Annotated in this window: 55 protein-coding genes and 1 pseudogene (2 of these 56 only partly in view); 23 read left to right on the top strand and 33 right to left on the bottom strand. The window is 67.3% G+C overall.

What is annotated here, in order from left to right:
- A protein-coding gene (locus ABD235_RS17820; RefSeq protein ID WP_344175314.1) for a DMT family transporter crosses the window boundary here: on the bottom strand, positions 1-780 show its 5' portion. Its footprint begins 105 nt before the window's first position; 780 of the gene's 885 nt are visible here — the first part of the coding sequence; the start codon lies at positions 778-780; its stop codon lies beyond the left edge, outside the window.
- Between the two features lie 41 nt (positions 781-821).
- Here ABD235_RS17820 and ABD235_RS17825 point away from each other — a divergent pair, with 41 nt between their 5' ends.
- Positions 822-1,319 (top strand): MarR family winged helix-turn-helix transcriptional regulator, encoded by a 498-nt coding sequence (locus ABD235_RS17825; RefSeq protein ID WP_344175315.1) that lies wholly within the window; start codon positions 822-824, stop codon positions 1,317-1,319.
- Between the two features lie 39 nt (positions 1,320-1,358).
- Here the strand turns inward: ABD235_RS17825 and ABD235_RS17830 are convergent, their stop codons facing one another.
- Positions 1,359-2,198 (bottom strand): phosphotransferase, encoded by an 840-nt coding sequence (locus tag ABD235_RS17830; RefSeq protein ID WP_344175316.1) that lies wholly within the window; start codon positions 2,196-2,198, stop codon positions 1,359-1,361.
- A gap of 79 nt (positions 2,199-2,277) precedes the next feature.
- On the opposite strand from ABD235_RS17830, the gene lexA reads away from it, so the two are divergent.
- From lexA to ABD235_RS17850, 4 genes are all read left to right on the top strand, one after another.
- Positions 2,278-2,937, top strand: a complete 660-nt coding sequence (gene lexA / locus ABD235_RS17835; protein ID WP_344175317.1) for a transcriptional repressor LexA — start codon at positions 2,278-2,280, stop codon at positions 2,935-2,937.
- Positions 2,938-3,099: 162 nt separating this feature from the next.
- On the top strand, positions 3,100-4,179 hold the full coding sequence (locus ABD235_RS17840; protein ID WP_344175318.1) for a winged helix-turn-helix domain-containing protein: 1,080 nt from the start codon (positions 3,100-3,102) through the stop codon (positions 4,177-4,179).
- Positions 4,176-5,183, top strand: a complete 1,008-nt coding sequence (locus ABD235_RS17845) for a proline racemase family protein (protein WP_344175319.1) — start codon at positions 4,176-4,178, stop codon at positions 5,181-5,183. Before ABD235_RS17840 ends, ABD235_RS17845 begins: the two co-directional genes overlap by 4 nt.
- 22 nt (positions 5,184-5,205) lie before the next feature.
- Positions 5,206-5,967 carry an isocitrate lyase/PEP mutase family protein gene (locus ABD235_RS17850; protein ID WP_344175320.1) on the top strand — a complete coding sequence of 254 codons (762 nt, stop codon included), beginning with the start codon at positions 5,206-5,208 and terminating at the stop codon, positions 5,965-5,967.
- A gap of 200 nt (positions 5,968-6,167) precedes the next feature.
- Here the strand turns inward: ABD235_RS17850 and ABD235_RS17855 are convergent, their stop codons facing one another.
- Together ABD235_RS17855 and ABD235_RS17860 are read right to left on the bottom strand one after the other, a co-directional pair.
- Positions 6,168-6,827: a trimeric intracellular cation channel family protein gene (locus tag ABD235_RS17855; protein WP_344175321.1), complete on the bottom strand. Its 660-nt coding sequence runs from the start codon at positions 6,825-6,827 to the stop codon at positions 6,168-6,170.
- Positions 6,828-6,855: 28 nt separating this feature from the next.
- Positions 6,856-7,542 (bottom strand): alpha/beta fold hydrolase, encoded by a 687-nt coding sequence (locus ABD235_RS17860; protein ID WP_344175322.1) that lies wholly within the window; start codon positions 7,540-7,542, stop codon positions 6,856-6,858.
- A gap of 132 nt (positions 7,543-7,674) precedes the next feature.
- On the opposite strand from ABD235_RS17860, the gene ABD235_RS17865 reads away from it, so the two are divergent.
- The gene (locus ABD235_RS17865; protein WP_344175323.1) at positions 7,675-8,364 is read left to right on the top strand and encodes a GntR family transcriptional regulator; all 690 of its coding nucleotides are present in this window, start codon (positions 7,675-7,677) and stop codon (positions 8,362-8,364) included.
- Between the two features lie 181 nt (positions 8,365-8,545).
- Here ABD235_RS17865 and ABD235_RS17870 read toward each other — a convergent pair whose 3' ends face one another.
- The 9 genes from ABD235_RS17870 to ABD235_RS17910 all read right to left on the bottom strand — a co-directional run bounded on the left by ABD235_RS17870 (position 8,546) and on the right by ABD235_RS17910 (position 17,006).
- A complete protein-coding gene (locus ABD235_RS17870) occupies positions 8,546-10,405 on the bottom strand; it encodes a UvrD-helicase domain-containing protein (RefSeq protein WP_344175324.1) in 1,860 nt (619 codons plus the stop codon).
- Complete coding sequence (locus tag ABD235_RS17875) at positions 10,389-12,431, bottom strand: ATP-dependent nuclease (RefSeq protein WP_344175326.1); 2,043 nt, start codon at positions 12,429-12,431, stop codon at positions 10,389-10,391. Before ABD235_RS17875 ends, ABD235_RS17870 begins: the two co-directional genes overlap by 17 nt.
- A 56-nt stretch (positions 12,432-12,487) precedes the next feature.
- Complete coding sequence (locus ABD235_RS39910) at positions 12,488-13,033, bottom strand: apiosidase-like domain-containing protein (RefSeq protein ID WP_425553179.1); 546 nt, start codon at positions 13,031-13,033, stop codon at positions 12,488-12,490.
- A gap of 293 nt (positions 13,034-13,326) precedes the next feature.
- Positions 13,327-14,037, bottom strand: coding sequence for a hemerythrin domain-containing protein (locus tag ABD235_RS17885; protein ID WP_344175328.1), 711 nt, complete (start codon positions 14,035-14,037; stop codon positions 13,327-13,329).
- A gap of 45 nt (positions 14,038-14,082) precedes the next feature.
- Positions 14,083-14,511: a helix-turn-helix transcriptional regulator gene (locus ABD235_RS17890; RefSeq protein ID WP_344175330.1), complete on the bottom strand. Its 429-nt coding sequence runs from the start codon at positions 14,509-14,511 to the stop codon at positions 14,083-14,085.
- A 57-nt stretch (positions 14,512-14,568) separates the two neighbouring features.
- Positions 14,569-14,802 (bottom strand): AraC-like ligand-binding domain-containing protein, encoded by a 234-nt coding sequence (locus ABD235_RS17895; protein WP_486336033.1) that lies wholly within the window; start codon positions 14,800-14,802, stop codon positions 14,569-14,571.
- Between the two features lie 23 nt (positions 14,803-14,825).
- A complete protein-coding gene (locus ABD235_RS17900) occupies positions 14,826-15,005 on the bottom strand; it encodes a cupin domain-containing protein (RefSeq protein WP_344178760.1) in 180 nt (59 codons plus the stop codon).
- A 48-nt stretch (positions 15,006-15,053) separates the two neighbouring features.
- Positions 15,054-16,154, bottom strand: coding sequence for a Gfo/Idh/MocA family protein (locus ABD235_RS17905; RefSeq protein WP_344175331.1), 1,101 nt, complete (start codon positions 16,152-16,154; stop codon positions 15,054-15,056).
- A gap of 273 nt (positions 16,155-16,427) precedes the next feature.
- Positions 16,428-17,006 carry a TetR/AcrR family transcriptional regulator gene (locus ABD235_RS17910; RefSeq protein WP_344175333.1) on the bottom strand — a complete coding sequence of 193 codons (579 nt, stop codon included), beginning with the start codon at positions 17,004-17,006 and terminating at the stop codon, positions 16,428-16,430.
- A gap of 151 nt (positions 17,007-17,157) precedes the next feature.
- Between ABD235_RS17910 and ABD235_RS17915 the strand changes: the two genes are divergently transcribed.
- The 4 genes from ABD235_RS17915 to ABD235_RS17930 are packed head-to-tail and all read left to right on the top strand — an operon-like array spanning position 17,158 to position 21,143.
- A complete protein-coding gene (locus ABD235_RS17915) occupies positions 17,158-19,269 on the top strand; it encodes a heavy metal translocating P-type ATPase (RefSeq protein WP_344175334.1) in 2,112 nt (703 codons plus the stop codon).
- A 46-nt stretch (positions 19,270-19,315) separates the two neighbouring features.
- Positions 19,316-19,999, top strand: coding sequence for an arsenate reductase/protein-tyrosine-phosphatase family protein (locus ABD235_RS17920; RefSeq protein WP_344175336.1), 684 nt, complete (start codon positions 19,316-19,318; stop codon positions 19,997-19,999).
- Positions 19,996-20,739 carry an aquaporin gene (locus ABD235_RS17925; RefSeq protein ID WP_344175337.1) on the top strand — a complete coding sequence of 248 codons (744 nt, stop codon included), beginning with the start codon at positions 19,996-19,998 and terminating at the stop codon, positions 20,737-20,739. Before ABD235_RS17920 ends, ABD235_RS17925 begins: the two co-directional genes overlap by 4 nt.
- A complete protein-coding gene (locus tag ABD235_RS17930; protein ID WP_425553141.1) occupies positions 20,736-21,143 on the top strand; it encodes an arsenate reductase ArsC in 408 nt (135 codons plus the stop codon). Before ABD235_RS17925 ends, ABD235_RS17930 begins: the two co-directional genes overlap by 4 nt.
- On the opposite strand, the gene ABD235_RS17935 is transcribed toward ABD235_RS17930, so the two are convergent.
- Together ABD235_RS17935 and ABD235_RS17940 are read right to left on the bottom strand one after the other, a co-directional pair.
- Entirely contained in the window at positions 21,144-22,199 is a 1,056-nt protein-coding gene (locus ABD235_RS17935; protein WP_344175338.1) for an ArsO family NAD(P)H-dependent flavin-containing monooxygenase, read from the bottom strand.
- Between the two features lie 6 nt (positions 22,200-22,205).
- A complete protein-coding gene (locus ABD235_RS17940; RefSeq protein WP_344175339.1) occupies positions 22,206-22,565 on the bottom strand; it encodes an ArsR/SmtB family transcription factor in 360 nt (119 codons plus the stop codon).
- Positions 22,566-22,657: 92 nt separating this feature from the next.
- Here ABD235_RS17940 and ABD235_RS17945 point away from each other — a divergent pair, with 92 nt between their 5' ends.
- Both ABD235_RS17945 and ABD235_RS17950 read left to right on the top strand, forming a co-directional pair.
- A complete protein-coding gene (locus ABD235_RS17945; RefSeq protein ID WP_344175340.1) occupies positions 22,658-24,061 on the top strand; it encodes an FAD-dependent oxidoreductase in 1,404 nt (467 codons plus the stop codon).
- A 134-nt stretch (positions 24,062-24,195) separates the two neighbouring features.
- Positions 24,196-25,053 (top strand): annotated as a pseudogene (locus tag ABD235_RS17950) (MFS transporter); the annotation flags it as partial.
- Between the two features lie 208 nt (positions 25,054-25,261).
- Here the strand turns inward: ABD235_RS17950 and ABD235_RS17955 are convergent.
- Positions 25,262-26,299 (bottom strand): flavin-containing monooxygenase, encoded by a 1,038-nt coding sequence (locus ABD235_RS17955; RefSeq protein WP_344175342.1) that lies wholly within the window; start codon positions 26,297-26,299, stop codon positions 25,262-25,264.
- A 62-nt stretch (positions 26,300-26,361) separates the two neighbouring features.
- On the opposite strand from ABD235_RS17955, the gene ABD235_RS17960 reads away from it, so the two are divergent.
- Complete coding sequence (locus ABD235_RS17960) at positions 26,362-26,682, top strand: ArsR/SmtB family transcription factor (RefSeq protein WP_344175344.1); 321 nt, start codon at positions 26,362-26,364, stop codon at positions 26,680-26,682.
- 79 nt (positions 26,683-26,761) lie between these two features.
- Here the strand turns inward: ABD235_RS17960 and ABD235_RS17965 are convergent, their stop codons facing one another.
- On the bottom strand, positions 26,762-28,081 hold the full coding sequence (locus tag ABD235_RS17965) for an FAD-binding oxidoreductase (RefSeq protein ID WP_344175347.1): 1,320 nt from the start codon (positions 28,079-28,081) through the stop codon (positions 26,762-26,764).
- Positions 28,078-28,467 carry a DoxX family protein gene (locus ABD235_RS17970; RefSeq protein WP_344175348.1) on the bottom strand — a complete coding sequence of 130 codons (390 nt, stop codon included), beginning with the start codon at positions 28,465-28,467 and terminating at the stop codon, positions 28,078-28,080. Before ABD235_RS17970 ends, ABD235_RS17965 begins: the two co-directional genes overlap by 4 nt.
- Before the next feature lie 106 nt (positions 28,468-28,573).
- Here ABD235_RS17970 and ABD235_RS17975 point away from each other — a divergent pair, with 106 nt between their 5' ends.
- Both ABD235_RS17975 and ABD235_RS17980 read left to right on the top strand, forming a co-directional pair.
- Complete coding sequence (locus ABD235_RS17975; protein WP_344175350.1) at positions 28,574-31,249, top strand: ATP-binding protein; 2,676 nt, start codon at positions 28,574-28,576, stop codon at positions 31,247-31,249.
- 295 nt (positions 31,250-31,544) lie between these two features.
- Positions 31,545-34,826 carry a PKD domain-containing protein gene (locus ABD235_RS17980; RefSeq protein WP_344175352.1) on the top strand — a complete coding sequence of 1,094 codons (3,282 nt, stop codon included), beginning with the start codon at positions 31,545-31,547 and terminating at the stop codon, positions 34,824-34,826.
- A gap of 110 nt (positions 34,827-34,936) precedes the next feature.
- Here the strand turns inward: ABD235_RS17980 and ABD235_RS17985 are convergent, their stop codons facing one another.
- Together ABD235_RS17985 and ABD235_RS17990 are read right to left on the bottom strand one after the other, a co-directional pair.
- Complete coding sequence (locus ABD235_RS17985) at positions 34,937-35,410, bottom strand: hypothetical protein (protein ID WP_344175354.1); 474 nt, start codon at positions 35,408-35,410, stop codon at positions 34,937-34,939.
- Positions 35,403-35,681, bottom strand: a complete 279-nt coding sequence (locus ABD235_RS17990) for a putative antibiotic biosynthesis monooxygenase (protein ID WP_344175356.1) — start codon at positions 35,679-35,681, stop codon at positions 35,403-35,405. The genes ABD235_RS17985 and ABD235_RS17990 overlap by 8 nt, the downstream gene beginning before the upstream one ends.
- Positions 35,682-35,757: 76 nt before the next feature.
- Here ABD235_RS17990 and ABD235_RS17995 point away from each other — a divergent pair, with 76 nt between their 5' ends.
- On the top strand, positions 35,758-36,348 hold the full coding sequence (locus tag ABD235_RS17995) for a helix-turn-helix domain-containing protein (protein ID WP_344175358.1): 591 nt from the start codon (positions 35,758-35,760) through the stop codon (positions 36,346-36,348).
- Between the two features lie 29 nt (positions 36,349-36,377).
- Here ABD235_RS17995 and ABD235_RS18000 read toward each other — a convergent pair whose 3' ends face one another.
- The 5 genes from ABD235_RS18000 to ABD235_RS18020 all read right to left on the bottom strand — a co-directional run bounded on the left by ABD235_RS18000 (position 36,378) and on the right by ABD235_RS18020 (position 40,680).
- Entirely contained in the window at positions 36,378-37,067 is a 690-nt protein-coding gene (locus tag ABD235_RS18000) for a DUF4389 domain-containing protein (RefSeq protein ID WP_344175360.1), read from the bottom strand.
- 63 nt (positions 37,068-37,130) lie between these two features.
- A complete protein-coding gene (locus tag ABD235_RS18005) occupies positions 37,131-37,934 on the bottom strand; it encodes an ABC transporter permease (RefSeq protein WP_344175362.1) in 804 nt (267 codons plus the stop codon).
- On the bottom strand, positions 37,931-38,830 hold the full coding sequence (locus tag ABD235_RS18010) for an ABC transporter ATP-binding protein (protein ID WP_344175364.1): 900 nt from the start codon (positions 38,828-38,830) through the stop codon (positions 37,931-37,933). The genes ABD235_RS18005 and ABD235_RS18010 overlap by 4 nt, the downstream gene beginning before the upstream one ends.
- 58 nt (positions 38,831-38,888) lie before the next feature.
- Positions 38,889-39,875, bottom strand: a complete 987-nt coding sequence (locus ABD235_RS18015; RefSeq protein ID WP_344175366.1) for an NAD(P)-dependent alcohol dehydrogenase — start codon at positions 39,873-39,875, stop codon at positions 38,889-38,891.
- A gap of 112 nt (positions 39,876-39,987) precedes the next feature.
- A complete protein-coding gene (locus ABD235_RS18020) occupies positions 39,988-40,680 on the bottom strand; it encodes a DUF4386 domain-containing protein (RefSeq protein ID WP_344175369.1) in 693 nt (230 codons plus the stop codon).
- A 343-nt stretch (positions 40,681-41,023) separates the two neighbouring features.
- On the opposite strand from ABD235_RS18020, the gene ABD235_RS18025 reads away from it, so the two are divergent.
- Genes ABD235_RS18025 through ABD235_RS18035 form a run of 3 tightly spaced genes read left to right on the top strand, consistent with a single transcriptional unit; the run spans position 41,024 to position 43,186 of the window.
- The gene (locus ABD235_RS18025; protein WP_344175371.1) at positions 41,024-41,713 is read left to right on the top strand and encodes a DUF4386 domain-containing protein; all 690 of its coding nucleotides are present in this window, start codon (positions 41,024-41,026) and stop codon (positions 41,711-41,713) included.
- Between the two features lie 10 nt (positions 41,714-41,723).
- Positions 41,724-42,593: an SDR family oxidoreductase gene (locus ABD235_RS18030; RefSeq protein WP_344175373.1), complete on the top strand. Its 870-nt coding sequence runs from the start codon at positions 41,724-41,726 to the stop codon at positions 42,591-42,593.
- Between the two features lie 5 nt (positions 42,594-42,598).
- The gene (locus tag ABD235_RS18035) at positions 42,599-43,186 is read left to right on the top strand and encodes a hypothetical protein (RefSeq protein WP_344175374.1); all 588 of its coding nucleotides are present in this window, start codon (positions 42,599-42,601) and stop codon (positions 43,184-43,186) included.
- Between the two features lie 755 nt (positions 43,187-43,941).
- On the opposite strand, the gene ABD235_RS18040 is transcribed toward ABD235_RS18035, so the two are convergent.
- Entirely contained in the window at positions 43,942-44,493 is a 552-nt protein-coding gene (locus tag ABD235_RS18040) for a hypothetical protein (RefSeq protein WP_344175376.1), read from the bottom strand.
- A 352-nt stretch (positions 44,494-44,845) separates the two neighbouring features.
- Between ABD235_RS18040 and ABD235_RS18045 the strand changes: the two genes are divergently transcribed.
- The gene (locus ABD235_RS18045; protein WP_344175378.1) at positions 44,846-47,911 is read left to right on the top strand and encodes an SIR2 family protein; all 3,066 of its coding nucleotides are present in this window, start codon (positions 44,846-44,848) and stop codon (positions 47,909-47,911) included.
- A 412-nt stretch (positions 47,912-48,323) separates the two neighbouring features.
- Here ABD235_RS18045 and ABD235_RS18050 read toward each other — a convergent pair whose 3' ends face one another.
- Positions 48,324-49,163: an ATP-dependent DNA ligase gene (locus tag ABD235_RS18050; protein WP_344175380.1), complete on the bottom strand. Its 840-nt coding sequence runs from the start codon at positions 49,161-49,163 to the stop codon at positions 48,324-48,326.
- A gap of 98 nt (positions 49,164-49,261) precedes the next feature.
- On the opposite strand from ABD235_RS18050, the gene ABD235_RS18055 reads away from it, so the two are divergent.
- Both ABD235_RS18055 and ABD235_RS18060 read left to right on the top strand, forming a co-directional pair.
- A complete protein-coding gene (locus ABD235_RS18055) occupies positions 49,262-49,738 on the top strand; it encodes a hypothetical protein (protein ID WP_344175382.1) in 477 nt (158 codons plus the stop codon).
- Positions 49,739-49,866: 128 nt separating this feature from the next.
- Positions 49,867-52,872 (top strand): tetratricopeptide repeat protein, encoded by a 3,006-nt coding sequence (locus ABD235_RS18060; RefSeq protein WP_344175384.1) that lies wholly within the window; start codon positions 49,867-49,869, stop codon positions 52,870-52,872.
- A gap of 970 nt (positions 52,873-53,842) precedes the next feature.
- Here the strand turns inward: ABD235_RS18060 and ABD235_RS18065 are convergent.
- Entirely contained in the window at positions 53,843-54,268 is a 426-nt protein-coding gene (locus ABD235_RS18065) for a hypothetical protein (protein ID WP_344175386.1), read from the bottom strand.
- Between the two features lie 112 nt (positions 54,269-54,380).
- Between ABD235_RS18065 and ABD235_RS18070 the strand changes: the two genes are divergently transcribed.
- Positions 54,381-54,848, top strand: coding sequence for a hypothetical protein (locus ABD235_RS18070; RefSeq protein ID WP_344175388.1), 468 nt, complete (start codon positions 54,381-54,383; stop codon positions 54,846-54,848).
- Between the two features lie 78 nt (positions 54,849-54,926).
- Here ABD235_RS18070 and ABD235_RS18075 read toward each other — a convergent pair whose 3' ends face one another.
- From ABD235_RS18075 to ABD235_RS18095, 5 genes are all read right to left on the bottom strand, one after another.
- Positions 54,927-55,823, bottom strand: coding sequence for a bifunctional DNA primase/polymerase (locus ABD235_RS18075; protein WP_344175390.1), 897 nt, complete (start codon positions 55,821-55,823; stop codon positions 54,927-54,929).
- Complete coding sequence (locus ABD235_RS18080; RefSeq protein WP_344175392.1) at positions 55,820-56,041, bottom strand: hypothetical protein; 222 nt, start codon at positions 56,039-56,041, stop codon at positions 55,820-55,822. Before ABD235_RS18080 ends, ABD235_RS18075 begins: the two co-directional genes overlap by 4 nt.
- The gene (locus ABD235_RS18085; RefSeq protein ID WP_344175394.1) at positions 56,038-56,334 is read right to left on the bottom strand and encodes a hypothetical protein; all 297 of its coding nucleotides are present in this window, start codon (positions 56,332-56,334) and stop codon (positions 56,038-56,040) included. Before ABD235_RS18085 ends, ABD235_RS18080 begins: the two co-directional genes overlap by 4 nt.
- 2 nt (positions 56,335-56,336) lie before the next feature.
- Positions 56,337-56,705, bottom strand: coding sequence for a hypothetical protein (locus ABD235_RS18090; protein WP_344175396.1), 369 nt, complete (start codon positions 56,703-56,705; stop codon positions 56,337-56,339).
- A 69-nt stretch (positions 56,706-56,774) separates the two neighbouring features.
- Positions 56,775-57,246, bottom strand: the end of a protein-coding gene (locus ABD235_RS18095) for a DNA cytosine methyltransferase (RefSeq protein WP_344175398.1). Its footprint extends 1,259 nt past the window's final position; only the last 472 of its 1,731 coding nucleotides appear in the window; its start codon lies off the right edge, out of view; its stop codon occupies positions 56,775-56,777.

The raw sequence follows: 57,246 nt of genomic DNA on the forward strand, positions 1-57,246 counted from the left end.
CAGGTGGTCACCGGCCAGCGTCGTACCCAGCAGGACCCCGGTGACCGGGTTGAGCAGCCCGACCAGCCCGACCGTGGCCGCATCCAGATGCCGCAGTCCGGTGAACCACGCCACGTACGCACCTGCCGTGGCCACCAGTACGACGTACGCGAAACCGCCGACGGCCCGCAGGTCGAGCACCGGCGGTGCACCCTCGACCAGGACCGCGAACGGGACCAGCACCAGACCACCAGCGACCAGCTGCCAGGCAGTGGTTGCCAGGAGGTCACCGCCGCGGCCCCACTTCTTGGCCAGCACGTAGCCGCAGGAGGACAGCGTCAATGCGGCCACCGACGCGAGTACTCCGGCCGCGCGGATGCCGCCGGTCCCACCGCCGAGCATGAGACAGACACCGGCGATTCCGGCGACCGCTCCGATCAGCACCCGCCCCGACGGCCGGGCGCCGAGCAGGACCCAGGCGAACAGGCCCATGGTCAGCGGTGTGGCCGACATGATCGTCGACGCGACGCTGACCGGCAGCAGCTGCGACGCGACATAGATCAGCGCGAAGAACGCGCCCACGTTGCAGACCCCGAGCACCAGCGACTTCCACCACCAGTCGCCGCGCGGCAGGCTCCTGGCCAGGGCGAGCAGCAGGAGCCCGGCGGGCAGCGCGCGGATCACCCCGCCGTACAGGGGGTAGCCGGTCGGCAGGTACTCGTGCGTGACGAAGTAGTTGGTCCCCCACGCGATCGGTGCGATCGCGGTCACCAGCAGCCAGCGCCACACTTTATCTTCCATGGAAGACACTATATCTTCCATGGAAGATATATGCTGACCGGGTGAACGAAGACCGCGTCGACCGGATCCAGGCCGCCTGGCAGACCGAACGCCCCGACCTCGACGTCAGCCCGCAGGGCGTGATCGGCCGGCTGCACCGGCTCGCGGCCCACCTGACCGCCGAGCTGGCCGTGGTCTACGCCAAGTTCGGACTGTCCGAGGGCGAGTTCGACGTCCTGGCGGCACTCCGCCGCGCCGGTACGCCGTACGAGCGGGCGCCCGGTGAGATCGCGCTGCACACGATGGTCACCACCGGCGCCGTCAGCAAGCGCGTCGACCGGCTCGAGCAGGCCGGACTGGTCCGGCGGATGCGCAGCAGCACCGACGGCCGCGGCCGCGTCGTACGGCTGACTCCGGCCGGGCGGCGCCTGATCGACAAGGCCTTCAGCGCCCACATGGCCAACGAGCAGCGCCTGCTGGCCGGGCTGAGCGCAGCACAGACCAGCCAGCTGGAGGGTTTGCTGAAGACCTGGCTGACCGACCTGGAGCCGCCGGACTAGCCCTCTCTAAAACAGCGTGTCAGGAACTGAAACGGTGGTTCAGAACCCGCAGCGTTGCTCGTGCCAACGGACCAGGTCGTCGTACCGCTCGTCCTCGGCCGGGCTCAACGGACGCACCGACTCGTACCCCGCACGCAGCGTCTGCCGTACGGCCGGCGGCGTCGGGCCCCAGCCGGTGAAGCGCGTGGCGAGGTAGACCGAGGCGTACGCGAGGTCCTCGACCCGGTGGCCCCAGGCGATCTCGTCGAAGTCGAGCACGCCGACGATCTTCGATCCCTGGGTGAGGATGTTCGCGGCGCGGAAGTCGTTGTGCACCAGTTGCTTCGGGTCGTCGTCGAGCGGCGGCAGGCCGGTCTCCGACCGCGGGTTGGTCGTCGGCAGGCGGTCGTCCTCGTACCCGCTCAGCGCGTTGTGCAGCTCAGCCAGGCACACTCCCGCCGCGTGCACGGCGTCCTCGTCGGTGATGTCGAGCCAGTCCCCGGTGATCTCCGGCAGCACCGCGACCGACAGGTCGCCGAGCGGTCCGTCGATCACCACGCGCTCGCGCCCGTCCGTGCTCTGCAGCGGAGCCGCCACCGACACACCGCGCTCGTCCAGCACCCGCAACAACCGCGCCGACGCCTCGAGCTGTCCGAACAGCGCCTGTGCCCGCGACCACTTCACCACCAGCGGACCCCGATCGGTGTCCACCCACACGATCGCGTTGTGATCGCTGATCACCATCCGCGCGGTGCCGGCGACCTCGATCTCCCAGACCTCGGCCAGGACGCCCGGCACCCACGCCCCCACCGCCTCGAACCCCTCGAACCCGAAGCGCTCCCGCAACGCCTGCTCCGGCTCGACCCGCTCCCACAACATCGACAACCCCATCGGCAACATCGCCCCACCGTACGAGGACCGAGAGGTCGCCCCGAGCCGCTCGGCGGTTTTGGGGGTGGCGCCCTCTAGGCTTCCCCGGGTGAGTACTTATGACGCCGACCCGTTCGAGCATCTGGCCCCAGCATCGTTGCCGCAGCGCCAGCAGCAGATCCTGGTCGTGATCCGCGACTGGGTGAACCGCCACGGCTACTCACCGAGCACCCGCCAGATCGGCGACGCCGTCGGCCTGCGCTCGTCGTCCTCGGTCGGCAAGCACCTGGCCGCGCTCGAGGACAAGGGCTTCCTCCAGCGCGGCGCCTCCGTGTCGCGCCCGATCGACGTCCGCTTGTTCCTCCAGCACGACCACACCGCGGCGTCCTCCGACAACTCGGTCTCGGTCCCCGTCGTCGGCGACATCGCCGCCGGTACGCCGATCTCCGCGATCGAGCACGTCGACGAACAGCTCAGCCTCCCCCGCGACCTGACCGGCCGCGGCACCGTCTTCGCCCTCCGAGTCCGCGGCGAGTCGATGGTCGACGCCGCGATCTGCGACGGCGACATGGTCGTCGTCCGCCAGCAGTCCGAGGCCCACTCCGGCCAGATCGTCGCCGCGATGATCGACGAGGAGGCCACGGTCAAGGTCTACCGCCGCCGCAACGGCCACGTGTACCTGGAGCCCCGTAACCCGGCGTACGAGGTCATCGACGGCGACAACGCCACCATCCTCGGCGTGGTCGTCTCGGTCCTCCGTACGGTCTGACCGCGCAGCGAGGGCGTCCGCCTGGTCGAGGTCGCCCAGACCTCCGCACCCGCCGGACCACACTCCCTTCTCTTCCCGGCCGCTGCAGCCTCAGCCCCACCAACCTTCCCGGCCGCATTGCCTACCTGCCCAGCCCACGCGGTACGGACTAGCCTGCCGCGTATGGGACTTCGCCGCCTCACCCGGGACCAGGCCCGCCGGATCGCCGTCCGGGCCCAGCTGCTCGACGCCCCCAGGCCGACCGACCTGGTCGCGACCGTCGAGCAGCTGACCCTGCTCCAGATCGATCCGACCGCCGCGGTCGCCCCCAGCGCCGACCTGGTCGCCTGGAGCCGCCTCGGCCCGTCGTACCAGCCGGAGCAGCTGAAGCATGCCGTCGAGACCGACCGGACCCTCTTCGAGTTCAACGCGTTGATCCGCCCGATGACGGATGTCGGCCTCTACCTCGCCGACCCCGACCTGCACCCGTCCGTCCAGCAGTGGATGACGGCGAACGAGTCCTTCCAGAAGGACATCCTCGCCGTCCTGCGCGACCGCGGCCCGGTCACGTCCCGCGAGATCCCCGACACCTGCAAGGTCCCGTGGAAATCCACCGGCTGGACCAACAACCGCAACGTCACCCAGATGCTCGAGCTGCTGGTGATGACCGGCCAGGTCGCCATCTCCGGCCGGATCGCGCGCGAACGCATCTGGGACCTCGCCGAGAACGTCTACCCCACCGACCTCGTCGTCCCCACCGCCGCCGAAGCAACCCGCCGGAAGAACGAGCGCCGCCTCCGTTGTCTGGGCATCGCCCGAGCCAAGGGCACCGCGGTCCCGGTGGAACCCGCCATCGTCGGCGAGGTCGGCGAACCGGTCGAGATCGAGGACACTCCTGGCATTTGGCAGCTCGACCCCGAGGCCTCGACCGACGACCTCACCGGCCGCACCGCACTCCTGTCGCCCTTCGACCGCCTGATCCACAACCGCACCCGAGCCGTGGAACTCTGGGACTTCGAGTACACCCTCGAGATGTACAAACCGGCCGCCCAACGCCGCTGGGGATACTTCGCCCTCCCGGTCCTGCACGGCTCCCAACTGATCGGAAAGGCGGACCTCAAGGCCGACCGCAAGGCCGGCGTACTGCGGGTCAACGCTCTCCATCCGGACGTCCGTTTCACCCGCGCGATCACCAAGGCGATCGACGAGGAGCTCGACAACCTCGCCGCCTGGCTGGCCCTCCCGAAGATCGAGCGCCCGTGAAGGTCTCCACGGTCGACTACCACACCGCCGGCGAACCGTTCCGCATCGCGCTGACCGGCGTACCGGACATTCCCGGCGCCACGGTCCTGGACCGCCGGGCGTTCGCCCAGCAGTCCGCCGAGGTCGATGCCGTCCGCAAGTTCCTCGTCAACGAGCCGCGCGGCCACGCCGACATGTACGGCGGTTTCCTGGTCCCGCCGGACGACGACGGCGCCCACTTCGGCGTCCTGTTCTGGCACAAGGACGGCTACTCCACCGCCTGCGGCCACGGCACCATCGCCCTGGCCACGTGGGCCGTCACCACCGGGCGGGTCGCCGCCGCCGTCGAAGGCGATACCGACGTCGTCATCGACGTCCCCTCGGGCCGCGTCACCGCCCGAGTCACCCGCGCCGCCGGCGTCGTCACGAACGTTGCCTTCCGCAACATCCCGTCGTACGTCGTCGCCCGCGACCTCCCGATCCGAACCAGCCAGGGCGAAACCCACGCCGACATCAGCTACGGCGGCGCCCTCTACGCCTCCGTCGACGCCGCGACCCTCGGCCTGTCCGTGACCCCCACCCACTACTCGACCCTGCTCACCATCGGGCGAGAGATCAAGTGGCTCCTCAACGACACCGAGTGGTCCAAGCATCCCACCGACCACCGCCTGAACGGCATCTACGGCACGATCCTGTACGACGACCTCGGCCAGACCCCGACCGGCCCGCACCAGCGCAACCTCACGATCTTCGCCGACGGCGAGGCCGACCGCTCCCCCTGCGGCTCCGGCACCTCGGCCCGTGCAGCCCTCCTGCACGCCGACGGCCGCCTGCCCATCGGCCGAACCCTCCACCACGAGTCGATCATCAACACCACGTTCCAGGCCCGCGTCGTCGCCGAAGTCGAGTCCGGCAAGCATCCCGCCGTCGTGACCGAGGTCGAAGGCACGGCGTACGAAACCGGCACCGCCACCTTCACCCTCGACCCGAACGACCCGCTCGGCACGGGCTTCACGCTCCGCTAGGGCACTGTGTAAAGCTCGGAGCATGACCGATCTCGCCGAAAAGGCCAGCGAACTCCTTCGCCTCCACCACACCGGTACGACGCTCGTCCTGCCCACCGTCTGGGACGCCTGGTCAGCCCGCGCCGTGGTCGCGGCCGGCTTCCCCGCCCTCAGCGTCGGCAGCCACCCGTTGGCCGACTCCCGCGGCCAGAAGGACAACGAGGGCATGACCCTGGCCGACGCCCTCGACGGCGTACGCCGCATCACCTCCGCGGTCGACGTCCCCGTCACCGCCGACCTAGAGTCCGGCTACAACACTCCCGCCGCCGAACTGGTCGAGCGCGCCCTCGAAGCCGGCATCGTCGGCATCAACATCGAGGACACCGTCCACTCCGAGTCCCGCCTGCGGTCCCTCACCGAGCACGCCGACTACATCGGCGCCCTCCGTGCCGCCGCCGACGACGCCAACGTGGAGCTCGTCATCAACGCCCGGACCGACGCGCTGCTCACCAAGCTGGAAACCTTCGAAGACCCGCTGACCGAAGCCGTCAACCGCTCCAAGGCCTGCGAGGCCGCCGGCGCCCGCTGCGTCTACCCGGTCGGCGTCCCCAATGCCGAGGCCCTCAAGACCCTGCTGTCCGAACTCTCCGGCCCTCTGAACGTCACCGCCGACCCGGTCAAGGGCGCCTACTCAGGCTCGTACGCCGAGCTCCAGGCCGCCGGAGTCCACCGCATCACCTTCGGCCCGCTCCTGCAGTTCACCCTCACCGAGAAGATCACCGAACTACTCGGCCCCTGGCACTAACACTCACTGGGCGGCGGCGCACTCACGCCGGGCGTAGTGGCCTCACAAACCGGCTCGCTGCCCGATCCTGAACAGCCACTCACCAGGCACGCGGCAAACACCATCGCCAACAGACTCCGGCGTAGCTTCATGTGCTCCTCGATTCCGTGATCTCTGCCGATGATCGCGGATCACGAGGGCCCCGTCGACACCTGCGCCGGTCAAACCTGCGGCGGCGCCTTCGGGCGCCGTACGGCGAACTGCTCGGGGAACGTCCAGTCGAAGCGCACCGCGGCCAGGCGCACGAGCGTGGTCACGACGACGCAGACGAGTCCCGCGACCGGAATCGGCGTACCGAGGTCAGCCAGGAGAACCAGTACGCCGGTGCCGGCGCCCGCCGCGACGGCGTACAAGGTCCCGACGTGCAGGAAGGAGAACGGCAGGCTCAGCATGACGTCGCGCAACATCCCGCCACCGATGGCCGCGATGACGCCGACCACCAGCGCGCCCGCCACGCCCACCCCGAGCGACAGTGCCTTCGAGGCCCCGATCGCGCCGAACAGCCCCATCACCACGGCGTCGAGCACAGTGATCAGCCAGTCCACGCGGGCCAGCACGGGCTGCACCACCATGCCGAGGATCGCCGAGGCCCCGGCGACGATCAGGTACCAGTTGCTCCAGACAACGACCGGTGGCTGGTTGAGCACGATGTCCCGCAACAGGCTCCCGCCGAGTGAGACCGCGAGCCCGATCACGATCACTCCCAGTACGTCGATCCGGCGGGTCCTCACACCCGCCGCGAACAACGCCCCCTGAAGTCCGCCGAGGCCGGCAGCCAGCAGCTCGATCCACAGCGTCACCTGAAACGGGCTGACCGCCATCTGTCCCCTCCCCGCCTCGACCAGGACCTCAGCGCACTGCGCCCTTCGCGGCCTCGTCGATGGTGTCGGCGACGACGCCGGCCTGCGTGATGAACAGCGCGTGGCTGGCGGACACGGTGGTGATCTTCGCGTCGGCCCGCGTCGCCATGTGCAGCAGCATCGCCTGGTCGAACGACTTGTCCTCGGTGGCGATGACGGCCCAGGTCGGCTTGTCCCGCCAGGCGGCGTTCTTCACCGCGGTCTCGAACACCGCCATGTTGATCGGGATCTGCGAGTCCCGCAGGAACGCGGCGTCCGCGTCGCTCGTGTCGTGAGCGAACCCGGCCTTGAACTTGTCGTGGTTGAGGTACCCGAACCCGTCGTCGACCACGTCGATGACGAAGTCGGGCGTCGCCGCGAACCCCTCGTACTGCTGCGCGGTCGTCTCACCGGCATCGGGGACGAGAGCGGACACGTAGACCAGACCGGCCACGTTCGGGTGAACGCCGGCCTCGGTGATGACCGTCCCACCCCACGAGTGCCCGACGAGGATCGCCGGCCCGTCCTGCCGGTTCAGCACCCGGGTGGTCGCCGCGACGTCGTCCTCCAGCGAGGTGAGCGGGTTCTGCACGATCGACACCCGGTACCCGCGCGCCGTCAGTTCGTCGTACACCCCACGCCACCCCGAGCCGTCGGCAAACGCGCCGTGCACCAGCACCACGTTCTTGATCTCCATTGATCCGGTCCTCTCCTCCACCACGAGCCGGCGGTCGCCACCTCTGATATGCAATATATTGCACCGCCCAGATACCCACAAGTCCCTGTGTGAATGTGACACCGGCGCCCGTTTGGGGTGCAATATGTTGCCATGCCGATCCCCGTGGGCACCCCCGCCGTCGACCGAACCCTCCTCCGCGACGACGTCTACCGACGCCTCCGCGACGCCATCGTCGACGGCACCTTCCGCCCCGGCGAACAGCTCAAGGACGGCGACCTGGCCGAATGGCTGGGAGTCAGCCGGACCCCGGTCCGCGAAGCCCTCCTCCGCCTGGGCGCCAGCGGCCTGGTCGTGGCTCTCCCCGGCCGGTCCACCACAGTCAGCGCCATCGACATCCAGGTGGTCCGCGACGCCAAGGACGTCGTCGCCGCCATGCACGAGCTCGCCGTACGCCAGGTCACCAGCCGGCTCACCAAGGACCACGTCACCCAGATGCGAGAAGCCAACCGCCGCTTCGCCGCAGCCGTTGCCTCCGGCGACGTCACCGCCGCCCTCACCGCCGACGAGGAACTCCACAAGATTCCAGTCGTAGCCCTCGGCAACCAAGCCCTCGAAGCAGTCCTGGAGCGCTTCGACCCCTTGATCCGCCGAGCCGAACGCCTCCGCTTCGGCGTGGACGGTCCGACCTCGGTCACCCGCCACAACCAACTCATCGACCTCATCGAGTCCGGCGACGCCGACGCCGCGGCAGCCCTCGCCTTCGACACCTGGCACAGCCTCCCCGCCGACGAACAGCCTGACCGACGCCATCCGCCGGCGCCCGCTGCGTCTACCCAGTAGGCATCCCTACCCGAGGAGCCCTTCAGCCCCGCCGCCCGCCCAACTCCGAGTGCCAGGGTGTCCTGTCGCCGTCCTTCGCCAGGATCACGCAGACCGTTCTGGGCGTTGCGCTGCCCCGCCACCGGCGGGTCCTCAAGGCAACCCGTGCGCATGTGCGCGCTGAGCCCGGCGGTTCGGCGGCCTATGTCTCCGCCCCATCGTCGAGTTCGCGCGTGACCATCTCTGCCGTCACCACCGACTCGGCGCCCGGCAACCCCAAACCCCCGAGTGCCTTGATGGCCGCGTCCACGTCGGTCGCATAGAAGACGATCGCCAGCGCCCGGGTCGCTCGTGACGCGCAGACATAGAGCAGGCGACGGGTGCGAGTGACGGTGCCGTCTCCGGAGGAGAACGACCTGAGACCGAAGAACTTCTCGTACGAGTACTGATTGTGTGTACCTTCGTCATCGTCCAGCACCACGATGACGTCCTGGTACTCCGCACCCTTGACCCCATGTTGCGTCGAGTACGGCGACTCCTGGCTGATGTAGCGCGAGTAACCTTCGAGTTCGGTCACATCGCAGTCCAGATACGCCCTCAGCGCTTTATCGATTGATCCCATCGGCTCAGGCAGGTCGTCGCCCAGCAAGGCGATCAACCGATCGTCCAGTTCGATCAGGCTGTGGTTGTGGGCCGCGGCCAGAGCGTCCTTGATGGAGCCGGGACCGGCAACCGCCACCACCTTGACGAGTTCGTCGACTCCGGCGCGGAGGGTCGCGAGGGTTTCCTGGGCCGATACGGCGTCGATGTTCCCCGGTCGCAGCAGCGGACTCGATGTGCGGAGCATCGGCAACAGGGCGTTCCGGTTACTTCCGGCTGCCTCGACCAACGGCAGCAATGTGCCCAGGAAGGGCGTCAGCGGCCAGGCCTTTCCTTCGGTGAAGTCGGCGGCGAGCACGGTGCCGTGAAAGGTGTCGTACAAGGCCTCGAACCCGAGCCTGCCGGCGGCCATCCGGTGGGTGATGACAAGGGTCTTGCTCTGATCCGTCCCGTCGTCCGCTTTCCAGGCATCGATCTCCGACTGCTCCCGGAGCCATTTCCGTGTCTGGCCGAGCAGCTCGTTGCGACCAACGCCTTGGGGGAAGACGAAGTAGGTGACCTCGCCGGCCCTTTGCTTGTCCACCGGCAGACCCGACCTCTGGTGCAGGATGTCGTGGTCACCTCGGATGACGTTGATGACGTCGAGAACTTTGAGCGGTGACCTGAAGTTCTCGGGCTTGGGGATCTCCTCCCAGTCCGGTTCTACAGGGATCTCGCCGGTCCCGTTCGTGTAGATCATCTGCATGGGGTCTCCGAAGAAGCCGAGGCAGAAGGCATCGCTTTCTTCAACCGCGACATGCCGCAGGCAATCGACGACCGCGTCGAAGGTGTCCTGGCTCTCGTCGACGAACAAGACGGGGTACCTACGGGAAACCAGACGCGCCAGCAGCGATCTGCGAAGGATGAGATCCGGCCCCAGTTTGACGATGTCGGCGTAGCCGACGATACCTCGCGCATAGTTGGTGCCGACGCCGAGCCGGAACTCCTCGACGGCCGGGAGCTTCGACAGCTGGTCCCGTTTGCGATCGATCTTGTCCCGCAGATCCTGCTTCGTCTTCTGCCGCGTCTGCGGCCCCATCGCCGCGTACTTGGCCTCGGCCTGATCCACGTCCAGCGCCCCGTGCTCGCCGAGCCACTGGCGAATGTCTTCGCCGAAGGGCTCGACGATCGTCCAGAGAAAGCTGTGAATGGTCGACACGTGCACGATAGGGTTGCCGGCCAGTTCGTCCTCGATCTCCTGTCGGGCGATCTCCGTGTAGGTGATACACGCCACCTGCTGCCGCTGGGCGAGCATCTCGGATCCACGCGACGCGATCACATGATCAAGTGCCTTGATCAGCGACGTCGTCTTCCCCGAACCGGCACCCGCGATCATCGTGAACGCCGGCACCTTGCGCTCCCGCAGAATCCGCCGCACGGCCAGATCGGCGGGGGTATCAGGTTGGTCAGCTCGCCGACTCATCGCCACCTCCCGCGGCAGCAGGGAGGGCGTCGGTGCCGTGGAGCTGGTCGGCCAGCCAGTTCAGCCCCTCCTGCAGGTAGGCGGGGCAGTTCCAGTTCACGTCTTTCTCGATCAGCGTCAAGGCGAACGCGGTCTTGTCGAGTGTGTCGCGGATCTTGTCGAAGATCGCCTGCAGGAGCGGGCCGAGTTCGCCGTCGCGCGCGGCCTGGCCGACCTGGAGCATGAAGTCTTTGTTGGCGTCGTCCTGACTCCATTCCAGATTCTCGAAGGCCAGGGCTTCCTCGAAGGTTCGGCCTGCGATCTCTTTCGAGTCACCGTTCCAACTGACTTTGTGCAGCGTCTGGTACGCGACCCGAACTTTTGCCGACGCGGGGTCCACCAGACGGGCGGGTCCTGCCGTGAGAAGCGCGTCGATGGTCTGTTCGCACGGGATCCAGGTCTTCAACGTCGGGTTGGCGGTGATGGCCCCGGCCACATCGGTCGTGCACGCCTTGTGGTGCCCTTCCGGTCGCACGCTGTCGATATCGGTGATGATCAGGCAGCGAAGTCCGAGAAAGTGCACGAGTTCCTTGAAGCGATGACTGAAGGCGCCACCTAGCTCCAGGATCGTCAGGTGCGATGCCTCCAGGCGGGGACAGAATTTCGCGATCAGCAAGGGAAGCAGAAGGCGCTCGACGTTGCCCTCGGCAAGAATTACCGCGTCGGCGAAGAAGAGATCGCAATGTGTGAGCTTGAGGTACTGCAGCAAAAACTTCCGCGTGTCGTCGGCAGTCTCGCCGTAGAACACCGACAGGTCACGGACCTCGCTGTAATGGAACGGACCCTGGTCGTCGATCCGGGCGAAGTAGCGGATCGACTTGAAGTTCTCGTAGACGATGTGCGACGAATGAGTGGTCAGGACGAACTGGGTACCCGCTGCGTCCGGTCCGGTGACGAGGGTTTGAAGTTGCCGGATGAAGACCTGCTGCAGTTGAGCGTGCAGGTGGGACTCGGGCTCCTCGATCATGATCAGGTGGACCGGAGGCCTGGCCACCGCGATGCTCTTCCGTGCCTGGTGTGCGGCCAGGATTTCCACGACCATATAGATCAGGTTCTTGAATCCCAGACCGTTGTACCGGTCAGGTAGCGTGATCGCTGTACTGCCGGGGACGACGTAGTGGACCTGCGTCCCGGAGGAGGTAAGCAGCCTCTCGCCGCCCAGTTCGGCCTTGATCACCAGTTCCGGGTTGGTCAGGCCGGGGTACCCGAGTTTGTTCAGTTGGCCGACGACTGAGCCGAAGACCCCGGCAAAGTGCGCGTTGAGATTCTTTTCCGAGTCCGACAGTGCTTGCAGAGCATCCGGGGCTACCTCGGGCTTGTCCAGGTGGTGCTCGTAGTACCGGCCGAGCGTCCTGGACAGATCCTCGCCTCGACCCAACTGGTCCTCGTCCGCAAGATGCCGTTGCGCCTGGAGCAGGTCGACCCGGATGATCGAGTGCAGAATTTCCTTGCCTCGTTCGAGCCGTTGGGCAGGCTGCTTGTCCTTGTCGCGGTGATCCAGCTTGTAATAGGCGACGTGGTACTCGGTGCTCAGGCGTTTGCGCAGGTAGTCGTGCAAACCCATCGGCCAACTGCCCGGCTCGTCGCACATCGTCCGAAAGTTCGCGTACAGATCGATCGGATCTTTGGGCTCGAAGGAGAGCCGAACTCCCACCGGTGCCGACTGGGTCCATTCCAGATCGGGCAACAGATCGATCACCCGGTGCAGGTTCGCGTCATCCACGCTGAACCACAGATCCAGGGTGATAGTCGGCAGCGCGCTGTTCTCGACGGCCGGATCGAAGACATCGAACTTCTGCCACGACTCCGCGCCGAAGTCGTGAACAGAAAATTTCGCGGACTTCGCCAGAAAGTACTCGAAGATGTGCATCGCCGATGTTTTGCCACTGTTGTTTGCTCCGACGAAGACCGTGGCATCGGTCGCCAGGTCGATGGTGATCTCCCGCAGTCGCCGAAAGTTTCTGACAACGAACGATTGCAGATGCATTGGATTCCCCCCTTGCCCCGCCGACTGTGACTGCCCCGACCGGTCGAGGTTGAGGATTATGCTCCAGGCACCCCGCGTTGCCAACCCCCATGACCATTCTCTGAACATTTCGTCCGCCTCGAGAACGTTAACCGCCAGAGATATGGTCGGTTTGACAATTTTCGCTGCGAGCGTGACGGCCGACACCCCATGCCGTCGCGCGTCCGGTTGACAAGTATAAATTCAAGCGCTTCGCGATACGAACGGAACAATCGCGGGAACGGGCATAGCAGGGATACGCGGCGCGCCGATGCGCAACTGTAAGCAGAAGCGACCCCCGGTGCGTTGGAGGTGTCGAGGCGGTAGTGCGGAAGGATCCAGTGCGTGTCGCCGAGGTAGAAGAACGGCGTCCCGTCGGCGTACTGGAGGTAGTGACCGTCCGCACTCGGTCGGAGGAAACCGTGCTGGTAGACAGCCAGCTTTCCCTGTACGGAACGGCGCTCACCACCGAGGGCACTCTGTTGAGCCCCGCGTCGGCGGAGTTGGTCGCCAAAGTGCGCATCGTCCAGGAGCCGACGGCCGGCGGCACGAAGCGGACCTTCCAGGTCGAACCGCCGCCCCAGAACGCCGGCCGCGTGATCACCTGCCCGCTCGGTCCGTGGAACGACGACGTGACCTGGACGTCGGCCTACAGATACTCCTATTGAGGCACGCACCGCTGACGCCGACAGCGCCGATATTGCTGTTGCCACCAGCGCAGAGCAGCACCCCGCCGGGCGTCGGGAACAACCGGCCTGCGACGGCGATGGCCTCCTATTGAATAGGCCGGTACGCGTTCCCCTTGACAGGCATCGGCCCGGGCATATTCCCGCATGACAAAGCCCGGCAGACACTGTCGAAACAGTGCCTGCCGGGCTCAGGCGTTCGGTTGGGTCAGTCGACGATCGGTCGAGGCTTCGCGCTGCGGAGTCGGAGTGCCGGGCACGCGGACCGAGTACTCGGCGAAGGCTTGGGCGGCCAGGTCACCGATGACCGCGCTGACCTCGCGCGGCAAGGTCGCGATGATGTCGCGGAGGGTGTCGGGGTCCGCCTCGTAGGCCATCAGGCCGAACATCAGCGGCATCTGCTCGGGCGGTACGTCGGAGGAACCAGCGGCCACCATCTGACCCCATTCGGCCGCGGTGATGTGCTTCTCGATCAGCGGAAGTGCGTAGTTCTCCTCGACGGCAAGGTGTTCGGCGAGGTGCTTGTTCAACGTGTCGACGGTGCCGGCGATCACCGAGCCCTGAGCTGGGTCGGCAGAGTCTCGCCACGGCTTGAGCTCGTCCCGCATCGCGGTCAGCAGTACGTCGATGTCGTGGTGCTGAGCCTCCATCGTCGAGACGACGGAGACGGCGTCGGTGCCGGCGCGTTCAAGGAATCGGTGCCAGAGGTGGCCGTCCTCGCTCTGGTGATGGTGGTGCAGGACGGAGTCGATGAGTTCGATGTGATCGGCAACGACCGCCGCACGTGCAGTGTCGCCCGCGGCGACACCGGTGATCAGGTTCGGCGCGAGGCCGAACTCGCGGAGAAACATGGTGTGCGCCATGTACATGTCACGCACGTCCGCCAGGGGTTCACTCGTCATTGCTGGTTCCCGCGTCTTTCCGGTCGAAGGCAGTCTGATCGACCGTTAGCGGGGAGAATCAGGCATCCCGAGCAAAGAGCCGGAACCCGAACCCGGCTGTCCGCGAAGCGTCCGCAGCGGCTTCTTGCCGTACTTCGCCTCGTGCGCGGCGGCAAACCGGCCGAGATGGGTGAAGCCCCAGCGGCGCGCAACGGCGGCGACGGATTCGACATACGGATCCGCGCCCCGCAGCTCTTCGTGCGCGCGGCGCAGCCGGACGTCGCGCAAGTACTCCATCGGCGACAGGCCCAGATGCTGCTGGAAACCCTTCTGAAGCATCCGTGAACCAACACCGCACTGCGCGGCCAGCACGGACACGGTGAGCGGTGCCTGCGGGTCTGCCTCGATGAGTTCGATGGCTGTGCGGACCGTGGCCGGCCGGGCCGCGGCGACTTGGCCGACGAGCGGCCCCGAGGTTCGCACCTGCTGCCGCAAGGACGAAACCGCTGAGCACGCTGTCCACCAGCGGCGCCGCGGTCAGCGCATGCCCCATCATCCCGCGCCGCTGAGCAACTGCCCCTGAATGGAGTACAGCAGTTCGGCCCAGCTGCGACCGTACCCGTCGTGAGTGTCCATGACCGGGTCGAAGGTGATTCGGCGGGAAATATGGTCGCCTACCAGCCGGGCGAGGGTCGGGTCGACAGCCGATCGCTCGACGCGCACGCACAGCGCTCGATACCCGGCCGGCCAACGACCGGAGAACCGCCCGCCGTCGGGAACGTACACCGCCGAAGCGTGGCGGCTCGCGATCAGGTCGACGCCGCATGCCGCGACTCGAACCGACCGGTCACCGGCAGCTGGACGTAGTACGCCGACCCGATGTTCTCGCTCTCGAGCCGCGTCTCCCCGGTGAAGCTCACGTCGCCGATCATCAAGGGACCGGCGCCGGTCTCCTGGTAGGTGTTGAACGTCAGCTCGGACCGGCACACTGTCGAGCGTCGCCGTACGCACCAGCACAGCGGTCTCCGATGCGAGCCTCATGCCAGGAGCTGGGTGGTTCCGGTGTCGGAGGCTCGTTGGATCGTGTCGACGAGGTGGTGCTGCTTGAGCGCGTAGGCGAAGTCCGGCACGGTGTGGGTGTTGTCGCGCAGGTCCCGGGCGAACTGGGCGTACAACTGGGCGACGCCCTGGGCCAGTCCGGACAGGTCGCGTGGTACCGGACCGTAGAGCTCGTCGGGGACGGTGAGGTCCGTGAGCACCTGAGCGTCGCCCCGGCCGCCCTGCAGCCGCAGGTCCAGGGCCTGGAGGTTGCCGCTGATCCCCGGCGCGGACAGGACCAGATCGCCTTCTGTGCCGTGGATCTCCCACCGGAAGTTGTCACCGCGGGTGAACCCGCCCCGGTAGAACACCGAGGCCGCGGCTCCGCTGCGGAAGGTCCCCGCAAGGGAGACCTGATCGGGTGACGTCACCGGGATGGTGGTGTCCTCGTCGGCTACCCGCGCCTGCGTCAGGCTGTTGACCAAGATGGCCGAAACGGACGTGAGGTCGCCGAGGGCGTGATGCACTCCCTCCAGCGCGTGCAGCACGGACGCGGTCAGGGGCGTGACGCCGAAGGCGGCGTCGTACAGGTAGGCGTGGGCGCGGTCGGTCTCGGCGGTCCAGGAGACGCCCGACCCGACCACCGTCGTACCGAGGACCTTCCCGACATAGCCGTCGTCGATCAGCGCGCGAGTGTGGCGGACCACCGGCAGGCAGCTGCCCTGCAGGCCGATGACCGTACGAACTCCGGCCGCCTCCGCTCGAACCGCCAGATCCGCGGCCTCCTGGGAGTCGACGCCCAACGGCCATTCGCTGTAGACCATCTTGCCGGCCTCCACGGCCGCGGTGATCAACGCGTGGTGGTGAGGCACCTTGACCGAAACCACCACCAGATCGACGCCTGGGTGGGCGATCAACTCCACGTGGTTGTCAAAGGCAGCCGGTACGCCGAACTGCTGCGCGGCCGCTTCCGCGGACGAGCGGCGGGAGGTGCTGATCGCACGGATCTCGTAGTCGGGAAGTGCTGTGAGCGCGGGAACATGACTGAGGGCGGCCCAGCCTCCAGTGCTTGCTCCGATGATGCCAACGCCGATGGTCATGTCGCTCCAATGGCTGCCGGGCAGCCGGTGTGTTGGTGATGTGGAACGTTGCTGGGTCAGAACTGAAGGATCAGTCGCCCGCGAATACCCCCGGCCTCGAACAGGCGATGCGCCTGCTCGGCCTGCTCAGGCGGGAACGTGCCTGCGACCCGCAGGCTGAGCGCGCCGGCATCCGCCTGTGCTGGGCGGGTACGGCGTCGACCACGTGAAGATCTCCTCCGCCCTGCCGGGCTTTATATGGAATGATCGTTACAGATTTAGGGCACAAAAAGCTCAACGCAGGGCGACCAGGGCCGCCTCCACGACGGTCATCAGGTAGCGGCGATCGGGGTTGATCGCTCCCATGACACGCAGGCCGTGAATGGTCGTGAGCACGAAGCGCGCCAGACCCCTCGGATCGTCACCGCTCAGTTCGCCGCCGGCCTGGGCCGCGGTGATCACTTCGGTCAGCGCGTCCTCCAGCGACGCCGTCGTCGCTTCGATCCGGGCGGCCACTTCGGGGTCGTGGGCCACGCGTTCGGTCGCGGCGGTCACGATCAGGCAGTTCTGGTCGCGCCCTTCGCGCACGATGACGTCCACCAGATCGACGAGAATGCCGCGAACGAGCTCTCGTACCGGCGCCCCGCTGTGCAGCAGCTCGATCAACGGGATGGCTTGCTGCTCCCGATACCGATCCAGCACCGCCCTGTACAGCCCGTCCTTGCTCCCGAAGGCCGCGTACAACGAGCCACGCCCGACACCGGTGGCATCGACCAGCTCTTGCAACGACGAGCCCTCATAGCCCCGGCGCCGGAAGACCACCATTGCCGCCTCCAGCGCGGCCTCGGTGTCGAACTCCCTTACGCGTGCCATGCCATTCAGTCTGCCTTATCTGGAACGCTCGATCAAATAAAGAATTTTCCCCTTCATCGAAATACCCCCCTAGGGTATATTGTTCGGAGTCGTGAGGCACCGGTTCATACCCGCGACCTCATCGACGGAGACGCTGAGAGGACTGATCACCGTGAAGGCCACTCGATCCGGCCAGCATCACCAGCACGCTGACCACGAGCACCACCAGGGCCCACCGATCCAGCACGACGCTCACAGCGGGCACGACCAGCACGCCGGGCACGGCGGCCACGACAAGCACGCCGGTCACGACCCCGAGATGTTCCGGCGCAAGTTCTGGCTCAGCCTGCTGCTGACGCTGCCGATCGTTGCCACCAGCCACATGGTGATGGACTGGTTCGGCTACACCCTCGACTTCCCCGGCCTGAGCTGGGTCGGCCCGACCCTGGGTACCGTCGTGTTCTTCTACGGCGGCTGGCCGTTCCTGGTCGGCGGCGTACGGGAGGCCCGCGATCGCGCGCCGGGGATGATGCTGCTGATCTCCATGGCGATCACCGTCGCTTACGTCGCCTCGCTGGCGACCAGCCTCGGCGCGTTCGACCTGGACTTCTGGTGGGAGCTCGCCGCGCTGGTCACGATCATGCTGCTGGGCCACTGGCAGGAGATGAAGGCCATCGGCCAGGCGCAAGGCGCCCTCGCCGCCCTGGCCGCGTTGCTGCCGGACGACGCCGAGCGCGTCACCGACGACGGGGTCGAGACCGTGTCGATCTCCGACCTGAGCGTCGGCGACGTCGTACTGGTCAGGTCCGGCGCGCGCGTACCGGCCGACGGGGAGATCGTCGACGGCGCGGCCGAGCTGGACGAGTCGATGATCACCGGCGAGTCCCGGCCGGTCTCGCGGACCGTCGGCGACCGCGTGGTCGCCGGGACCGTGGCGACGGACTCCGCGATCCGGGTCCGGGTCGACGCGATCGGCGAGGACACTGCACTGGCCGGGATCCAGCGGCTGGTGAGCGAGGCGCAGCAGTCCAGCGGGCGGGCGCAGGTGCTGGCCGACCGGTTCGCCGCGATGCTGTTCTACATCGCGACCGCTGCCGCGCTGGTCACTTTCCTGGCCTGGTGGGCGTTCGGCACGCTCGACGAGTCCGTCGTACGGACCGTCACCGTGCTGGTGATCGCGTGCCCGCACGCCCTCGGACTGGCCATCCCGCTGGTGATCGCGCTGTCCACGGCGGTCGCGGCGAAGGCCGGCATCCTGGTCAAGGACCGGCTGGCGCTGGAGCGGATGCGCACCGTGAACGCCGTACTGTTCGACAAGACCGGCACGCTGACCAAGGGCGAGCACGCGGTGACCGGCATCGCCGGCGACGGGATCGACGAGACCGAGGTACTGCGGATCGCCGGCGCCGTCGAGGCCGACAGCGAGCACCCGCTGGCCCGGGCGATCGTCACCGCCGCCGACCAGCGCGGAGGACGCGCCAAGGCCGGCGACTTCACCTCGCTCACCGGTCGTGGGGTTCAGGCAACAGTGGACGGTACGACGTACGCCGTCGGCGGGCCCGCGCTGCTGCGGGAACTGGACGCCACGGTGCCGGGCGTCCTGCGGGACCGGGCTGAGGAATGGTCCGGGCGCGGAGCGGCCGTGCTGTACCTGCTGCGCGTCGACAGCTCCACGGCCGCGGCCACCGGCGCGATCGCGCTCGAGGACGAGGTCCGGCCCGAGGCCCGCGAGGCCGTCGAGCAGCTCCGCGCGGTGGGTGTGGCCAAGATCGTCATGATCACCGGCGACGCCGAACCCGTGGCCCGCGCGGTCGCCGCCGACCTCGGCTTCCGTGACGGCGTCGACGAGGTGTTCGCCGAGGTGCTGCCGGCCGACAAGGACAAGGCGGTCAGCGAGCTGCAGTCCCGCGGCCTGACGGTGGCGATGGTCGGCGACGGCGTGAACGACGCACCGGCCCTGGCCCGCGCCGACGTCGGCATCGCGATCGGTGCCGGGACCGACGTCGCCATCGAGTCGGCCGGCGTCGTCCTCGCGTCGTCGGACCCGCGCGGCGTCACCGGCGTGATCCGGCTGTCGAAGGCGTCGTACCGCAAGATGATCCAGAATCTGGCCTGGGCGGCCGGCTACAACATCGTCGCGATCCCGCTCGCCGCCGGAGCGCTCGCGTGGGCAGGGTTCACGCTCAGCCCGGCGATCGGCGCCGTACTGATGTCGGCCTCGACGATCGTCGTCGCCGCGAACGCCCAGCTGCTCCGCCGGGTCCGGCTGACCCAGGACCGCTGACGACCGGGAATTGACACCATCAGATAGCTCAGTGATTATTGAGGCAATGAGCACTGAGGAAACCTCCAGGGTCGCCCGGGCGCGGGTGCATGCCGCGCTCGGGGATCCGGCACGACTGGCCGTCGTCGACGCCTTGATGGTCGGAGACGCAGCCCCCAGCGAACTGGGGGCGCTGCTCGAGATGCCGACCAACCTCGTGGCCCACCACCTGAAGGTCCTGCAGGACGCCGGACTGGTGGTGCGGACGCGATCGGAGGGAGATCACCGGCGCACCTACGTTCGGCTGGTCCCCGAGACCCTCGCGATCGCCACCAGCCCTTCGCTGACAGCGGCCTCGCGAGTGGTGTTCGTGTGCACGCACAACTCGGCGCGTTCGCAGTTGGCGGCGGCGATCTGGGCGCGGCGCAGTCACGTGCCGGTGACGTCCGCCGGCACCCGCCCCGCCGAGCGGGTGCATCCGCGGGCGCTGAAAGTTGCCCGACGCCACGGTCTCGAGACCGACACCTGGCGGACCGCCCAGGTGGACGAGGTCGTGAGCACCGACGATCTGGTCGTCGCCGTCTGCGACATCGCATACGAGGACTTGCCCGCCGAGGCACGGCCCCGCGTCCACTGGTCGGTGCCGGATCCCGCACGAACCAACACCGACGCGGCCTTCGAGGCGGCGTACAGCGAGCTCGAACGCCGGATCGATCGGCTGGCGCCGCTGGTTGCCGAGGCGCGCGAGTGACCGCCCTTCCCCTGTGGCGACGGGCGATCGCCGAAGGGATCGGGACCGGGCTGCTGGTCACCGTCGTGGTCGGGTCCGGGATCGCGGCCGCGTCGTTGTCGCCGAACGACGTGGGACTGCAACTGCTGGAGAACGCGTTCGCCACCGCGCTCGGGCTCGCCGTGCTCATCCTGATGATCGGACCGGTGTCGGGCGCTCACTTCAACCCGGTGGTGTCCGCGGTCGACTGGTGGATCGGACGACGCAGCGGCGCCGGCCTCACACCACGCGACCTGGCCGCCTACATCCCCGCGCAGATCATCGGCGCGGCACTCGGCGCCCTACTGGCCAACCTCATGTACGACGAAGCAGCGGTGTCGTGGTCGACGACAGATCGCAGCGCCGGCCATCTCTGGCTCGGCGAGGTGGTCGCGACGGCCGGGCTGATCGTGCTGATCTTCGCCCTCGCGGCATCCGGGCGGGCCTCGATCGCGCCGGCCGCGGTCGGTGCGTACATCGGTTCGGCGTACTGGTTCACCTCCTCGACCTCGTTCGCCAACCCGGCGGTCACGATCGGGCGGGCCTTCAGCGACACCTTCGCCGGAATCGCGCCGGGATCCCTTCCAGGCTTCGTGATCGCCCAGGTGATCGGCGCTGCCGTCGGTGTCGCCCTTGTCCGGCTGCTCTACCCGGCAGTCGGACGAGCGGCCGACGAGGTCGTCGTACCCCACACCCCTGCGAGTACAGGAGCATCCCCGTGAGCAAGCCCAGCGTTCTGTTCGTCTGCGTCCACAACGCCGGCCGGTCCCAGATGGCCGCCGGATGGCTGCGGCACCTCGCCGGCGACACGGTCGAGGTGCGGTCGGCCGGGTCCGAGCCGCGCGACCAGATCAACCCGGTCGCGGTCGAGGCGATGCGGGAGGTCGGCATCGACATCACCGGCGCCGTCCCCCAGCGCCTCGAGACCGAGACCGTGCGTGAGAGCGACGTCATCGTCACCATGGGCTGCGGCGACGCCTGCCCGATCTTCCCGGGCAAGCGGTACGAGGACTGGGAGCTCACCGATCCGGCCGGGCAGCCGATCGAGGTCGTCCGGCAGGTGCGCGACGAGATCCGTGCCCGGATCGAGAAGCTCGTCGGCGAACTGCAGACCGCGACTCACTGATCAGAGCTCGGCCACCAGGTCCCGTGCGGTGCGACCGGCTCCGATCAGCGTGGCCGACGCCGGACCCGTCCAGTCGCCGTAGCCGATCAGGTGCAGCCGAGGCTCCTTCATCGCCCGGGTGCCATCGGTCGGGATACTGCCGTCCGGCCCTCGCAGCCCGAGTGGTACGAGGTGGCTGAGCGCGGGCCGGAAGCCGGTGCACCAAATGATCACGTCGTACGACGACTTGGTGCCGTCGCGCCATTGAACGCCATCCTCGACCAGCCGCGCGAAGGGCCCGCGAGCCCGCAATACGCCGCGGTCGCGCGCCTGCCGGACGCTCTCGACCATCACGATGTCACCGAGTCCGGAAACGCCGCCGATGTCAGGTTCGCCGAGCTGCCGGGCGCGCTGCCGTCTGGTCGCGATCTCGAACAACGCCCGGCCGTCGACGTCGTCGGGAAGGAACCGCGGCGTTCGCAGCGTCACCCAGGTCGTGTCGGCGACCGCCGACACCTCGGCAAGGATCTGCGCCGCCGAGTTGCCACCGCCGACGATCAGGACGCGCCGACCGGCAAAGGCAGAGGCGTCGCGGTACGACGCGGTGTGCAGCTGCCGACCGGCGAACGATCCCGGGTACGACGGGACGAACGGCCGCGACCAGGTGCCGGTCGCCGAGACCACTCGCTCGGCCAGCCAATCACCGGCGGCGCTGTGGACGACGAGGCGCTGCCCCTCGCGACTGACCGAGCCGACCGCGGCGGCTCGCCGTACGGCAAGGTCGTACCGCTTCTCGTACTGCGTCAGGTAGTCGACGACGTGTGAGGCCAACGGATACCCGGAGTCGCCGGTCCACGGCGGCATCATCCAGCCGGGCAGCGACGAGTACTGGGTGGGCGAGAACGTCCGCAAGGATGGCCACATCCGCGCCCAGGCGCCGCCAGGCTGCTTGGCCGCGTCGAGGATGACGAAGTCCTCGCCGGGAACCAGCCCTGAGCGGCGCAGGTAGAAGCCGGTGGCCAGCCCGGCTTGACCGCCGCCGATCACGACGACGCGGATCTCGCGCGGCGGCGTCACGTCGGTTCAGTGCCGGGCATCAGCCGGAACCGACAGCAACGTCGACATCCAGGTCAGGCGCTCCGGCAGCGGCCAGTAGTACACCCAGGTGCCGCGGCGCTCGCAGTCGACCAGCCCGGCCTCACGAAGGACCTTCAGGTGGTGGGAGATCGTCGGGCCGGAGACGTCGAACTGCGGGGTGAGGTCACAGACGCAGACTTCCCCGGCGGTCGAGGCGATGATCGACATCAGCCGCAGGCGGATCGGGTCGGCGAGCGCCTTGAACACCGACGCGCCTTCGACCGCGGCGGCACTGTCCAGGGCCGCGTCCATGATCGGGACGCAGCACCCGCCGACCGGCTCGAGCGACAGCTCCTGTCTCGACATACATCTATCTTGACTTACGTCTAATCAGGAGGCAAGGTGGGGTCCGTTGATTAGATGATCATCAACTCAGGACAGTCTTTGGAGACAGACCCATGAGCGTTTCATCGAAGGACCTGCCGGTTGTCGTGATCGGCGCCGGACCGGTGGGGCTGGCCGCCGCCGCTCACCTGGCGGAGCGCGGGCTGCGGTTCGTCGTACTGGAGTCCGGCCCGGGTGTGGCCGCGGCGATCGACGAGTGGCGGCACGTGAAGCTGTTCAGCCCGTGGCGCTACGACATCGACGGCGCTGCCCGCCGCTTGCTCGAGCAGACCTCCTGGATCGAGCCGAACCTGGACGACCTGCCGACCGGCGGCGATCTCATCGACGCCTACCTGGCACCGCTGGCGAAGACGCCGCAGCTGGCCGACCGGATCCAGTACGGCGCTCAGGTGATCGCCGTGACGCGCGTCGGCTTCGACCGCGTCCGTACGGCGGGTCGCGAGGATGCTCCCTTCCTGGTGCGTCTGGCCGACGGGGAGGAACTGCTCGCCGCCGCGGTGATCGACGCCGCCGGCACCTGGCGCCGGCCGAACGTCCTCGGCGGCTCGGGGATCCCCGCCCGAGGCGAGACCGAGCTGGCCGACGCCGTCTCGGCCGCGCTCCCGGACGTCTTCGGGCGTGACCGCGAGCGCTTCGCCGGCCGTCGTACGGCGGTCGTGGGAGCCGGCCACTCGGCCGCCACGACGCTGCTCGAACTCGGGGAACTGGCCGAGACCGAGCCGGGCACCGAGGTGCTCTGGGTGGTGCGGGGCGAGGACCAGGCACGGACGTACGGCGGCGGCGACGCCGACGAGCTTCCCGCCCGCGGCGCGCTCGGCGCCCGGCTGAAGAAGCTCGTCCAGTCAGGCCGGGTCGAACTCGTCAGCAGCTTCCGCATCGAGGCGATCACTCGTACGACGGACGGCCGCGCCGAACTGGCCGCAGGCGACCGACGGGTCGTGGTAGACACGATCGTGAACTCCACCGGCTTCCGCCCCGACCACGACATGGTCGGCGAGCTGCGGCTGGACCTCGACCCGATCCTGGGCTCGACCCGGCAGCTGGCCCCGTTGATCGACCCGAACCAGCACTCCTGCGGCACGGTGCCGCCTCACGGCGTGGACGAGCTGCAGCACCCGGAGTCCGGGTACTACGCCGTCGGCGCGAAGGCGTACGGCCGAGCGCCGACCTTCCTGCTGGCGACCGGGTACGAGCAGGCTCGCTCGGTGGTCGCCGCGTTGGCAGGCGACTGGGAGGCGGCTCGCGACGTACAGCTGAATCTGCCCGAGACCGGTGTCTGTTCGTCGAACCTCGCCTTCGGCGGGTCGTCCGACGAAGCCGGTGGTTGCTGCGGACCGGCCCCGGAGGCGGTCACGATCAGCGCACCGGCCGGCCGCGGGTTGGCCACTGGCATCAGCGGTGGCCTCCTGACCGTCGTCGAGTCCAAGCCCACCACCCAGTCGGGCTGCTGCGGCTGATGGCCTCCGGTCCAGGTCTGGCAGTGGAGACCGCCGCCAGACCTGGACCGACGCGCTTGATCAGCGCGCTCGCCGCGACCCAGACCGTCGGGTACGGCGTCCTCTACTACGCCTTCAGCGTCATCCTCGGCCCGATGAGCCGCGAACTGGGCATCTCGACCACGACAGCGGCCGGAGCACTGACCGTCGCCGTACTCGTCTCCGGCCTGCTGTCGATCCCGGTCGGACGCTGGCTCGACGCCCGCGGCGGCCATGCCTTGATGACCGTCGGTTCCATGCTCGGCGCAACAGCTGTGCTCTGCTGGTCGCAGGTCCAGACCGCGGCCCAGCTGTACGCCGTGTTCGTTGCCATCGGCATCGCATCAGCGATGGTCCTGTACGAGCCGGCCTTCGCCGTCATCGTCGCCGTCACCACTCCCGCCCGGCGCGCGAGAGCCCTGCTCGCCGTCACCCTGGTCGCCGGCTTCGCCAGCTCGATCTTCATCCCCCTCACCGGCCAACTGGTCGCCCACCTGCAATGGCGCTCCGCCCTCGTCGTCCTGGCCGTTCTCCTCGCAGTCGTCACCGTGCCGCTGCACGGCCTAGTACTACGAAGCACCCGAGCGCCCGCCGCTCACATGCCGCGGCACACCCGCCCCTCCCCCAGCCGAGCGTTCCGCGATCCCGCCTTCTGGCTACTAGCGGCAACGTTCGTCCTGAACGGCGCCGCCCTCGCCGTCATCGCCGTCCACCTGGTCCTCTACCTGATCACCCTCGGCCACCCAGCCACCGTCGCCGCGACCCTCGCCGGCCTGCTCGGCCTCCTGTCGGTCACCGGCCGCATCGTCACCACCCTGTCCACCCGATGGTTGCCCATGGCCACCATTGCCGGAGCGATCTTCGTCCTCCAAGGAGCAGCACTCTCCATGCTCCCAGTCGTCGGACGACACACCGCCGGAGCCGTCGGCTGCCTGATCCTCTTCGGCCTCGGCTTCGGCGTAGCCTCGATCGCAACCCCCGCAATCCTGCTGGACCGCTACGGCGCCAGCGGCTACGGCACAATCGCCGGCACCCTGGCCGCGCCCGTCCTGGTAGCCAGAGCCTCGGCCCCACTCGGCGGCGCCCTCATCGCAGCAACCGCCGGCTACCGATTCCTCGTCGTCGCAGTCGCTGCCGCCTGCGTCGTAGCGGGTTTACTGCTACTGCTCGTATCACGGTTGCCTACCGCGCCAGCAGGCGCCGAGCGACGTACTGAGCGTCGCGCGAAACCCTGCGCAACGTGTTCGACGAAAACGAGCGCTGGAACTCGAGGCCGAGGTAGGCCAGACCCGGATGGGTCAACGACAGGCCGCGCCGGTGCTTCGGCATGCCTGTCTCGTCGAGTGCGCCCAGGCCTTCCAGGTACGGAAGGTTCGGCCGGTAGCCGGTCGCCAGAATGACGGTGTCGACGTGCTCGCGACTGCCGTCGGACCACACCACCTGGTCGCCCTCGAACCGGGTGAACATCGGCCTCTGGTCGAGCAGACCTGACTCGAGTGCCGCAGCGTAGAGGCCCGTGTCGAAGACCGGCGTCCCGCGGATGAGCCGGCTCAAGACCGAAGGCGGCAGAAGGTCCAGTCGCAGAGCATGCAGCCAGAAGTGCATGTCACGGCCAGCACGGACCTGCGGCACGAACTGCACGGGTCGCCGTACGGCCAAGGTCACGTCGGCCAACTCGGCCAACTCGTAGCCAACCTGGATCGCGGAGTTGCCGGCGCCGACCACGACAACCCGCTGACCGGCGTACTGCTGAGGACCGCGGTACTGCGCGACGTGGAGGATCTGGCCGGTGAAGTCGCCGGGGATCTGCGGCACGTACGGCCGGCTGAACGACCCGCTCGCACAAATCACACCAGCAGCCCGGAACTCCCCGCCAGCAGCCGTACGCAGGACGAAGCCTGCACCAGAGGTCTCCACCGTCGCGACCCGAGTCTTGAGGTGGATCTCCGCGTCGAGACCGACGCCGAGCTTGTCGAGGTAGGAGACAACCTCGTCCCGCGTCGGGTAACGGTCCTGCTCACCGGGGAACGGCGCTCCGGGGAAGCCGCTGAACCGAGCAGGAGAGAAGAGCGTCAAGCTGTCGTAGTACTCCGGCCACGATCCAACGGTCCGATCGCCGGCCTCCAGCACCACCGGCCGCACCCCGGCCTCGCGAACAGCGAACGCCCCAGCAAGCCCAGACTGCCCTCCACCGACAATCACCACTGCATCAGAAGTCATGAGCCGAACATATCGTAATATCCCGATATGACGAAACGTCGATACTGATTACCCTGGTCACCATGGCGAAGAAGGCTGACAGCGCTCCCGCAGAACCGGTACAGCTCCAGGCCGCCACCCACGACTTCCTGAAGGCCCTGTCGAACCCGACCCGCCAGCGCATCATGCTCCTGTTCGCCCGCGGCGCCGAACTGTCCGTCAACGAGGTCGCCGAACAAGCCGCCATCGGCCAGTCCACCGCCTCCCAGCAACTGGACCTCCTCCGCCGCGGCGGCATCGTCACCTCCCGCCGCGAAGGCAAGGCAGTCCTCTACCGAGCCGACAAAGCCGGCGCCGCCGCAGCCCTGTCCGACCTCCAGGCCTACCTACAGACCTGCTGCTGACCTCGAAAGCCGACGGGCAACTCGAACCCCGTCCGAGTCCATCCCGAAGGCGTGCATCAGCTCACCGAATCCGGCCCTGTCACGCCGAGAGCACGCGACCGGGCGTGTTCAGCGGGGTGCGGGTGAAGACGTTGGTCGGGTCGTAGGTGTGTTTGAGTGCTTGCAGGGCGGCCAGTTTGGCGGGTGAGTAGGCGCGGTGGATGGCGGCACTGTCGGCGTCGGCGATGGTGTTGACGTAGGTGCCACTGGTGTACGGCGTCAGACCCGCGGCGTAGGCGCGGGTGGCGGCGACGCGGGCGTCGTCCTCGTCCGGGTCGGTCCAGTCGTCGCCGGTGGTGAACTCGATCAGCGCGTCGCGGTGGCTGAACGCCGTCGCGTCGTCGGGGACGTCGGCGATGGCGCCGCCGTTGAGGGTCAGCCGGCCGGGGTGCTTGCCATCGGCAAGGAATGCGTCGATGGCCGCGTCCGGGAGCGTGCGCAGGTAGTGGCCCTTGCAGTAGCGGCGGAGGGCGTGGCGGTCGGCGTCGTCGGACCGGGTCTGCAGGTCCAGGTAGCTGAGATGCCGGACCGTCTGCCCGACCGGTCTGCCGACCGCCTGGTACGACGGAAGCAGTTCGAGGCCCTCGCGCGGGTCGCCGACCCAGACGTACCCGATCGTCGCCATGGGCCGTCCGTTGACCTGGGTCACCCGGGCAACGGGCGTCGCTTGGCGCGGCGTACCGGCGAACAGGTCACGCCAGCCGCGGAGCGCCGTACCGGCATCCTCCAGTCTGTAGTGAAGGTCGACGCAGAGCGCCCGGGTTCCGACCGGGTGTAGCCGGAACTCGAACGAGGTCACCACGCCGAACGCGCCACCGCCCCCGCGGAGTCCCCAGAAGAGGTCGGGGTGCTCGGTCGCCGAGACCCGCCGTACGACTCCGTCGGCGGTGACCAGCTCGTACGACTCCACGTTGTCGCAGGTCAGGCCATACTGCCGGGCCAGCCAGCCGATGCCGCCGCCGAGGGTCAGCCCACCGACACCGGTGTGGGAGACGTTGCCGGCCGTGGTGGCGAGACCGTAGCGCTGGGCCGCGACGTCGAGGTCACCGAGCAGCGCGCCGCCGCCGACCCGCGCGCGGCGCCGGACCGGGTCGACCTGCACCGAGCTGAGCCTGGACAGATCGATCAGCAGCCCGTCCTCCACGACTGGCAGGCCGAGGAAGCTGTGCCCGCCGCACCGCACGCCGATCTCGAGCCCCGCCGCCTGCCCGTGCCGCAGTGCCGCGACGACGTCCGCCGTACTCGCGCACCGCGCGATCACCGCCGGGCGACGGTCGACCATCGCGTTCCACACCGTCCGGCTCGACTCGTACTCCGCATCGCCGGGCCGCAGCAGCGACCCCTCGAACGCCGCGATCATCGGACCAGACCCACGATCGAGTCCCGCCGGAACCATGCGATCACGCCGGCGAGCACCAGGTACGTCGCCGGCACCGCCGCGGAGACGCCGAGCACGGCCACGTTCGTCACGATCGCACCGGCCATCAGCCCGGACAGGCCGAGCGCGGCCGCCCCACCGAGCCGCGGCACGAGCAGCGCGACCGCCCCGGCCAGCTCCAGCGCGCCGACGGCGTACCTGAGCCACTGCCCGGCGCCGATCAACGCGAACATGTCGACCATCACCTGGTCACCCGTCAGCTTCGGCAGCGCCGCGAGCACGAACGAACCGGCCAGCAGGACCTGCACCACCCACAGCGCCACGGTCCCCGTGCGCGGCCGGCGGGTGGTCGTCATCGTCGTACTCATCACTACCTCCAAGGGGTTGAACTGGTACGTCCAATCTCGCCGCGAGGACCACCGACCCACATCCGTGCCCACCACTGATGCACCACGGATCGGTCATGATGAGCGGATGCCGGAGGTGTCCGCCCGCGAGGCGGAGGTGCTCGCCGCCCTCGCGAACCATCGAACGAACGCGCAGATCGCCCGCGCGCTGCACATCTCGGTGCGCACAGTCGAGAGCCACGTGTCGTCGCTCCTGCGCAAGTACGCCGTGGCCAACCGCCGTGAGCTGGCCGACCTGGTGGAGGCGCCGCCCGCGCAGGCAGCCGATGGACCGGGGATGAGTGGTCTGCCCGCTGGGCGGACGAGTTTCGTCGGCCGCGCCGAGGAGCTGTCTGCGGTCCGCGAGGCGCTCGGTCGGGCGCGACTCGTGACGCTGCTAGGGCCTGGCGGGATGGGGAAGACGCGCCTGGCCACGGTGGTGGCAGGTGGGACCGGTGCGTCGGGGGCCTTTGTGGACTTGGTACCGGTGCGTGCCGGTCTGGTGACGCGGACGGTCGCCACTGTCCTGGGGGTGGCCGAGCGTCCGCCGCAGAGTCTCGAGCAGGTGCTGGTCGAGCAGTTGCAGACTGGGCAGTGGCTGCTCGTGCTGGACAACTGCGAGCACCTGGTGGACGAGGTCGCCGAGCTGGTGGAGCGTCTACTCGACGGCTGCTCGGGCGTGACCGTCCTCGCCACCAGCCGGGAGCGACTCGGCGTACCCGGTGAGCAGACGGTGCTGCTGCCGCCACTGGACGCGGCCGGCGAGCTGTTCGTCGAGCGAGCCCGGGCGGCCGACCCCACTTTCGACACCTCAGCGGACGTCGACGAGATCTGTGCGCGCCTTGACCGGATGCCGCTGGCAATCGAGCTGGCAGCCGCCCGGATCGGTTCGCTCGGTGCGGATGGCCTGCGAGTAGCGCTCGACGACCGGCTCCGGTTGCTCAGCGGCGGCCGCGGCGTCGACGTACGGCACCGGTCGCTGAATGCGGTGATCGGCTGGAGCTACGACCTGCTGGACGAGGCCGAGAAGCTGCTGCTCCGGCGGTTGTCGACGTACGTCGGTGGCTTCGACCTGGCCGCCGCCTGCGCAGTCAGCCCCGAACTCGGCCGCGGCGAGGTCGCTGATCTCCTCGGACGGCTGACCGACAAGAGCCTCGTCCTGCGCCGCGGGTCCCGCTGGCTGCTCCTCGAAACCATCCGGGAGTTCGCCCGCGACCAGCTGACCCGCGAAGAGCTCGCCATCGCCCGGGACAGCGTCCTGCACTGGGCCGCTGATCGCGCCGGCGAGCTCGAGGCCCAGCTCGACGACGACGGCTGGCAACCGGCGTACGACGAGGTCGTCGCGGACCTGCGCGCCGCCCTGTCGGCGACTCCGCCCGAGGCCGACAGGACCGCCCACCGGCTGGCGCGCTCCCTCGGTCATCTGAGCTTCGCCCGGCGGGAGTTCGTCGAGTCGATCGGCCACTACCGGGCGGCGGCGGACCGCGCCGCCGACGGAGTCACCGCTGCCCTCGACCTGCGGTCCGCCGGCGACGCCACGCTCGCCGTGTCGGAGGCCCAGACCCAGGTCCGGCTCCTGCTCGACGCCGCCGACCGCGCAGTTGCCGATGGCAACGTTCGGGCCACGATGCTGGCCACCGCGGTGATCGCGGTCAACCGCTACCCCACCGGGGACCTGTACCAGTTCGCGCCCGAGGACACCGATCGGATGCTCGCCCAGGCGGTCGAGAGCGCCGTACCGGGCGATCCGCACGTCGCCGCGCTCCTTGCGACCGCGAAGGCCTGGTCCAGCGGCCGCCCCCGGATCGACGCCGATCCCCACTTCGCCCGCGCGGCCGTCGAGGCCGCCCGCGGAACCGGCGATCCGGTCCTGATCGCGGGCGCGATCGACGCCGCCATGGTCGCTGCCGCGAACTCGGGTCACCTCCGCGAGGCCCGCGCCGGCGCCGTGGAGCGGATGCGGTTGACCAGACCGCTGCCGCGGCACGAGCCGTACGCCGCCGCCGAGATCATCGACGCCTTCCACGTCTGGCCGACCACGGCGGTCGCGGTCGGCGACCTGCGGGCGGCAGCGGAGACGCTGGGTGCCCCCGACGACCCTGTGGGTGACCATCCATACATCTCCCTGCCCCGGCTGATCCGGGTGACGGCGCTCACCGGCGATTTCGACACTTGCGTCAAGCAGACGGACGCCCTCTGGGAACGGTGGAAACGCGCCGGCCGTCCACCCATCGAGTGGATGGCGTCCGCGCTGGCAGTCGCTGCGATGGTCCACGGTCTGCGCGATGACGGCCACTACGACACCTGGCAGGAGCGCGCCCTCGAGGTCGCCGGCTGCGCCGCGTTGGCAGACGCTCCCTGGCTCGAAGCTCCCGCGCTGTTCGCGCAGGCGCGGGTGGCCGTGCACCTGCGCCGTACCGAGGACGCCGAGGACGTCGTACGGCGTGCCTTCGAGGACTTCGGCGAGTACTGGTGGGCGCCGTACGCGCGGGCCGGTGCGGCCGAACTGGCCGTGGTGGCCGGCCTGCCTGACGCGGCCGAACTCATCGAGCGAGCCGGCCCGCTGAGCCAGGAGAACGACTGGGCCGCGGCCTGCCTCCTGAGGGCAACTGGCCGCCTGGCAGGCGTCCCGGACACGCTCCTGGCCGCCACTGACGCGTTCGAACGCATCGGTGCGCGCTTCGAGCGAGCAGTGACTCTCACCCTGCTCCCGGACCGCGCCGACGAAGGCCGCGCCGAGCTCCGCGAGCTGGAAGTTCCGTAGTCGGTGTATTCACCACTTGTTTCTCATCGATGAGCAATGGGTCTCATCAAGGAGTAATTGGGCTTTTCCGTAGCGTGATGAAGTCCATAACAAATGGTTCTGGGTTGCATCTTTTTGCATCTTTTTCGGTTGACAGAGAGCGACTTGGGCTACGGTTTGCCGAAAGCAGAGAGTCATAATCCGGGGGGCCGGCATGTTGAAACGTTTTGCGACCGCATTTTTCGTTCTCACTACCGCGGTCACGATGGTGCTGGGGCTCGCTGCCCCGCCCGCGCTGGCAGCCGAGGGTGATCCTGTGTCCTCCGTCGTGGCGACCTGGTCCTGCACCAGCAGCCCGTGCCCGTGGGGCCCGTCGGACACCAGCAACACGGCGGTCTGGCCGGCCGCGGCCGAGCCGGTCCGGGCCCGTTACGGCTACACCGTCTCCCACGACGTGTACGCCCCGGCGCCCAAGGTGGCGGGCTGGAAGATCACCGTCACGTCCGGCAGTGCCACCGTGTTCGCCGGCCCGGCGGACGACTCGCACTCGTCGCTGGCCAGTCTGCAGACCGGCGACAGCTACACCCTGCCCAGCACGCTGAGTAACAGCAGCCTCGTCAGCGTGCAGGACGGTGGGTCGTTCGAGTACACGATCACCCCCGGCACCCCGACCGACCCGCCGCCGGCCTCCGGTGACGGCTCGGTGCTGGCCACCTGGGACTGCACCAGCAGCCCGTGCCCGTCAGGCCAGAGCTACACCAGCAACGCGGCAGTCTGGCCGGCCGCGGCCCAGCCGGTCCGGGCCCGCTACGGCTACACCGTCTCCGCGGACGTCTACGCGCAGGTGTCCAAGGTGGCCGGCTGGAAGATCACCGTCACCTCCGGCAGCGCCACGGTTTACGCAGGCCCGGCCGACGACTCGCACTCGTCGCTGGCCACGCTGTCGGCCGGCGAGAGCTACACCGTGTCCAGCACCCTGAGCAGCAGCAGCATCGTCAGCGTGCAGAGCGGCTCCGCGTTCGAGTACACGTTCACCCCGGGTGGGCCGGTCACGCCCCCGCCGGCCGGCGACGGCCAGTCGCCCCGGGTGACGTGGAGCTGCACCAGCAGCCCGTGCCCGTGGGGTCCGTCGGACAGCGGGTACGCCGCCGTCTGGCCGGCCGAGACCGACCCCAGCCGGGCCCGGTACGGCTACACCGCCTCGCACGACGTCTACGCGCCGGCCCCGCAGGTGGCGAACTGGAAGATCACCGTCACCTCGGGCAGCGCCACCGTGTTCTCCGGCCCGGTCGGGGACTCGCACGCGTCACTGGCCGACCTGTCGGCCGGCCAGAGCTACACCGTGCCGACCACTCTGAGCGGCAACAGCATCGTCAGCGTGCAGAGCGGTTCGCCGTTCGAGTACGCCTTCGTGCCCGGCCCGCCGGTCCCGCCGACGCCGGTCGCCTGTACCGACCCCACCACTTGCGACCCGGTCTCCTGGGTCAACGCCCGCTGGCGCTACGCCGGCACCGGCGAGAACCCCGGTGACTGGTACGGCGGCGTGATCACCTGGCCGGTCGGTACGGCGTACCAGGGCAACGGCCGCTCCGGCGACAACGCGCGCACCGTGTACTCGGAGTCGGGCGTTCCGCTCTACCCGTACATGGGTGCCTGGGCCGACGGGTGCACCGTTCGCGTGGTCACCGGCCGGATCCTGATCGTCGAGTGGCAGCGCGGTACGGACGAGTGGCGGGAGACCCGCGTGAACGCCGGCCAGGCGTACACGATCTCGCTCAGCGGCTCCGAGGACGGCGCCATGATCGAGACGGACAACGACGTCCAGCCCTTCACGGTCTCGATGAGCAACTGCACCCCGCGGCCGCTCTCGGAGTCGAACAACCACCTCCCGGTGGCGAACGCCGGTGCGCCGCAGTCGGTCGTTGCTGGTACGACCGTGACCCTGAACGGGTCCGGCACCGACGCCGACGGCGACGACCTCACCTACGCGTGGACCCAGACCGGTGGACCGGCGGTGGTGCTGTCCAGTACGACGGCGGCGAAGCCGACCTTCACCGCCCCGTCCTCAGGGTCCACACTGACCTTCAGCCTGGTGGTGCGGGACGGCCACGCCAACAGCGCGGCGGCGACCACCACGGTGACCACCACCAGCGCGGTCAACCAGGTGCCGGTGGCGAACGCCGGTACGGCGCAGACGGTCACCACGGGTACCGCGGTGACGCTGGACGGCTCCGGCAGCCGCGACGCCGACAACGACCCGCTCACCTACACGTGGACCCAGACCGGTGGGCCGGCGGTGACGCTGTCCAGCCGGACGGTGCAGAAGCCGACCTTCACCGCCCCGTCCACCAGGACCACGCTGACGTTCAGCCTGGTGGTGCGGGACGGCAAGGCCAACAGCGCCGCCGTCACCACCACGGTCACCACCAACACGGCGCCGGTGGCGAGCGCGGGGGCGGCGCAGTCGACCGAGTCCGGCGTACCCGTGACGCTGGACGGCTCTGGCAGCCGCGACGCCGACAACGACCCGCTGACCTACACCTGGACCCAGACCGGTGGCCCGGCAGTGACGCTGTCCAGCCGGACAGTGCAGAAGCCGACCTTCACGGCCCCGGCGACACCGACCACGCTGACCTTCAGCCTGGTCGTGCGGGACGGCAAGGTGGACAGCGCGGTGTCGAACACGACGGTGACCGTCACCGGTCCGAACCTGGCCCGGGGCAAGACCGCCACCCAGTCGAGCACCAGCGGTAGCGCGGTGGCGGCCCGGGCGGTGGACGGCAACACCAACGGCGTGTTCGCGAACGGCTCGGTGACCCAGACCAACCTCTCCACCCAGCCGTGGTGGCAGGTCGACCTCGGTTCCGCGGCGGCCGTCTCCACGGTCACGGTGTGGAGCCGAACCGACTCGAACCGGATGGGCAGCGGCTCGGTGTTCATCTCCTCGACCGACATGAACGGCCGGTCGATGTCCGCGCTGCGGGCCGACGACTCGGTGAAGGAGCTGTCGTTCGCGGCGTTCTCGTCCACCACCAACAGCCTGACCCTGAACGCGGGCAACGCCACCGGCCGGTACGTGCGGGTGCAGCTGTCGAGCATCATCACCACCCTGAACCTGGCCGAGCTTCAGGTCGGCGGCACCACCGGCGCCGTGAACCTGTCCACCAACCGGCCGGCCACGCAGTCGTCGACCGACGTCGGCACCGCCGCCCGGGCCGTGGACGGGAACACCAACGGCATCTTCGCCGCCGGGTCGGTGAGCCGGACGGCGTCCAGCTCGCAGCCGTGGTGGCAGGTCGACCTGCTGACCAGCTCCCGGGTCAGCAACGTCACGGTGCACAACCGGACCGACGCCTCGGCCGACAAGCTGAACAACGCGGTGGTGTTCCTCTCCACCGCCAGCATGTCGGGCCGGACCTACGCCCAGCTGATGGCCGACTCCACCGTGACCAAGCTGAACCTCGGGGCGACCCCCGGGGCGGTCACCAGCCTGCCGACCAACACCGTCGCCCGGTACGTCAAGGTGCAGTCGCCGGCCACCAGCGCCGGCGTGATCAGCCTGGCCGAGGTCACGGTGACAGGCACCCAGCCCAACTGACGCACGACCAGGGATCCGTCTCGGTTCGCTCCATCGACGAAGCACACGGTCCGGGCACCGCGCCCGACCAGCCGCGCGAGAAAGCCGATGAGCGAGCCGGGACGAATCCATCAGGCGTCGCCTGTGGTCCGGGCGTAGCGCCGCCAGGCGTAGCGCCAAGGGATGACGGCCAGGATGACGACGACGAAGGCACAGCGGAACAGCACGCCGCGTGCTTCGGCGTTCAGGTCACCGGCGATCCACTGGGGCACCGCCACCGCGCTGACCCAGATGACCTTCCAGCCCACCTCGAGCAGCAGGATCGGCAGCATGCGCGTGGGGTGCCTGAGCCCGAGGAACGCCAGCAGGGACATCGCCGTGAGCACGCAGGCAACCACGCTGTCCATCACCGGCAGCGATCGAGCGTCCTGGACCAGCACGGGCCATTTGACGACGGCGATGCCCACGCCCATGAACGCGTATCCGCAGCGCATGAGGTGGAGCCGCCAGGTCGCCAGTTCCTGATCGCGGCGCGGGCCGGTCGTTCGTGCACGCAGCTCGTCGCGGACGGCCGAGTCGGTTCTGGCGTGCGGTTCGCTACTCATGGTCGTGGCGGGTCAGAACGCGCCGGCGCAGCCGATGGAGCTGCGGCATGAACCCGTAGATGACGATCGGTACGGCGACGGTCGCCAGGACGAAGGTCCGAACGACCGGCGTCAGCGTGCCGAGCCAGCCCCCAAGGGCGAGGTTGAGGGCGGTGAGGGTCGGGAACACGGCCAGCCAGATCATCACGGCCAACTCGTGCTTGGTCGGAGGTCCAGGTACGGCGGGCTGGGATTTCGGGACAGGTTTCGGAACGAGCGATGGTGTGGTCATGTTCCGAGACTGGGGCTGGACAAGGCGTTCGCCCACAAAGGTTGCTGTTTGTGGGAAATCGGCGTCAGATGACTGCGTGGACCACAGCGCAGCGGCGGAGATTGCCGTCGTACTCGAAAAGGTCGGGGGGCGGCTCAAGCGGTTGCGCGCGCAGCGCCGAATGACCCTGACCGCTGTCGAGACGGCGACGGGAATCTCCAAGAGCACGCTGTCGCGGCTCGAGACCGGACAACGACGGCCGACGCTGGAACTGCTGCTCGCCCTGTCGCAGGTGTATCGGGTGCCGCTGGACGACCTCGTCGCCGCGCCGGTGCAGGGCGATCCGCGGATCCGGCTCAAGCCGGGTCAGGTCAAGGGCCGAACAGTGATTCCGTTGACGCAGCAGCCTGACGGCACGCAGGCGTGGAAGATCGTCGTACCGGCCGGCAAGGTCGTCCCCGAGCTCAGAGCACACGACGGCCACGAATGGATCTACGTCCTGTCCGGCCGGCTGCGCCTCGTGCTGGGCGACGACGACTGGGTGCTCGGACCCGGCGAGATCGCCGAGTTCAGCACCCGGACGCCGCACTGGTTCGGCAGTACCGGCGACGGGTCCGCGGAGATCCTCAGCATCTTCAACCGTCCGGGCGAGCGGATGACAGTCCGGGCAACGACTCTCCGCCCGTAGGCAGCACGTTCGATCGGAGCGTGTGGTCCCTACTGCTCCGACGGGACCGCGAGGACGGGATCCGTTCCCCCTTGGTCGAGCCGGAACGGCGGGTAGGTGTCGGTCATCAGCGCCGCGTAGCCGGCCACCCGCAGTGCCCACCGGTTCATGCCCAGGATCACGTCGTACAGCGGACGGGGGTAGGCCCCGGTGAAGGCCAGGATGACCGCGGCGATGATCACCAGGATGCCGACCAGGCCGCCGCTGCCGATGTTCCACTGCCAGTTGTCCGAGCGGTTGGCGACCCAGGCCCCGCCGCCGACGAAGACCCCGACGATGACGTAGTGCGGGATCGCGAGCAGCCACCACTTCACCAGGACGAGTCCGCGCGACAGGTGTTCGGGGTAGTCCACGGACAGGTGCGCGGGGTAGTCCTTGACCTCGGCCAAGGTGAAGGGCGGGTACTGATCGGTGCCGAGCGCGCCGTACGCGTAGTACGTCACGCGCCAGGACCATCGCATCACGCCGACGTTGTAGTTGAAGATCGCCCGCGGGTAGCGCCCGGTGAACAGGATCGCGAAGAACGCACCGACCGAGCTCAGCAGGAATCCGATCCACAGGAACGCCAGTACGACGTAGTGCGGGATCACCAGCACCCACTTGACCAGCCAGAGCCACCGCGACAGCCTCGGATCCAGCTCGGCGTTCACGTGCACCGGGTACGCAACGGACGTTGTCATCAAAACCATCTCCAGAGGTCTTACAAGCTGACTGATACCGGGCTCCTGCTCGCCGCTGACCTGCTACTTCACTTCGGCTCTCATCACCTGGCGGAGTCCGACGAGCAGGGGGACCACGAGCCAGACGATGCCGGTGACGCCGATGTTGGCCCACTGCTCTGCGGTGAGCGACTTGTCGAAGACGAACAGGCCGCTCTGGGCGAACTGGATGTCGATCCACGGCTGCAGGTCGTGGAACCACTGCTGACTGCCGGCCAGCAGGCCGAAGATCGTCGGCAGGAAGAAGGTGTAGACGAAGTAGGCGACGACGGCACCGATCGAGGCTCGGAAGAGCACGCCGAGCATGAAGCCGATCAGCAGGCTCAAGACCATGCCCAGGACGTAGTACAGGCACTGGGTGACGGTCACGTCCCACACCAGAGTGGCGCCGGTGACGGCCGCGCCCAACAAGTTGCCCAGGGCACCGACCGCGAAGGTGAGGGCCATCGCCGCGATCGCGATGACGACCGAGGAGATCGCCTTGGCGGCAATGATCCGCCCCCGGTGCGGGACCAGCGTGAACGTCGTCAGCCCCGTCCTTTGGCTCCACTCGCTGGTGACGGCCAGGATCGCGATCAGCGGCAGGATGATCACCACCGGGAAACGGATCGCGGTCGCGAAGGTGGAGTACGTGAGCTGGTCGTTCGGGGCGAACAGGATCACGCCGCCGGCGGCGAGGACAGCGGAGATGGCGATGCTGGCGATCAGCCAGAAGCCGGAGCGGGTGTCGAACATCTTGCGGAGCTCGACTGCCGTGATCCGGCTCAGCGGGATGCGTGGTGTGCTGGTGCGTCCTGCCCGGACGGTCTCCACAGCGATGGCGGTCATGCCGGTACTCCTTCTCGCTGGCTGGCGGAGGTGAGTTCGAGGAACATCTCCTCGAGGCCGGCGCCTTCGGCAGCGCGCAACTCGGTCAGGGCGATACCGGCCCCGAGTGCGATGGTGCCGACTCGTGCGGCTTCTGTGTCGGTGTGCAGCGCGCCGTCTCCGGCGCGGGTCGTGACGAGTCCCGCGGCGGTCAACGCCTGCTCGAGCCGGGCGATGTCTGCGGCGCGTACGACGGTGCCGGCCGCGCGCAGGAGATCGGTCTTGGATCCTTGCGAGACGATGCGGCCGAGGCCGATCATCACGATGTCGTCGGCGATGACCTCGATCTCGTGCAGGAGGTGCGACGAGAGCAGGACGGTTCCGCCGCGGTCGGCGTACCCGCGCAACAGGTCGCGCATCCAGCGGATACCGGCCGGGTCGAGCCCGTTGGCGGGCTCGTCGAGGATCAGCACCTCCGGGTCACCGATCAGGGCGGTCGCGATGCCGAGGCGTTGACGCATGCCCAGGGAGTACTCCCCCACCCGCCGGCCGGCCTCGTCCGGGGTCAGGCTGACCACCGCGAGCATCTCTTCGACGCGTGCGCGCGGCAAGCCCATGTACTGCTGGGCAAGGGTGAGAATTTCGCGGCCGGTACGACCGGCGTGCTGGGCGGACGCGTCGAGCAGGACGCCCACTTCGAGCCCTGGGTTCGGCAGGTCCGCGAACCTGCGGCCGGAGATCGTGGCGTGTCCGGAGGTGGCCCGGGTGAGTCCGACCATGATCCGCATCGTGGTCGACTTCCCGGCGCCGTTCGGGCCGAGGAAGCCGGTCACCCGGCCGGAAGCCGCGGTGAAGGTGACGTCGTCGACCGCGAGCGTGGTGCCGTAGGTCTTGGTCAGTCCGTCGATGGTGATCATGGACGAGGTGGCGTGGTCATGGTTGCTCCCGTGGAAAAGGGTGTCCTGCCGAGCCGGCTCAGATGGTGATGGCGACCTTGCCGCGCACGTTGCCGGCCATGAGGTGACGCATCGCGTCCGGGACGTCGTCGAGCGCGAAGGTCCGCTCGAGGCTCGGCGTCACCTGGCCGGTCTCGATCAGGTCGGTGATCCGCTCGAGATCCCTGCCGCTTTCCTTGTTGACGACCATGGTCAGTCGCTGACGCAGGAACAGCGACGTGATCAGGGCACCCAACTGGCGGTGCATGCCGCCGGTCAGCTTGCCGCCGCCCTCGCCGCCGGTGAGTACCGCTGTGCCGGTCGGCGTGAGCGCGCGGCGCAGCCGGGACAGGGACGGATTGCCGGCGATGTCGATGATCAGGTCGTACGGGCCGGACGCCGCGAAGCCCTCGCGGGTGTAGTCGATGACGTGGTCCGCGCCGAGGGCTTTCACCAGGTCGAGCTTGGCGGTACTGGCGACGCCGGTGACTTCGGCGCCGAAGGCTTTCGCCAGCTGTACGACGTAACTGCCGACCCCGCCCGATGCTCCGGTGACAAGCACGTGCTGGTCGGCCTCGATCCGCCCGGCGGTCACCGCGGCGAGCGCGGTCAGCGCCGAGATCGGGACCACCGCGGCCTGCTCGAAGGACAGGCCGGCGGGCTTCCGGGCGAGCTTGTCCTCGCGGGCTACGGCGTACTCGGCGTACGAGCCCGGCGCGACGCCGTACACCTCGTCTCCCACCGACCACCTGGTCACCGCCGGGCCGACGGCCTCGACCGTGCCCGCGACATCCCGTCCCGCCACCGGGTTCTTCGGTCCTCTGAGCCCGAACGCGAGGCGAAGCAGGTACGGCGTACCCGTCATCAGGTGCCAGGTGCCGCGGTCGAGACCGGCGGCGTGCACGCGGACGAGGACCTCGGAGCCGGAGATCTCGGGCCGGGCGATCCGTTCAGGGTGCAGGACGTCGGCCGTGCCGTAGGCGTGCTGGACGATCGCGCGCATGGTTGCCGTGGTGCTGGTGGCCATGGTGTTCCTCTGGTGGGTCTGGGGGCGGAACCGATGTCGGTGCCCCGCGCACCGATGGCCTTGCTCCTGCTCGTACCGGGCACACGTCGTACTTGGTGCGCCCGAGGCTTGGCTACGGGGCGGGCTTGAAGCCCTTGACGATGAGGTAGATGCCGAACGACAGCTCCCAGATGAACTCGGGGATCGTCGCGAGGGCCTGCAATGCGCCCCCGCGGTCGGTGATGTCGAACATGACCGCGACTCCCGACAGGATGATCAACGGACCTCCGACCAGGCCGAACATCGCCAGCTTCCGCGGCACAAGACCGGTCCGGTACATCAGACAGCCCAGAATCAGTCCGTTCGAGACGCCGACGACAACCCCTGGCCCGATCAGGAACGCCCGGTCGTAGATCGCGACGAACGCCTGACCGAGTGCGGCGTCGGCCGTGCCTTCCTGCCGCATGTACACGAACGTGAGCAGACTGAGGATGCCGATGGCCGTGAACATGCCCTCCACGAGGCGCGCGGCGACGTATCCCAGTGCGAGGCCTTCGCTGTACCGCTTGTAGATCGCGTAGGGCACGACGGCGGTGCCGAGGCTGGCGACGATGAGGACGAGTTCGAGGACAGCGCCCAACGCCACACTCGCTGTGGGGTCGGCGCCCGTCCCGGTGATCAGCCCGGGATTGTCCCGGACAGGGGCGTACAGGAAGAAGAACGCCGGAATCGAAGTGACGAAGGTGATCACCATCAACCACCCCGTCAAGGTGGCGATCTTCCGGTCACTTGCCGTGCTGCTGCGTCGAGCTAGATCGATGCTCATGTGGAATCCCACCCAGAGCCGACACGGCCGAGTGACCCTGACCGGGTCACTGCACGCCCAACGCGGCTCAATCGCCAGCATGTGCCTATTCGCGAGCCCTGTCTACCATCAGCGTCTCGGCGCCCGCTGCTGTCGAGCCTGGACAGGGCTCGTGGAAAGGAACATGCTGTGGCCAGCGCGGTCAGATCTTGCGCTCAGCAACCCCTCAGGGTTGCCACAGTTTCGTGCCGTGCTGGGGGCGGTTCGCATGGGCACAATCAGCACGGAGCACACGAGCGAAGTGGCCGGGCGGCCTGTCGCGGTGGGACGTTCGACAGCTGGCGCCAGCCGCAGAACCGTTGTGGTGACTGGCCTCTTGTTCATCGCTTCGACGGTGGCGTTCACGATCGCGGCGACGGTGTTGTCGATCACGTTCGACTGGCCCGACATCCTGCGCGAACCTGCCGACGTCGTACTCCCCGAGTTCGCAGCCGGTGGTGCGAGTTTGGTGTGGACGTGGTTCGCGGTCGCCTGGACGTACGCCGTACTGGCGGTGCCGATCTTGTTGCTGCCGACAGCGTTGGCTCGTCGCGGCGATGCTGCACTGCGGACAGCTACCTATCTGGGTGCCGCGTCGGTGTTGTTGTCGTTGATCGGGTTTCTCCGCTGGGTGTTCGTCGTACCGGCTCTGGCCGATTCCTACGTCAGTGGCGACGAAAGCACTCGCGCGGCGGTGGCCGCGGCCTGGACTGCTCAGCATCAGTACGGCGGCGCGCTGCTCGGGGAACATCTCGGCCAGTCTCTCGCTGTCGCCTGGTCCGTCACGGTCAGCGTCATCATCCTGCGGTCCCGAGTGATGCCTGCGTGGACGGGCTGGCTCGGACTGCTCGCAAGCGCCCTGTACTTCGTCAATCAGGGCGACATCCTGTCCACCGCGGTCCCCGGCGTACCGGTGTGGGAACTGGGCGGCCTCCTCGGCAGCTACCTGTGGGGTGCGTGGCTGGTCGTGCTCGGCGTCCTGCTGCTCAGGCGGGTGAACAGGGATGCCGGCTGAACGAGACCGCATGAACGGCCGAACTGTTCTGATCACCGGCAGTACCGGAGGAATCGGCAAGGCGACCGCCCTCGGCCTGGCGAAGCTGGGCGCCCGGGTGCTGATCGCCGGGCGAGACCCAGCACGTACCGACGATGCGGCGCGCGAGATCCGCGCGGCGGGCGGTCAGGACGTGGACATGTTCGTCGCGGACCTGTCCTCCCAGCGAGAAGTGCGGCGGCTGGCCGCCGAGGTGCTCCAGCGCCATCCACGCATCGATGTACTGATCAACAACGTCGGCGGCTACTGGAACACACGCCACCTCACCGCCGACGGACTCGAGCACACCTTCGCCCTCAACCATCTCGCACCGTTCCTCCTCACCAGCCTGCTCCTCGAGAGCCTGAAGCGAAGTACCGCCGGCCGCGTGGTCACCGTCTCCTCCAACGCCCAGGCGATGGGGCGCATCGACTTCGACGACCTGCAGGGCGAACAGTCGTACTCCGGCGCCCGCGCCTACAACCAGTCCAAACTCGCCAACGTCCTGTTCACCTACGAGCTCGCCAGGAGACTGCGGCACACCGCAGTCACGGCCAACGCCGTACATCCCGGTCTGGTGAGCACCTCGTTCGGTGCCAGCGACCCTGGCCGAGCCCAACGGCTACTCGTCCCTGTCCTGCGCCCCTTCATGAAATCCCCCACCCGCGGCGCAGCAACCTCCATCCACACAGCATCCGCGCCGCAGATCGAGCGGACGTCGGGCCGCTACTACGCCAACAGCAAACCCACGCGGTCCTCCCGCCGCAGCTATGACGAAACGGTCGCCGCGCGACTGTGGGAGGTGAGCGCCGACCTCGTCGGGCTCACCGCCCGGTCCGGCGGCACGGACCCCAGGAGCTGAGAACCATGAACCGACCACCACCCGCCTTCCTCCGAACCTGGATGCTCTGGACCGCGGGCTTCCTCGCCTTCCCGATCGCCGGCATCGCCGGCAACCTCACCGCTGGACGCGTCAACGACGCCCTCGCCGCACTGCTCGGTGGCGTAGTCACCGGCGCCGTCCTAGGAGCCGGACAGGTGCTCGTCAGCCGCCGACGGCTCGATCCGCGCACCTGGATACCAGCCACCGCGATCGGTATGGGCCTGGGTCTCCTACTCGGCGCCACGACCGTCGACTACGGCACCACACTCGGCGACCTGGCCTTGATGGGCACCCTCACCGGCGCCGTCCTAGGCCCGGCGCAAACCCTGGCGCTGTCAGCCAAGACCCACCAACGCTGGGCATGGGCCGCCGCCCTGCCGATCTTGTGGGCGCTCGGCTGGACCGTGACCACCCTCGGCGGAATCAGCGTGGAAAACCAGTTCACGATCTACGGCGCCTACGGAGCAATCACCTTCGCCGCCCTGTCCGGCCTGCTGCTCCACCACCTGCTGCCATACCGCGCCGAGGCCGGACCGACCCCCACGCAGCCGCGAATCGCGACCGAAGTATGAGCACGCCACCGCAGTCAGCCGGGGCCATTTCTTCCATAGCCACCAAAACATAAGCCCAATTCAAAGAGCCGACGAGGGGACTCGAACCCCTAACCACCGCTTTACAAGTTGGACGCTCCACCCGCTCTGGACTGTCACCAGCGTGATTGGTGGGCTTGGCGGCTGTCATCACTGCCGCTTTTGGCATGTTCCGACTCGTCTTCATTGACAGCACCATTGACAGCCCCGGTGCCACAGGGTCGGGGTGCTACAGCTGCTTGGGGTTCTTGAGCACCTGACGGCCATCTCGACCCAACAGAGGAGGAGTCGAACGGATGACCTTCTCATTACGAGGAGGAATGACGCCGTCGTATCCGCTCTCATCGGTCGTTTGAGCTTCGCGACTGCCGTCAATCGTGGCGGGATCTCCGATGCGTCTCCGTGAGTTGATGCCACGAAAGATGCCACGAATCTGATCCATCGATCCGGACTCGGGACCGTGCCAGCGGCGGAAACTGTCGCGGCACCTGGGACCGGGGTACGGAGCTGACGGCTAGAGATTTCGAGCGGATACCACCGCGGAATCTGCACGTGCCAGTACGCGAGTTCGCGTTATTGGTCCACAACGCGCTACTCAACTGAGGGTCTTCGCGCACCTCGACACATGCGTCGGCCCCGTCCGTTGCCAGCACTCGTCCACTGCCCCAGAGGACCGCGCCCGGGTAGGTCATCTAGGTCGCCACTCAGTGTGGTCAACTAAGAAGTCGGCCCTCACGTCATCGCTCAGTTGAGGTTGGACACCTACAGGGGAACTGCTCACCATCGACGAGCAACTGCATGAGATACGCCCAAGGCTGATCAACGCCGTGCTGAACCCGGTAGTTCACGAACTCGCGGACTGGACCGGCTATGTTTGCCAATGGATGATGCCACGCGTCGAGAACGACATCCCGGTCGACTTGCCCGCGGTATACATACCCGCCGAGGGTATCATAAAGCGCGAGGGAGTAATTGATTTCATCCCAGCCATCGTCTCCAAGTCCGGGGAATTGACCGTCTCGCGCGGCCAGGAACAGCTTACGGCGGCCTGAAGCTGCGACGGGTTCTATCATCAGCTCATGTAAACGCTGATACGTCGACGAGCGGGCCATCCTCTCAGCATGCATTGAGGCTTTCCGGGCGAGTTCCTTTGTGGTGTTTACGTTCTGCCTCGCAGTCACGAGTGACACAATGAGGGCCAACAGAGAGACACCTAGCGCTAGAAGATCCTTATTGTTTTCCCAGAAACCACCAGCGGATGGGGCAGCGGAGATGAATAGGGCGCTCACAAATTTCACCTTAGCCGCGAACTAGATACAAAGCGAGTGGACCGGGGCACATCGCCGGACCGCGCACTCATCCATCAGGAGGGCCCCGCGCCGCGTAAGCGCGCTCGGTCGCAACGGTCGAATCAAGCGGCCGGCGCCATAGACTCGTCATACATCCGGCCCAGAAGTTTGGGGTGACGCCGTCGTGCGGAACTGCCCATGGCTGACGCGTCGAGCACGCCTGCTGCAGGAGTGCAGAGCTACACACCTGGGAACGCTTCTTGCTTGCGAGGACTGGATATTCACCGGCCTCTATGCGATGCTGCGCCCTTGGTGACTGGGGGGGAACCAGTCGTGCTTCGGAGGGGGCGGCATGCTGCTGCGCGAGCTTGCTGAAGAATTCAGAAACAATCGTGTGATCGTAGTCGTGGGGTCTGGAGTCAGCGTCGCCGCAACGGACAACGCTCCAACTGCATCCTGGCTCGGGCTCATACGCTCTGGAATCGACTACGTCGAGGAAAACGTTCCGGGCCTACCCGAAACGTGGGCCGAGGGCGCTCGGGGTGACTTACAGCGAGGAGCAGATCACATGCCCTCGCTTCTATCAGCGGCAACTAAGGTCTCTACGGAACTCAGCGCTCACGCGCAAGCGGCCTACAAACGATGGATGCGCCGCGACGTCGGCGAGCTTAAGGTCACTTCACCGACGCTCGTCGAATCAATCGTGGGACTTGCGTGCCCAATCCTGACTACCAACTACGATCAAATCTTGGAAGAAGTGTCGGGCCGTCAATCCGCAGTCTGGAAGCGACCAGACCAAATGCAAGCCGTGATTCAGGGTCGATCAAATTCGATCGGGCACTTGCATGGCATCTGGTCCGAGACCGATAGCATCGTCCTCGGGATCGAGACCTATGCCGCAATCACAGCAGATAACGCAGCGATGGGACTTGAGCAAGCACTTGCGGTGGCGAAAAGCCTAGTTTTCATTGGGTGTGGTTCAGGTCTCAGCGATCCAAATTTTGGATCGCTGCGCAGATGGCTCAAAAATACCTTCCCATCTACTGAGAATCTCCATTATCGGCTGTGCACAAAAGCAGAGGTGGCCCAACTAAATACAGAGCATCGGGACGAGCCTATTGTTCCTGTGCCGTACGGCGACTCCCACGACGAGCTAGACGGGTTCTTGAGGTCATTCTGGCCCGCACCAGCTGCCGCGGTCCAGACGATAGACGCAAGCGATCCCTCGCGAGCGACCGAGGTAATCGAAGAGGATGTGCGCCGCACATCAATTCTCGCCGAACATTTGGGCAGCGTCGACGGTCTCGACATGAGTCAGCTTCTCATTCCCCCCGTGTTGCTGCCAGTCACCCACGAACAGTTCGTTGCGTCGCAGGACCTCGAAGATGGTGTCCGTATTCAACGATGTGATCTCAAATCGGACTTGTCGGAGCAGCGGCTACTACTCGCCGGCGATGATGGCGCCGGCCTCACCAGCTCCCTCGAATGGCTTGTCGACCAGCGCTCCCGGCTATACCCGGATGAAGTCCCCATCGTTATCGATTTTCACAATGATCTCAAAGCAGGCCCCTCGCCTCTACGCCGCGCAGTCGAGAAGAAGCTGCTCTTGGCCGGCATCAAATCGGGCCGAGGCGCCGAGTTCCCTCCGATCGCACTCGCGGTGGACAACGTCGCGATCTACCCGCAGCGTAAATTGACTAGGCTCATCTCAGATTTGGCGAAGGAGGAGTTCTCCTGGGCAGCAATCGGCTGCAAGATCGGCGCCGAGATTGTTGTCGGGGACCAGCTGCGCGAGGCAGGCGTTCCGGCGACTTCGCGATATCTGGGTAGGCTAAATACTCGCGACGTGCAAAAAATGGCATCCCTCGTGGCTCCGGGCCGCGCAAATTTTCTCGCCCGCAAGGCCATCGAGATCGTTAACCACCTAAGTCTTTCCCGCACGCCCTTCGTATTCTCCATGGTTATCAGCACACTCTTACATGGAGAATCGCTCGCCTCCGTTACGTCCGAGACGGCATTGCTTGACACGTATGTCAATTTGCTCCTTGGACGCGGCGAAGTGTCCGACGATTCAAGATTTATTCTCGACCACCGCGACAGATCCGACATGCTTGGAACATTGGCGGCGGAATTTGTCCGACAGGACAAAGGATCACTAGCAGAGCACGACGTAGTCAGAGTCTTCCATGAGTACTTCGAAGAGGTCGACTGGCAGGAAAATCCCAGTTCAGTTCTCCAAGGCTTCAAGGACTGCTACCTGCTTTCCGAACGGGCCGGACAAGTGGTGTTCAGACAAGCGAGCTATCTCCACCTGTTTAGCGCCAAGCACGCCATGTTCTCGCGGGATTTCCTCGACAAACTCTATGAGCGCCCACTGTACTATGCGCCGATAATCTCACATTATGCGGCGCTGATGAGGAGTGACGCCCGAACGGTCGAAATTGCTGCGGAGACATTGTTTGGCGCATCAGATCGCCCTCGCAACGGATCTGGGCTTTTCGTCGAAGTTGAAAAACCACCGACGCATCAGTCCGTAGATTCCTTGATCGCCCAACTGGATCTGAGCGCCCACAGCGAAGATGAAGATGATGAGTTTGCATCATCCAGTGACGAATCAGTGGACTGGCTTGACCGCTTCGACGAGCCCGAGCAACTCCCGTTCCCTCTCGATCGTATCGAAGATGCGCCAGATGTCGTAAGAATCGACGCCGCACTACGCCTTGTCTCGAATGTACTGCGCGATTCGGACCTGATTCGAAACCCCGAACTAAAGAAGCGTGTACTTCACGAGGTGCTGCTTGTATGGGGCGTCCAAGTCCAGATTTATGAACAGGACGAGGCATATCAAGAGGTGCTCGGAAAAATGGGGCGTATGCTGGCCGAGCAGCGTCGCGTCCCAAAGAACCGCGCGGATGCTTTCGTTGAAATGTTTCTCGAACTCTCCCCTATTCTACTCGCTTTCAGTGGAATGTTGACATCTCTCTCGTCGCGGAAGCTACTCAAGAGCCTTGACCGCTGCTTCGATGACGTTGTTTTTGTGAATGAGCCGTTTGCGGCAGTCATGGGCGCATTGTTCGCGTTCGGCTTACAGGAGCCGGGTTGGACCAAATATCTTGTCCGGACGCTCGAACGGCATCCCAAGGTGCCGGCGGTTGACGACGTTCTTCACACACTGGCGCTATTCGCCTACTACCAGCATAGGTTGCATAAAGAAGACGCTGAGCGGCTACACAGCATCCTCGTTGACTTTAACGTCACACGCCTTGGCAAGCTCCCACATGCGGAGTTGGCCAGGCGAAAAGAGCAGATATCGTCCAAGCTAAGGGCAAATCGCGGATTGTCACGCAGCCGATTGCCCCAGGGTCAGACCGTCTTCTCTGCCAGCCCCGACGAGCCGCCCGTCGAGCTTGAAGGGTGAGAAGGCGCGTCTGCCGATGCACGTCGTATCGAGACAGGGGTCGAAAGGCACCGTTGACCACGGCGACGACTTTCAAACCGCTGGCGTGCCTTTACTGCAGGGTCAAGAAGCGGCGCAGTTCTTGGCCAGCGGCTCGGGGCGCGGTCCTGTTGGCCGGGGTCTGTGGATAACCAGCCGCAAGCCGAGCCGGCTTCAGGCATCCTAGAAATGCTCCTCGGGGTGAGGCCACACCACAGCAGGGCCCGTCATGTGCCGTACGGCTCCGGGGTATCCGCTGGTGAAGGCCACCCCGAGGACCGCCCGATGTCGAACAGGCAGCTTTTGCCGCCGAGAGCTCGCAGGTTAGAAGTGCTCAAGCCGCGGTAAAGACCGGGGGTTGCAAAGACGCGAAGGTCGCTGCGCTCGAACGTTCCTACCTGTCACTGGGCGAGGGGAAGTGTCGGGACGTCATCGGGCTGAAGGTTTCCGCGGTACCTGCGTATCGGAGTGGGTGTCGCCATTGGCTAGCCTGGATCGCTGCATCGGCGCTGACCTCGACCACATCGTCGGGCCGGGTCTTGGTCAGCGGCTTCTTGGAGTCTCGACCTGCCCACCGCTGCGAACTGATCTCGTCCGGCCAAGGGTGGTTGCGGCGAGCGGGCCGGAGCACCGCGGCGAGCTCGGCCGACTGGGCGTCGGTGAGCGGAACGGTGCGGCCGACAACGACCAGGTCGCCGCCGAGATACCGGCCGGCGATCACGACTTCGGGCCGCTCGATGGGTCCGATCACTCCACCGCAGATCACCTCGACGGTGTCTCTGCGCTTCATCACCTTCAACCACTCACGCCGCGCGCCGACGTAGCGCGAACTGGCGCCCTTGACCGCCAGTCCCTCGATCCCCATGGCTTCGGTGGTCCAGCGTTGGGTCCGCAGGTCGACTCCGCCGTAGGCGAGCAGGTCGAACGCGACGTACGACGCGGGGATCGAGGCGACCATTTGGCGGGCCTTGGCAGGAGTAGTGACCAGGCGCCGTTGCAGGGCGTCGAAGCTGAGCCGGCCGTCGACCATGATCACCAGCTCGCCGTCGACCACGGCGCCGTCGTCGAGCTGGGCTGCGGCGGCCCTGGCGACATCGGGGAACCGGTCAGTGTCGTTGCGCTGGCGCGACAAGATCCGCGCCGACGTGCCGCTCCGGACGATGACGGCGCGGCACGTTGACTGAACTCTTCGGCCAGCTGTTGAGATACGGCTGCTGGTCGTGCACGTGCACAATCAATAGCTCACGGGGGTCGACTTGGTGACGTTATGTGAGGAAGACTGGTCTCTTCATCACTGGAGCTGGGTCTCCGGATCGTTTAGGGGGTGGGTCTGTGGACCCTGTATCACTGATAGTCGCTGCCGTCGTAGCGGGGGCAGCGAGCGGCGCCAAGGACACGGCTTCCCAGGTCGTAAAGGACGGCTACATACGACTGAAGGGACTTCTGAGTCGGCACAAGGTCGATGTGGCGGCGCTTGAGAACAAGCCGGGATCCGATGTGCAGCGGGCGGCTTTGGAGGAAACGCTGACCGATGCGCTGTCAGGTGCTAGCGAGAACGAAGAGCAGGACTTGCTGGATACGGCACAAACGTTTGTTAAGACACTCCGGGACACGCCAGGTGTCCAAGCGGCAGTGGGGGTTCTCGGGGTTGACCTCGCGGGGGTCGAGGCAGAGTTCATCCGCATCCAGGAGGTCCGTTCGGCCGGCTCTGCGGTGCACATGCAGGACGTCAAGACGAGTGGCGGCATAGACATCGGTGTCGTCGAGGCAGGAATCGATAGGTCAGCGGGCCCTCAAACGCGGCAGTAGAGCCCGAAACTGCCGCGAGCAACAAGGGCTGGGCAAGCTCCGTCCTGGAGCGCGTCAACGTGGGTCGAGATCTCACAATCTCCTACGGGCCTCATTCCAAGCGAGCCCCTTGGCCTTCATGGCTGGGGTTGGCACTCGAGGAACCTAAGCACTTCCAATCTCGAAAACATCAGCGTGAGCAGCTGTTGGCCGCGGCAGCCGCCGGTCGCACCGCAGTGCTCTGTGGACAATCTGGGACCGGCAAGAGCCATCTCGCTGCGGCCTACGCCCGAGAGCTTGTCTCAGCTGGTGACCTGGATCTTGTGGTTTGGGCAAATGCTGATAGTCGTGTTGGTACCACCGCTTTATTTGCACAAGCTGCGGCTCAGGTGGGGATTGGCGCCCCTGACGAGCCCGAAGCCGCCGCGCAGTTGTTCCTCGGTTGGCTCCTTACAACGAGCGTGCGGTGGTTGGTTGTGCTCGATAATGTCGAGAACGCAGCCGATCTAACAGGGCTGTGGCCGGTCGCCAGGGCCGGCAGCGGCCGGGTGGTCGCGACTACCGTCCGCCAAGACGATTCCCTGTTCAGTGGTCGCGATCGGATCGACGTCGACGTCTTCACTGCTAGTCAGGCATTCGACTACCTTCAGCAGCGTCTGCCTGCATCATTGGCCGATGACCTGACAGGTGTCGCCAATGACCTTGGTCGTTCGCCGCTGGCACTCAGTCACGCATCCGCATACCTCGTCGACCAAGACCTGCCATGCAGTTCCTACCGCCACCTATTCGCCGACAAGACTCGGAGACTTGACGAGCTGTTCCCGCACATGCAGGAACTCTTTGACGGGTCAATCCGGACAGTCGCAGCGACCATGACATTGGCGATCGAACGAGCTAACCAGGCGCCACCTCAAGGCATTGCAGCAGCGATCCTTGAGCTGGCCTGTCTTCTGGGCCCTAACGAGGTTCCTTTCGGAGTACTTACCGCTAAGTCCGTCGGCGAGTATGTCGCAAAGCGAATCAGCCTTCCCGATAGTGAGGTCACCGTCGACGTGGTGCGACGAGGGTTGATGAATCTCCGCCGATTCAGCCTGGCCGCCTGGAACACAGCGAGCGCGACCTTGCAACTGCATGTCCTTGTCCAGCGCAGCGCGCACGAAGTACTGCTGGCTAACGCCACTGTTGCCGCTGCTGCCGCTGCCGTCGCCGCCGCTGATGCACTGCTAGACATCTGGCCCTCCGTCGAACGCGACTCGGATCAGGCCCGGGTTTTACGTGCAAACGCCACCACCCTTACAGGAGGGCCGCACGAGCGAGCACTATGGGACAGCGAGAACGGCGCCCACCCGTTGCTCTTTCGCACCGTTCAAAGCCTAGGCAAGGCTGGCCTCTTTACCACAGCTATCGAAGCCGCCACGACTCTCCACCTGACGGCGGCCAACCGCCTCGGGCCGGACCATCCAGACACCCTCACCGCACGCGGCAACCTGGCGTCCTTGCGCGGAGAAGCCGGCGACGCGGCTGGAGCGGCGGCCGCATTCGAGCAGCTCCTCACCGACCGCCTGCAGCTCCTCGGCCCAGACCACCCAGACACCCTCATCACCCGCAACAACCTGGCGTCCTTGCGTGGGCAAGCCGGAGATGCGGCTGGAGCAGTGGCCGCATACGAGGAGCTCCTCACCGACCGCCTGCGGATCCTCGGCCCAGACCACCGGAGCACCCTAATCACCCGCGGCAACCTGGCGTCCTGGCGCGGAGAAGCCGGCGACGCAGCCGGAGCAGTGGTTGCATACGAGCAACTTCTCACCGACCATCTGCGGACCCTCGGCCCAGACCACCCAAACACCCTCACCACCCGCAACAACCTGGCGTCCTGGCGCGGAGAAGCCGGCGACGCAGCCGGAGCGGCAGCCTCATACGAGCAGCTCCTCACCGACCAGGTGCGGATCCTCGGCCCAGACCACCCAGACACCCTCAGCACCCGCGGCAACCTGGCCTATTGGCGCGGAGATGCTGGCGACGCAGCCGGAGCGGTGGTTGCATACGAGCAGCTCCTCGCCGACCATCTGCGGACCCTCGGCCCAGACCACCCAAACACCCTCACCACCCGCAACAACCTGGCATCCTCGCGCGGGCAAGCCGGAGATGCAGCGGGAGCGGTGGTTGCATACGAGCAACTCCTCGCCGACCGCTTGCGGGTTCTCGGCCCAGACCACCCAGACACCCTCACCACCCGGAACAACCTCGCGTCCTGGCGCGGCCGTTCGGGCGACGCAGCTGGAGCGGCAGCCTCATACGAGGAACTCCTCACCGACCAGCTACGGATCCTCGGCCCAGACCACCCATACACCCTCACCACCCGCGGCAACCTGGCATCCTGGCGTGGGCAAGCCGGCGACGCAGCCGGCGCGGTGGCCGCCTACGAGCAACTCCTCGCCGACCAGTTGCGGATCCTCGGCCCAGACCACCCAGACATCCTCACCACCCGCGGCAACCTGGCGTCCATGCGCGGGCAAGCCGGAGATGCAGCGGGAGCGGTGGCTGCGTGCGAGCAACTCCTCGCCGACCGCTTGCGGGTCCTCGGCCCAGACCACCCAAACACCCTCACCACCCGCAACAACCTGGCCCACTGGCGCGGCCGTTCGGGCGACGCAGCTGGAGCGGCAGCCTCATACGAGGAACTCCTCACCGACCAGCTACGGATCCTCGACCCAGACCACCCAAACACCCTCACCACCCGCGGCAACCTGGCATCCTGGCGCGGCCGTTCGGGCGACGCAGCTGGAGCGGCAGCCTCATACGAGCAGCTCCTCGCCGACCAGTTGCGGGTCCTCGGCCCAGACCACCCAGACATCCTCATCACCCGCGGCAACCTGGCGTCCTTGCGTGGGCAAGCCAGCGACGCAGCTGGAGCGGCAGCCTCATACGAGCAGCTCCTCACCGACCATCTGCGGACCCTCGGCCCAGACCACCCAAACACCCTCACCACCCGCAACAACCTGGCCCACTGGCGCGGAGAAGCCGGCGACGCAGCTGGAGCGGCAGCCGCATACGAGCAGCTCCTCACCGACCGCCTGCGGATCCACGGCCCAGACCACCCGAGCATCCTCACCACCCGCAAGAACCTAATCCTTTGGCGGAACCGGATCGCCTAAACACCTGGCGAGCCGCACTCGCCTCTGTCGCGGCACAAAGAGCGCGGTGAAGGTAGCCGTCCCACTTCACGTCGTAGCGGCTTCCGCCCGGCAGCGCCGACTCGGAGGGGATCTCTTCGACCAGCTTGGCTAGTCAACTTCGACTGGGCCGGTGAGGTCCGCAGGTAGCCGGACCGCGGCCGAATCAGTCCGTCGCGCCCGGGAGGCATCGGAGTCTCGCCGCTTCGCCGGTCGCCCGCCGAACGGCGGCCAGACGACGACCTTGATCTTGCCTACGCGCAAGCCTGGGCGGCGGTGCGGGCACAGGCGGTGGTGTTCGGGGACATCCGCCCCTTCGCACTTGCCACAGTGCCGAGCCATAAGGCCAGCATGCGCCCAGATCGAGGTGTGCGTCTCCGGTTGCACGAATTGTCACCGGACCGCGTACGCGTGGTGATCAGCTGGAGACGTCGCCGTACGGTGTCCGGTTCGCCAGCGCGAGGGTGATGCCTCGGCCTGTGCTTTCGAGCGAATCGCATCTTCGGTGCGGCCGAGCTTGATGCTCATGACCCTTGGTCAGTGTGTTGCCCTCAGCAAGCTCTCGCAGCTGCTGTACCTCGGCGCGGCGCCGCTCGACTCCTGTCCTCTGTGCGAGTCGACCTCGTCGCCGTCAGGGGCCTGGTCTGGTCGAGATCCTTGGCGGCCCAGTATCCACAGCGGCGTCGTCGAGCACCGGCCTGCGACCGGGCTGGCTAGGCGGCGTTGTGCAACGTGCTCGACCTGGGCCAGTCGTCGCTTGCCGCCCATACCCACCGGCTGCTGCCTGGCGACTCCTGCCGGTAGGCGAGCGGCCAGCCTGCGAACTCGTCCGCCGTTCGTCCCATGCTCTGGGCTGCTCGGCGTTGGTCCTCCCAGTCGGACACGTAGAACACCCACCGGTCTCCGAGACCACCGACTAGCGTGATTACTCCTTCGCGGAGCGCACCGGCCATCAGGCGGCCCCGCTCACGCGCCGGCGAGCTGCTTGACGCTCAGCGAACTGTTCCATTTCGTCCGGCATCAACGGTCTGAGCGCCGTCGCGGGCGCCCACCGTCCGCCATCGCTGGCGGGTCGCTCGAGATAGGTGACGTAGCCGTGGAGGCCGTCAGGCTCCCGAGCCCACATGTGCAACATGGCGACCTCGGTACGGCTCGCCGTGACGTGCAGTTCGACGTACGGGGCCGGATCGCGGTACCAGGCGCAGTCGTCCGGGCGTTCGCCCACCTCGGTGTAACGGAGGCTCAGGATCGCCGCGTGCCAGCTCGCAACGTCGCCCGCAAGGTTGCGCGCGATCCAGTGCTGCTCGATGGCGTCCCACACTCCGAGCCCGAGCTGCGGCCAGCGCGCTTCGGGGTCGAACCGGCTCTCGTATCGCACATCAAACCTCCGATTCGCTCACCTGTTCGAATGTAACGTAGGCTCATCGCGGGTGACAACTGGGGGCTTCGTGGCGTGGAAAGTGTCGGCGGTGTCTGGGACCGTTGGTGGCATGGAGATCACTGACCGGGTACGGGTGGTTGAGCCGTTCGCCAACGTGCGGGTCGGTTCGTCGGAGTTTGTGGACGTTTGGCGACGGGCTGAGGCCGCGTTGCCGGAGCTTGTAGTTAGTGGCGACGGGCGGGAGTGGGAGACGAACTACACCTCCGGTGTCGTCGGGACCTTCCGCTGGCTGACCGGCGCCGAGCAGCGTCTCAGCCCTTCGCCTACAGATTGGACGCGCATGTGGCCGCCGCTCCCGGTACCGGGAGTTGATGTGGAGACTGCGACGCCGGCCGCGGTCGCGGCTATCCGGGCGGAGGTCGGCTCGTTGATCCAGCGGTCTCCTGACGGCTACAAGTCCGCATCGATGCCGCCTCAGCCGGGGTACCTGGAGGGCGTCCGCGACGTCATCGACTGGGCTTCAGGCCAGGGAGCGGTGCCCAGCGCTGTAGCCCCGGTCGAGCACCGCTCAGCCTGACACCGGGTCGGCACTCGAACCGCTGAGGGGCGGAACCGCGTAGCTGCGGTTCCGCGCCTCACGTGCGTCGGGGAAGCTCTAGGCGGTCTTCCTGGATCGGGGGTGCTGTGCGCCGCCCCGGAGCCCGGAGTGGATGGTGCGTTCGGCTTCGGCGCGGCTGAGCCCGATGCGTTCGGCTGCCGAGAGGAGTTCGTCGTGCACGGTGGCCTTGTCGAGCGCGCCGCCGGCGACCAACTGGCCGAGCAGGAACGCGGCGCGGTTCAAGGTGTGGTTGCGGTGGCCTTCGGTGGCGGCCAGGAGGTTGTCGAGTTCTCCCGTCAGCGCGGCCAGGGCGTAGGCGTCGGCGTTGTGCGGTGCGTTGGGGGTTTCAGCCGGTGGCGGCGGTGTGAGCTGGTTGGCGATCCAGTCCGGCAGCAGGGCGGGCCGGCGGATGACGTCTGCGCGGTAGCGCTGGCCGTGGATCATCGATCCAGCTCCGACCACGTACCCACCGATTCCCCTGGTGTCGATCTTCCATCCGAGCCGCCCGGCGCTGTTGCCGAACTCGACCCCTTCAGGCCGCCGGAAGTACAGGTGCTGTCCGCCGCTGGGGGTGGTGACGCTCCAGGTTTTCGGCAGTCGTTGGCCTGCTGCCTCCGCGAGCTGGTCGAGTACGTCGCGTCCGCAGCTGGCGCCGCGTGCGGTGGCCGGCGCGATCTGGTCAGGAGTGCGGGGTCGGTCGAGGTCGACGACGAGCAGCCCAGAGGGGCCGGTGGCGACTCCGATGTTGTACGCGGCCTCGCGCCACCACCGCGTGATCTGGTCGCTGTCCGTCGTGGCGATGTGCGGCCAGTCCTCGACCGCCGGGATCTTGCTGCCAGGCGACAGCGGAAACACCGCCAGACCACGGGCTGCGTGCCAGTGAGCCGCACGCGCCAGCCGGTCCGGTGCAGCAGCTCGAGACCGTCCCCTGCTGGTGGTGGGGTTCGTGTTCACGGATCGACCTCCTTCGCCTCGTCCTGGACGCGTTCGCGCTGCGCGCTCTTGCTGGTGGCCGCGGCGCGGGTCCGGACCGCCAGGTAGACGCGGACTCCGAAATCTCCACGGTTGGGGTAGCTGCGCTCACCGCCGGCCACCTCGAACTCCTCCTGCAGGTGCACGACCATCGCGTTGATCTCGTCGGGTTCACCGAGCAGCCGGACCTTGATCGTCATGACTTCACCTCATTGTGCTGCTCCAGGCCGCCCCACGCTTCTGGGCTGGTGTCGCCGTTGAACACCACCCGCAGCGGGCCGCGCTCGCACAGACCCCAGAAGCCGAGCTGGGCCGGGATTCCTTCGTCGGGGCACTCCGCGGTGATGGCGAAGTCGTCGCCGTCTTCGTTCTGGAACACGATCCACGGCGTGCCGTCGCGGTCGATGACCACGGCAGAGATGGCTGCGGCGCTCAGCTCCTCCACCTGCTCGAAGGTCGTGATCACCGTTCCGATGGGGATGCGCTGATACATGATCAGCCTCCCTCCGTGGTGGTGCTGGTCAGCGGCCCAACCTCCTCCAGCAGGTAGGGCCACAGCCGGACCCCCTCCCACTCGGTCGTCTCGTCGTACTGCGCCCGGCTGGTCTTCCTCATCCTGTACATGCAGTTTCCGGCGTCCTGGTGTTCCCACACGGCGCCGTCGAGGTCGACGAGCATCGCGGGTGCCGGGTCAGGCAGCGGGTCGCCCGGCGCATAAGTGCGGCGCTGCGGGTCGCGTTCGCGGCGGACCAGCGCGACCAGTCGGCGGCTGAGCAGTTCGGCTGCGGTCTGGTCGTGGCCGGCTTCGCGTAGCGGGTCGAGCATGAGGGCCCAGAGTCGAGCGTCGTTGTCCTTGGGCTTCATCGGATCTCCCTTGTGTGGTGGGTGGGGAGGGCCGCCGGTACGCCGTGCGGCCCTCCCCTGTTGTGTTGGTTAGGCGGCGTAGCCGAGTGGTGCGATCGCGGCGCCGATCATGTCCCTGGCGGCGGGCGGGGTGACGGCGTTGCCGGTCATCTTCACGAGGTCACGGTTGCTGGGTGGCTTGCCTTTCTCGTTGAGGACGTCGAATCGGTAGTCGGGCGCGAACGCCATTCCGGCGGCGACCTCGCGCGGCATGAACATGCGGAACAGGCACTCCGGCACCATCGCCTCGGCTTCCTTCAGGTCGGCCGGTGAGACCTTCGGGCGACCGCCACGCGGCCCGGCCTGGATCAGCGACTGGTGCCCGGCGGTGGTGAGCGTTCGCATGTACTCAGTGACCGGGGTCGTCATCTCGGCACCGCCGGTGTTGTTGCGGTGCACGAGCGCGTAGCGGTCAACGGTGGTCAGGGTTCCCATCGGCTCGTCGGCGGGCTTGGCGTAGTGGGCGTTGCCGTAGTAAGGCGAGACCAGTGCGTACGCCTCC

The organism is Kribbella lupini (assembly GCF_039529595.1).
Lineage (GTDB): Bacteria > Actinomycetota > Actinomycetes > Propionibacteriales > Kribbellaceae > Kribbella > Kribbella lupini.

Coding starts and splice junctions, on each gene's coding strand:
- ABD235_RS18045 (WP_344175378.1), top strand. CDS start 44,846: ATGCTGCTGCGCGAGCTTGCTGAAGAATTCAGAAACAATCGTGTGATC.
- ABD235_RS18035 (WP_344175374.1), top strand. CDS start 42,599: ATGAACCGACCACCACCCGCCTTCCTCCGAACCTGGATGCTCTGGACC.
- ABD235_RS17965 (WP_344175347.1), bottom strand. CDS start 28,081: ATGATCGCGGCGTTCGAGGGGTCGCTGCTGCGGCCCGGCGATGCGGAG.
- ABD235_RS18090 (WP_344175396.1), bottom strand. CDS start 56,705: ATGAAGCCCAAGGACAACGACGCTCGACTCTGGGCCCTCATGCTCGAC.
- ABD235_RS18085 (WP_344175394.1), bottom strand. CDS start 56,334: ATGTATCAGCGCATCCCCATCGGAACGGTGATCACGACCTTCGAGCAG.
- ABD235_RS17970 (WP_344175348.1), bottom strand. CDS start 28,467: ATGAGTACGACGATGACGACCACCCGCCGGCCGCGCACGGGGACCGTG.
- ABD235_RS18005 (WP_344175362.1), bottom strand. CDS start 37,934: ATGACCGCCATCGCTGTGGAGACCGTCCGGGCAGGACGCACCAGCACA.
- ABD235_RS17840 (WP_344175318.1), top strand. CDS start 3,100: ATGGGACTTCGCCGCCTCACCCGGGACCAGGCCCGCCGGATCGCCGTC.
- ABD235_RS17945 (WP_344175340.1), top strand. CDS start 22,658: ATGAGCGTTTCATCGAAGGACCTGCCGGTTGTCGTGATCGGCGCCGGA.
- ABD235_RS17865 (WP_344175323.1), top strand. CDS start 7,675: ATGCCGATCCCCGTGGGCACCCCCGCCGTCGACCGAACCCTCCTCCGC.
- ABD235_RS17940 (WP_344175339.1), bottom strand. CDS start 22,565: ATGTCGAGACAGGAGCTGTCGCTCGAGCCGGTCGGCGGGTGCTGCGTC.
- ABD235_RS17905 (WP_344175331.1), bottom strand. CDS start 16,154: ATGACCATCGGCGTTGGCATCATCGGAGCAAGCACTGGAGGCTGGGCC.
- ABD235_RS18015 (WP_344175366.1), bottom strand. CDS start 39,875: ATGGCCACCAGCACCACGGCAACCATGCGCGCGATCGTCCAGCACGCC.
- ABD235_RS17920 (WP_344175336.1), top strand. CDS start 19,316: ATGAGCACTGAGGAAACCTCCAGGGTCGCCCGGGCGCGGGTGCATGCC.
- ABD235_RS18010 (WP_344175364.1), bottom strand. CDS start 38,830: ATGATCACCATCGACGGACTGACCAAGACCTACGGCACCACGCTCGCG.
- ABD235_RS17875 (WP_344175326.1), bottom strand. CDS start 12,431: ATGCATCTGCAATCGTTCGTTGTCAGAAACTTTCGGCGACTGCGGGAG.
- ABD235_RS18070 (WP_344175388.1), top strand. CDS start 54,381: ATGGAGATCACTGACCGGGTACGGGTGGTTGAGCCGTTCGCCAACGTG.
- ABD235_RS17850 (WP_344175320.1), top strand. CDS start 5,206: ATGACCGATCTCGCCGAAAAGGCCAGCGAACTCCTTCGCCTCCACCAC.
- ABD235_RS17885 (WP_344175328.1), bottom strand. CDS start 14,037: ATGACGAGTGAACCCCTGGCGGACGTGCGTGACATGTACATGGCGCAC.
- ABD235_RS17910 (WP_344175333.1), bottom strand. CDS start 17,006: ATGGCACGCGTAAGGGAGTTCGACACCGAGGCCGCGCTGGAGGCGGCA.
- ABD235_RS17975 (WP_344175350.1), top strand. CDS start 28,574: ATGCCGGAGGTGTCCGCCCGCGAGGCGGAGGTGCTCGCCGCCCTCGCG.
- ABD235_RS17860 (WP_344175322.1), bottom strand. CDS start 7,542: ATGGAGATCAAGAACGTGGTGCTGGTGCACGGCGCGTTTGCCGACGGC.
- ABD235_RS17985 (WP_344175354.1), bottom strand. CDS start 35,410: ATGAGTAGCGAACCGCACGCCAGAACCGACTCGGCCGTCCGCGACGAG.
- ABD235_RS17990 (WP_344175356.1), bottom strand. CDS start 35,681: ATGACCACACCATCGCTCGTTCCGAAACCTGTCCCGAAATCCCAGCCC.
- ABD235_RS18020 (WP_344175369.1), bottom strand. CDS start 40,680: ATGAGCATCGATCTAGCTCGACGCAGCAGCACGGCAAGTGACCGGAAG.
- ABD235_RS17830 (WP_344175316.1), bottom strand. CDS start 2,198: ATGTTGCCGATGGGGTTGTCGATGTTGTGGGAGCGGGTCGAGCCGGAG.
- ABD235_RS17960 (WP_344175344.1), top strand. CDS start 26,362: ATGGCGAAGAAGGCTGACAGCGCTCCCGCAGAACCGGTACAGCTCCAG.
- ABD235_RS18000 (WP_344175360.1), bottom strand. CDS start 37,067: ATGACAACGTCCGTTGCGTACCCGGTGCACGTGAACGCCGAGCTGGAT.
- ABD235_RS17855 (WP_344175321.1), bottom strand. CDS start 6,827: ATGGCGGTCAGCCCGTTTCAGGTGACGCTGTGGATCGAGCTGCTGGCT.
- ABD235_RS17870 (WP_344175324.1), bottom strand. CDS start 10,405: ATGAGTCGGCGAGCTGACCAACCTGATACCCCCGCCGATCTGGCCGTG.
- ABD235_RS17955 (WP_344175342.1), bottom strand. CDS start 26,299: ATGACTTCTGATGCAGTGGTGATTGTCGGTGGAGGGCAGTCTGGGCTT.
- ABD235_RS18080 (WP_344175392.1), bottom strand. CDS start 56,041: ATGACGATCAAGGTCCGGCTGCTCGGTGAACCCGACGAGATCAACGCG.
- ABD235_RS18030 (WP_344175373.1), top strand. CDS start 41,724: ATGAACGGCCGAACTGTTCTGATCACCGGCAGTACCGGAGGAATCGGC.